Origin of the sequence: Thermodesulfitimonas autotrophica, from assembly GCF_003815015.1 — a bacterium.
Lineage (GTDB): Bacteria > Bacillota > Desulfotomaculia > Desulfotomaculales > Ammonificaceae > Thermodesulfitimonas > Thermodesulfitimonas autotrophica.
On record NZ_RKRE01000002.1, the window covers coordinates 1 to 57,671 of the forward strand.

At 58.2% G+C, this 57,671-nt stretch carries 49 protein-coding genes and 6 tRNA genes (1 of these 55 running past the window's edge); 23 read left to right on the forward strand and 32 right to left on the reverse strand.

Annotation, left to right across the window (positions count from 1 at the left end; genetic code table 11):
• Positions 1 to 308: 308 nt before the first annotated feature.
• Positions 309 to 959, reverse strand: coding sequence for a sporulation protein YunB (yunB, locus tag EDD75_RS03815; protein ID WP_170157696.1), 651 nt, complete (start codon positions 957 to 959; stop codon positions 309 to 311).
• Positions 960 to 1,185: 226 nt separating this feature from the next.
• On the opposite strand from yunB, the gene EDD75_RS03820 reads away from it, so the two are divergent.
• Entirely contained in the window at positions 1,186 to 1,617 is a 432-nt protein-coding gene (locus tag EDD75_RS03820) for a hypothetical protein (protein ID WP_123928400.1), read from the forward strand.
• Positions 1,618 to 1,668: 51 nt separating this feature from the next.
• Here the strand turns inward: EDD75_RS03820 and tyrS are convergent, their stop codons facing one another.
• Positions 1,669 to 2,889: a tyrosine--tRNA ligase gene (tyrS, locus tag EDD75_RS03825; protein WP_123928403.1), complete on the reverse strand. Its 1,221-nt coding sequence runs from the start codon at positions 2,887 to 2,889 to the stop codon at positions 1,669 to 1,671.
• Between the two features lie 149 nt (positions 2,890 to 3,038).
• Here tyrS and EDD75_RS03830 point away from each other — a divergent pair, with 149 nt between their 5' ends.
• Genes EDD75_RS03830 through EDD75_RS03840 form a run of 3 tightly spaced genes read left to right on the forward strand, consistent with a single transcriptional unit; the run spans position 3,039 to position 7,852 of the window.
• Entirely contained in the window at positions 3,039 to 5,303 is a 2,265-nt protein-coding gene (locus tag EDD75_RS03830; protein WP_170157697.1) for a transglycosylase domain-containing protein, read from the forward strand.
• 23 nt (positions 5,304 to 5,326) lie between these two features.
• Complete coding sequence (locus EDD75_RS03835) at positions 5,327 to 6,934, forward strand: DAK2 domain-containing protein (protein ID WP_170157698.1); 1,608 nt, start codon at positions 5,327 to 5,329, stop codon at positions 6,932 to 6,934.
• 57 nt (positions 6,935 to 6,991) lie between these two features.
• Entirely contained in the window at positions 6,992 to 7,852 is an 861-nt protein-coding gene (locus tag EDD75_RS03840; protein WP_170157699.1) for a DegV family protein, read from the forward strand.
• Positions 7,853 to 7,856: 4 nt separating this feature from the next.
• Here EDD75_RS03840 and EDD75_RS03845 read toward each other — a convergent pair whose 3' ends face one another.
• From EDD75_RS03845 to EDD75_RS03860, 4 genes are all read right to left on the reverse strand, one after another.
• Positions 7,857 to 8,912: a phosphotransacetylase family protein gene (locus tag EDD75_RS03845; RefSeq protein ID WP_123928411.1), complete on the reverse strand. Its 1,056-nt coding sequence runs from the start codon at positions 8,910 to 8,912 to the stop codon at positions 7,857 to 7,859.
• A 9-nt stretch (positions 8,913 to 8,921) separates the two neighbouring features.
• Positions 8,922 to 11,024, reverse strand: coding sequence for an acetate--CoA ligase alpha subunit (gene acs, locus EDD75_RS03850; protein WP_123928414.1), 2,103 nt, complete (start codon positions 11,022 to 11,024; stop codon positions 8,922 to 8,924).
• Positions 11,025 to 11,177: 153 nt separating this feature from the next.
• Positions 11,178 to 11,804, reverse strand: coding sequence for a cell wall hydrolase (locus EDD75_RS03855; RefSeq protein ID WP_123928417.1), 627 nt, complete (start codon positions 11,802 to 11,804; stop codon positions 11,178 to 11,180).
• 77 nt (positions 11,805 to 11,881) lie between these two features.
• Positions 11,882 to 13,261, reverse strand: coding sequence for a coiled-coil domain-containing protein (locus EDD75_RS03860; RefSeq protein ID WP_123928420.1), 1,380 nt, complete (start codon positions 13,259 to 13,261; stop codon positions 11,882 to 11,884).
• Positions 13,262 to 13,498: 237 nt separating this feature from the next.
• On the opposite strand from EDD75_RS03860, the gene EDD75_RS03865 reads away from it, so the two are divergent.
• The 15 genes from EDD75_RS03865 (at position 13,499) to EDD75_RS03935 (ending at position 23,622) form a co-directional block, all read left to right on the forward strand.
• Positions 13,499 to 13,975: a CarD family transcriptional regulator gene (locus EDD75_RS03865; protein ID WP_123928423.1), complete on the forward strand. Its 477-nt coding sequence runs from the start codon at positions 13,499 to 13,501 to the stop codon at positions 13,973 to 13,975.
• 330 nt (positions 13,976 to 14,305) lie between these two features.
• Positions 14,306 to 15,424 (forward strand): PIN/TRAM domain-containing protein, encoded by a 1,119-nt coding sequence (locus EDD75_RS03870; protein WP_123928426.1) that lies wholly within the window; start codon positions 14,306 to 14,308, stop codon positions 15,422 to 15,424.
• A complete protein-coding gene (ispD, locus tag EDD75_RS11490; RefSeq protein ID WP_123928428.1) occupies positions 15,417 to 16,583 on the forward strand; it encodes a 2-C-methyl-D-erythritol 4-phosphate cytidylyltransferase in 1,167 nt (388 codons plus the stop codon). Before EDD75_RS03870 ends, ispD begins: the two co-directional genes overlap by 8 nt.
• A gap of 72 nt (positions 16,584 to 16,655) precedes the next feature.
• On the forward strand, positions 16,656 to 17,324 hold the full coding sequence (gene cysE / locus EDD75_RS03880; RefSeq protein WP_123928431.1) for a serine O-acetyltransferase: 669 nt from the start codon (positions 16,656 to 16,658) through the stop codon (positions 17,322 to 17,324).
• A complete protein-coding gene (gene cysS / locus EDD75_RS03885) occupies positions 17,324 to 18,760 on the forward strand; it encodes a cysteine--tRNA ligase (RefSeq protein WP_123930264.1) in 1,437 nt (478 codons plus the stop codon). The genes cysE and cysS overlap by 1 nt, the downstream gene beginning before the upstream one ends.
• Positions 18,761 to 18,815: 55 nt before the next feature.
• A complete protein-coding gene (thyX, locus tag EDD75_RS03890; protein ID WP_123928434.1) occupies positions 18,816 to 19,562 on the forward strand; it encodes an FAD-dependent thymidylate synthase in 747 nt (248 codons plus the stop codon).
• Positions 19,559 to 20,293 carry a 23S rRNA (guanosine(2251)-2'-O)-methyltransferase RlmB gene (rlmB, locus tag EDD75_RS03895; RefSeq protein WP_123928437.1) on the forward strand — a complete coding sequence of 245 codons (735 nt, stop codon included), beginning with the start codon at positions 19,559 to 19,561 and terminating at the stop codon, positions 20,291 to 20,293. Before thyX ends, rlmB begins: the two co-directional genes overlap by 4 nt.
• A complete protein-coding gene (locus EDD75_RS03900) occupies positions 20,286 to 20,795 on the forward strand; it encodes an NYN domain-containing protein (RefSeq protein WP_123928440.1) in 510 nt (169 codons plus the stop codon). Before rlmB ends, EDD75_RS03900 begins: the two co-directional genes overlap by 8 nt.
• A gap of 103 nt (positions 20,796 to 20,898) precedes the next feature.
• On the forward strand, positions 20,899 to 21,546 hold the full coding sequence (gene sigH, locus EDD75_RS03905; protein ID WP_123928443.1) for an RNA polymerase sporulation sigma factor SigH: 648 nt from the start codon (positions 20,899 to 20,901) through the stop codon (positions 21,544 to 21,546).
• A 124-nt stretch (positions 21,547 to 21,670) separates the two neighbouring features.
• Positions 21,671 to 21,746 (forward strand) — tRNA-Thr (locus tag EDD75_RS03910).
• A gap of 99 nt (positions 21,747 to 21,845) precedes the next feature.
• Positions 21,846 to 21,921 (forward strand) — tRNA-Met (locus tag EDD75_RS03915).
• 6 nt (positions 21,922 to 21,927) lie between these two features.
• A tRNA-Thr gene (locus EDD75_RS03920) sits at positions 21,928 to 22,003 on the forward strand.
• A 2-nt stretch (positions 22,004 to 22,005) separates the two neighbouring features.
• Positions 22,006 to 22,082, forward strand: a tRNA-Met gene (locus EDD75_RS03925).
• 151 nt (positions 22,083 to 22,233) lie between these two features.
• Positions 22,234 to 23,436, forward strand: a complete 1,203-nt coding sequence (gene tuf / locus EDD75_RS03930; RefSeq protein WP_123928445.1) for an elongation factor Tu — start codon at positions 22,234 to 22,236, stop codon at positions 23,434 to 23,436.
• A gap of 111 nt (positions 23,437 to 23,547) precedes the next feature.
• A tRNA-Asn gene (locus tag EDD75_RS03935) sits at positions 23,548 to 23,622 on the forward strand.
• A gap of 81 nt (positions 23,623 to 23,703) precedes the next feature.
• Here the strand turns inward: EDD75_RS03935 and disA are convergent.
• The 6 genes from disA to EDD75_RS03965 all read right to left on the reverse strand — a co-directional run bounded on the left by disA (position 23,704) and on the right by EDD75_RS03965 (position 30,823).
• A complete protein-coding gene (disA, locus tag EDD75_RS03940) occupies positions 23,704 to 24,762 on the reverse strand; it encodes a DNA integrity scanning diadenylate cyclase DisA (protein ID WP_123928448.1) in 1,059 nt (352 codons plus the stop codon).
• 32 nt (positions 24,763 to 24,794) lie between these two features.
• Complete coding sequence (gene radA / locus EDD75_RS03945) at positions 24,795 to 26,123, reverse strand: DNA repair protein RadA (protein ID WP_123928451.1); 1,329 nt, start codon at positions 26,121 to 26,123, stop codon at positions 24,795 to 24,797.
• A 113-nt stretch (positions 26,124 to 26,236) separates the two neighbouring features.
• Complete coding sequence (locus tag EDD75_RS03950) at positions 26,237 to 28,672, reverse strand: ATP-dependent Clp protease ATP-binding subunit (protein WP_281277439.1); 2,436 nt, start codon at positions 28,670 to 28,672, stop codon at positions 26,237 to 26,239.
• Positions 28,673 to 28,715: 43 nt separating this feature from the next.
• Positions 28,716 to 29,789 (reverse strand): protein arginine kinase, encoded by a 1,074-nt coding sequence (locus tag EDD75_RS03955; RefSeq protein WP_123928458.1) that lies wholly within the window; start codon positions 29,787 to 29,789, stop codon positions 28,716 to 28,718.
• Entirely contained in the window at positions 29,790 to 30,296 is a 507-nt protein-coding gene (locus EDD75_RS03960) for a UvrB/UvrC motif-containing protein (RefSeq protein WP_123928461.1), read from the reverse strand.
• 47 nt (positions 30,297 to 30,343) lie between these two features.
• Positions 30,344 to 30,823, reverse strand: a complete 480-nt coding sequence (locus EDD75_RS03965; RefSeq protein WP_123928464.1) for a CtsR family transcriptional regulator — start codon at positions 30,821 to 30,823, stop codon at positions 30,344 to 30,346.
• Positions 30,824 to 31,155: 332 nt separating this feature from the next.
• Between EDD75_RS03965 and EDD75_RS03970 the strand changes: the two genes are divergently transcribed.
• Positions 31,156 to 31,662, forward strand: coding sequence for a hypothetical protein (locus EDD75_RS03970; RefSeq protein ID WP_123928467.1), 507 nt, complete (start codon positions 31,156 to 31,158; stop codon positions 31,660 to 31,662).
• Positions 31,663 to 31,791: 129 nt separating this feature from the next.
• Here the strand turns inward: EDD75_RS03970 and EDD75_RS03975 are convergent.
• Positions 31,792 to 31,876 (reverse strand) — tRNA-Leu (locus EDD75_RS03975).
• A 232-nt stretch (positions 31,877 to 32,108) separates the two neighbouring features.
• Between EDD75_RS03975 and lspA the strand changes: the two genes are divergently transcribed.
• Together lspA and EDD75_RS03985 are read left to right on the forward strand one after the other, a co-directional pair.
• On the forward strand, positions 32,109 to 32,537 hold the full coding sequence (gene lspA / locus EDD75_RS03980) for a signal peptidase II (RefSeq protein ID WP_170157700.1): 429 nt from the start codon (positions 32,109 to 32,111) through the stop codon (positions 32,535 to 32,537).
• 2 nt (positions 32,538 to 32,539) lie between these two features.
• The gene (locus tag EDD75_RS03985) at positions 32,540 to 33,469 is read left to right on the forward strand and encodes an RluA family pseudouridine synthase (RefSeq protein ID WP_123928473.1); all 930 of its coding nucleotides are present in this window, start codon (positions 32,540 to 32,542) and stop codon (positions 33,467 to 33,469) included.
• A 32-nt stretch (positions 33,470 to 33,501) separates the two neighbouring features.
• Here the strand turns inward: EDD75_RS03985 and comA are convergent, their stop codons facing one another.
• Positions 33,502 to 34,299 (reverse strand): phosphosulfolactate synthase, encoded by a 798-nt coding sequence (comA, locus tag EDD75_RS03990; RefSeq protein ID WP_245963061.1) that lies wholly within the window; start codon positions 34,297 to 34,299, stop codon positions 33,502 to 33,504.
• Positions 34,300 to 34,378: 79 nt separating this feature from the next.
• Complete coding sequence (locus tag EDD75_RS03995; protein WP_245963106.1) at positions 34,379 to 35,584, reverse strand: MFS transporter; 1,206 nt, start codon at positions 35,582 to 35,584, stop codon at positions 34,379 to 34,381.
• Between the two features lie 95 nt (positions 35,585 to 35,679).
• On the opposite strand from EDD75_RS03995, the gene EDD75_RS04000 reads away from it, so the two are divergent.
• A complete protein-coding gene (locus EDD75_RS04000; RefSeq protein WP_123928480.1) occupies positions 35,680 to 35,961 on the forward strand; it encodes a YqhV family protein in 282 nt (93 codons plus the stop codon).
• A gap of 28 nt (positions 35,962 to 35,989) precedes the next feature.
• Here EDD75_RS04000 and cdaA read toward each other — a convergent pair whose 3' ends face one another.
• From cdaA to EDD75_RS04085, 17 genes are all read right to left on the reverse strand, one after another.
• The gene (gene cdaA, locus EDD75_RS04005) at positions 35,990 to 36,799 is read right to left on the reverse strand and encodes a diadenylate cyclase CdaA (protein WP_123928483.1); all 810 of its coding nucleotides are present in this window, start codon (positions 36,797 to 36,799) and stop codon (positions 35,990 to 35,992) included.
• A gap of 140 nt (positions 36,800 to 36,939) precedes the next feature.
• On the reverse strand, positions 36,940 to 37,923 hold the full coding sequence (locus EDD75_RS04010) for a sulfite exporter TauE/SafE family protein (RefSeq protein ID WP_245963062.1): 984 nt from the start codon (positions 37,921 to 37,923) through the stop codon (positions 36,940 to 36,942).
• Positions 37,924 to 38,088: 165 nt separating this feature from the next.
• Entirely contained in the window at positions 38,089 to 39,342 is a 1,254-nt protein-coding gene (clpX, locus tag EDD75_RS04015) for an ATP-dependent Clp protease ATP-binding subunit ClpX (RefSeq protein ID WP_123928486.1), read from the reverse strand.
• Positions 39,343 to 39,365: 23 nt separating this feature from the next.
• Positions 39,366 to 39,965 (reverse strand): ATP-dependent Clp endopeptidase proteolytic subunit ClpP, encoded by a 600-nt coding sequence (gene clpP / locus EDD75_RS04020; RefSeq protein ID WP_123928490.1) that lies wholly within the window; start codon positions 39,963 to 39,965, stop codon positions 39,366 to 39,368.
• A gap of 72 nt (positions 39,966 to 40,037) precedes the next feature.
• Entirely contained in the window at positions 40,038 to 41,405 is a 1,368-nt protein-coding gene (gene tig / locus EDD75_RS04025) for a trigger factor (RefSeq protein ID WP_123930273.1), read from the reverse strand.
• Positions 41,406 to 41,684: 279 nt separating this feature from the next.
• Entirely contained in the window at positions 41,685 to 43,103 is a 1,419-nt protein-coding gene (gene gltA, locus EDD75_RS04030) for an NADPH-dependent glutamate synthase (protein ID WP_123928493.1), read from the reverse strand.
• On the reverse strand, positions 43,103 to 43,942 hold the full coding sequence (locus EDD75_RS04035) for a sulfide/dihydroorotate dehydrogenase-like FAD/NAD-binding protein (RefSeq protein ID WP_123930276.1): 840 nt from the start codon (positions 43,940 to 43,942) through the stop codon (positions 43,103 to 43,105). Before EDD75_RS04035 ends, gltA begins: the two co-directional genes overlap by 1 nt.
• A 62-nt stretch (positions 43,943 to 44,004) precedes the next feature.
• Positions 44,005 to 44,802 carry a methyltetrahydrofolate cobalamin methyltransferase gene (locus EDD75_RS04040; RefSeq protein ID WP_211328089.1) on the reverse strand — a complete coding sequence of 266 codons (798 nt, stop codon included), beginning with the start codon at positions 44,800 to 44,802 and terminating at the stop codon, positions 44,005 to 44,007.
• 12 nt (positions 44,803 to 44,814) lie between these two features.
• Positions 44,815 to 45,759: an acetyl-CoA decarbonylase/synthase complex subunit delta gene (locus EDD75_RS04045; protein WP_123928495.1), complete on the reverse strand. Its 945-nt coding sequence runs from the start codon at positions 45,757 to 45,759 to the stop codon at positions 44,815 to 44,817.
• 16 nt (positions 45,760 to 45,775) lie between these two features.
• Entirely contained in the window at positions 45,776 to 46,528 is a 753-nt protein-coding gene (locus tag EDD75_RS04050) for an ATP-binding protein (protein WP_123930282.1), read from the reverse strand.
• Positions 46,528 to 48,435 carry an ASKHA domain-containing protein gene (locus tag EDD75_RS04055; RefSeq protein ID WP_123928498.1) on the reverse strand — a complete coding sequence of 636 codons (1,908 nt, stop codon included), beginning with the start codon at positions 48,433 to 48,435 and terminating at the stop codon, positions 46,528 to 46,530. Before EDD75_RS04055 ends, EDD75_RS04050 begins: the two co-directional genes overlap by 1 nt.
• Positions 48,436 to 48,445: 10 nt before the next feature.
• On the reverse strand, positions 48,446 to 49,780 hold the full coding sequence (gene acsC, locus EDD75_RS04060; protein WP_123928501.1) for an acetyl-CoA decarbonylase/synthase complex subunit gamma: 1,335 nt from the start codon (positions 49,778 to 49,780) through the stop codon (positions 48,446 to 48,448).
• A 65-nt stretch (positions 49,781 to 49,845) separates the two neighbouring features.
• The gene (gene acsB, locus EDD75_RS04065; RefSeq protein WP_123928504.1) at positions 49,846 to 52,050 is read right to left on the reverse strand and encodes an acetyl-CoA decarbonylase/synthase complex subunit alpha/beta; all 2,205 of its coding nucleotides are present in this window, start codon (positions 52,048 to 52,050) and stop codon (positions 49,846 to 49,848) included.
• The gene (cooS, locus tag EDD75_RS04070) at positions 52,043 to 53,992 is read right to left on the reverse strand and encodes an anaerobic carbon-monoxide dehydrogenase catalytic subunit (protein ID WP_170157701.1); all 1,950 of its coding nucleotides are present in this window, start codon (positions 53,990 to 53,992) and stop codon (positions 52,043 to 52,045) included. Before cooS ends, acsB begins: the two co-directional genes overlap by 8 nt.
• Positions 53,989 to 56,442: a molybdopterin-dependent oxidoreductase gene (locus EDD75_RS04075; protein WP_170157702.1), complete on the reverse strand. Its 2,454-nt coding sequence runs from the start codon at positions 56,440 to 56,442 to the stop codon at positions 53,989 to 53,991. Before EDD75_RS04075 ends, cooS begins: the two co-directional genes overlap by 4 nt.
• Before the next feature lie 20 nt (positions 56,443 to 56,462).
• Complete coding sequence (locus EDD75_RS04080; protein WP_123928509.1) at positions 56,463 to 56,984, reverse strand: NADH-ubiquinone oxidoreductase-F iron-sulfur binding region domain-containing protein; 522 nt, start codon at positions 56,982 to 56,984, stop codon at positions 56,463 to 56,465.
• Positions 56,981 to 57,671 carry the end of an NADH-quinone oxidoreductase subunit NuoF gene (locus EDD75_RS04085; protein ID WP_123930288.1) on the reverse strand. Its footprint extends 1,154 nt past the window's final position, so only the last 691 of its 1,845 coding nucleotides appear in the window; its start codon lies beyond the right edge, outside the window — the gene reads right to left on this strand; the stop codon is at positions 56,981 to 56,983. Before EDD75_RS04085 ends, EDD75_RS04080 begins: the two co-directional genes overlap by 4 nt.

The following is a 57,671-nucleotide window of genomic DNA, read 5'->3' on the forward strand; positions in this document are numbered from 1 at the left end:
CACTAAAACCTAATGAGGGCTCAATCCATCTTCCTTGCTTTCCCTCAAAGGACGCGGCATCCATACGCTCTACCACTGTTCAGTTTTCAAAGACCATTTTAGTGCAGGCAAGATTGAATTTTACACTTCTCGCGCCCTGCTGTCAAGCCTGAATTTTTATCCCTTTCCGTTTTCAGGCCCCTCAAGGGGCGCAGATAAAAATATAGCACAGCCCCCACGAACGTGTCAACGCCTTTTAAAACAAAAATTTTGGTGAAACCTGTGGTCCCGGCAAACCCTTTCCCTCCTTGATCCCCAGCGACCTCGCCTCATTTGGACGCAAGCCACTCCGTTAATCCCGGAACACTAACATAGGTGCTCGGTACGGTCCCTACAATTACGTTCTCAACCAGCGGGATCTCAGTATTAACCCGCACATCTTTTTTCTGCAACGGAATCACAATCCGGACGCTCGTGTCAAGATGGAGAAAAAAACGGTGCCGCGTCTGGTTAATCCCCGCCGCCTCGAACTTTTCGAGCATCCCAACTTTGACGGCGCCCACCGGAACGATACGCACCTTGATGCGCGGCCCGTAATTAGCTAGAATCTGGCTTCCCAGCACCTGCCCCAGGGGTATGCCGAATTCCTCTTTAGGCAATTGGGCCAGGGTCTTCTCTACCGTTACCGCCACATCAGAGGCCATCTCTGTAATTTTGACTGCATTCGCCTGAATCAGGACGACCCGACCCGCCTGGTCTTTATGAACCGCAATCAGGTCCTCGTAGCGGATCCTCCGACTAAGGAGTTCGCTCCGGACGGCGTCGTTGACTGCCGCCACCGACATCTGCGTGGCTTTGGCCTCAGCGATAGCCATTATAGTAGGGAAGAGATTGTGTTCGATAAAGACGAAAAACCCGCCACATAAGCCGAGAAAGAAGAGGAACCACAGGAGAGGGCGCACCCGCCGGCGCTTAAACAATTGTCTCCCCCACAATTTCGTTTGGCTTCTACCATAAATATTTATGAAGCCATAGCGGGCCGCGCCATATAGAAACTACCCCGGAACAAAAGCGCTACAGCAAGAATACCGTATCACCACCCTATCTTTTACCCAATACCCTACTTTTTAAGATTTTCTTGATTTAACACTTTTGAGGCTACTAACATACCATGTTATGGAAAACTTCCCAGAGGAGTGGTTATAAGTGGCGGTTAGTTTTCAAATGACTAGCAGGGGGGCCATCGTCAACTCTTCACCGAAAGCGGATTCGCTTGCCGAGACCATGCACCAGATTGCCGGGCATCTGAAAAACAACCCGACTTCTACCGTCCTCGAAAAGATGGCCGAGCGGTTGAAATCGATGACGAAGGAGGGAAACCCCGGTGACGCCAGCGAAAAAAACTGGCGCATCGCCGTGGAGTTCGAGTGCGGTGGGTGCTGTAAGAAAGTCCTAAACGCCGCTTGCCTTGATTATCACTGTGGCAACTTCCTCCTGTGGCCAGAGTATCTCGAATACCTGGTTATCAAAACCTTTAGCTGCGGCGAGGTCGTCGAACGAGAATGCGCACTCGGCATCATTATTCCGGCAAGCCGGGTCTGCAGCATTGAATTCGGTGCCATGCAGGTAGACCCGTAAAACAGCACACTTGCTGCCGACAAAAAGCCCGGTCGCGAAGGCCGGGCCTTCTCAAACCTTCAGGCGGACAAACTTTCGCCGGCCGATGCTCAAAACCATCCCGGCCTCCGGTGCAATGCGCGCCGCAGGGTCGCCAACCCGCTCTTCGTTGACCCGCACGCCCCCCTGGGCGATGAGACGCCGGGCCTCGCTGGTGCTTGGGACAAGGCCGGCCGCCACCAAAAGCCGCGGCAGGGGAACCCGGCCGTTTTCAAGCATCTCTTTGGGGACCGCAAACTCCGGCATTTCCGCCGGTAACTCCCGCTCCCGAAAAACCCGGATGAATTCCGCCTCTGCTTTGGCCGCAGCCTCTGGCGAGTGAAACTGGCTCACCACTTCCCGCGCCAGCCGCATCTTTGCGTCTCGCGGATGAACAGTGCCGTTTTCCAAACCGGCTGCGATTGCCCTTACCTCTGCAAGCGGCACGGGAGTAACCAATTCCAAGTAACGCACGATCAGTGTATCGGGCAGGGACATCAGTTTACCGTACATCTCCCCGGGCGACTCCGTTATCCCCACGTAATTCCCCACGCTTTTGGACATCTTCTGTACGCCGTCGAGCCCTTCGAGCAGCGGCATCGTAATGGCCACCTGGGGCTCCTGGCCGTAAGCCACCTGTAACGTTCGCCCCATTAGGAGGTTGAACTTCTGGTCCGTGCCGCCGAGTTCCACGTCCGCCGCGAGGGCAACTGAATCGTAACCCTGCATCAGCGGGTAGAAAAATTCGTGAATCGAGATCGGCAGCCCGGATTTGAACCGCTTACTGAAGTCTTCGCGTTCCAGCATCCGGGCCACCGTATAGTTTGCAGCCAGCTTGATTACCTCCGCAAAGGTGAGCGGTGCCAGCCAGGAGCTGTTAAAAACGACCTCGGTCTTGTCCGGATCGAGAATCTTGAAAATCTGCTCTTCGTAAGTCCGGGCGTTGGCCCGCACTTCCTCTTCGCTCAGTTGCTTGCGGGTTTCTATTTTCCCGGTCGGATCACCGATCCGAGCTGTAAAATCCCCGAGGATAATAATGGCCCGGTGCCCAAGTTCCTGGAAGTGGCGCATTTTCTGCAGGACAACGGTATGCCCGAGGTGAATATCGGGGGCGGTAGGGTCAAGGCCAAGTTTTACCTTAAGCGGCTGGCCGGTGGCAATGGCCCGCTCTATTTTTTTCTCGAGTTCCTCTTCCAGGATGATCTCGACTGTTCCCCGGCGGATGAGTTCCATCTGCTCAGCAAGGGTCTTCACGTCTCCATCCTGCCTTCCGCAAAGTTTTAAACATTATAGCAAAGCAGCCAAATGGCTGGCAAGGCAGCAGCGCGCGCGGGAAACTTAAACGCGAACCAGCATAATATGTTATAATTTAGCCGTATAATTCGAAAGGGCGAGGCGGTTTGGTGGCTTCTCAGAACCGGAAGCGGAAACGGCTTAACCCGTGGCGGCTTGCGCTGCTGATCCTGCTGCTTTCCTTTTTTACCTTAACGGTAAGCGCGTGCGGCATGGTGGTTTACAGTTTAAAAGATATCCCGGCCTTCGACCCCAACCAGTTAGAAGGCTCCTTCTCCACCCTTCTTTACGACAAAAACGGCCAGATTATTACCGAGATAGGCCTCCAGAACCGTATTCCCGTAAAACTCAGCGCCATCCCGCTCGAAGTTCAGAACGCCTTTCTTGCCGCGGAGGACGTCCGGTTTTACGAACATATCGGCGTCGACCCGCGGGCGATCGCCCGCGCCCTCTACCACAATCTCCGGGGCGGCGGCATCCAGGAAGGCGGTAGCACCATCACCCAGCAACTCGCTAAGAATTGCTTTTTGACGCCGGAACAGACGCTAAAACGCAAAATCCAGGAAGCAATCTTAGCGCTGGAAATCGAACGCCACTACCGGAAACAGGAGATCCTCGAGCTTTACCTGAACCACATCTACTTCGGCGAAGGGGCTTACGGTATCCAGGCGGCGGCAAAGACCTATTTCGATAAAGATGTAAGTGAGTTGACCCTGTCTGAAGGTGCCCTTTTAGCCGGGCTTCCGAAAGCCCCCTCCCTTTATTCGCCCATCCGGAACCCCGAGGCAGCCATCAACCGGCGGAACGTAGTTCTCGATAGCATGGCCCGTTACGGATTTATCACGGCGGCGGAGGCTCAGGCCGCAAAAGCTGAACCCTTGAATCTAAAGCCCGGCAAGGCTACAGGCAAAAAATACCCGCACCCCTACTTTGTCGATTACGTTACGGACGAATTAGTGGAAAAGTACGGCGTCAACCAAGTCTTCCGTGGCGGCCTTAAAGTTTATACCACCCTCGACCCCCGCATCCAGGAGATAGCCGAGCAGGCACTCGCAGACCCGAAAAACTTCCCGCCCTCACACCGCGATGCAGCAGGCCAGCTTGAACCGCAGGGAGCGGTTGTGGTAATCGACCCCCATACCGGCCAGATCAGAGCGCTGGTCGGCGGGCGAGAGTACACCCACCAGCGGGGTCTCAACCGCGCCACGGACATCCACCGCCAACCGGGATCCGCCTTCAAGCCCATCATCGCCTACGCACCGGCCATAGAGTACCTCGGCTACGGCCCGGCAACGGTCGTAGACGATGTGCCGGTTCAGTTTAGCGGCTACCAGCCCAAGAACTACGACGGCCAGTACCGGGGTCTTATCCCCTTGCGCACTGCGCTCACCTATTCGATAAACATCCCGGCGGTCAAACTGCTCAACAGCGTCGGCTTGCAAAAGGCGATCGATTTTGCGTCCCGGTTCGGGTTCGAATTTTCGCCAGGCAATGAGGGTTTGAGCCTCGCCCTGGGTGGACTTCATAAAGGGGTCACCCCCCTGCAGATGGCCCAGGCCTATGCTGCTTTCGCCAACCAAGGGGTTTACGTTACGCCTACAGCGATAACCAGAGTCGAGACGCGAAACGGTATCGTTCTCGATGAGTTTAAGCCCAAGATGGTCCGGGTGATGAAGCCGACTACTGCCTATCTCATAACCGATATGCTCCGTTCCGCGGTAGAGTACGGCACGGGCACGCGGGCGCGCCTTGGTTCCCGTCCTGTCGCCGGGAAAACCGGCACGACAGACGATAGCAAGGACATCTGGTTTTGCGGCTACACCCCGGAACTCGTAGCCGTTGTCTGGATCGGCCATGATATCCCGCGGGAAATGCCCCGGGAGTACGGCGGACGGTATCCCGCGATGATCTGGCACCAGATCATGAGCAAAGCGCTCCAGGGAACACCGCTCCAGAACTTCGCCCGCCCCCCAGGAATCGTGGTGGCAACGGTGGATAAAAAATCGGGGCTCCTGCCGGGGCCACTTACGCCTCCGAACGAACAGGTTACCGATCTCTTTGCTGCCGGCACCGTGCCCACAAAAGTTGACGATACCAGGGTACTAGTTGAAATTTGCGCTGCCTCCGGCCTCCTGGCGACTGAAAACTGCCCCGAACGGATAACCAAAGTCCTAATTAAGTGTCCGTACAGCGTTCCCCCGTTCGTCAAGGACTACGCCGAAAGAGTGCCAACGGAGCGCTGCAACCTCCACGGCAGCACAGCTTCGCAAGATACAACCGGCCAGCCGGTATACGGGGAGGAGCCGGGAATACCCGTTCCACCGGGAAACCCCGAGGCGAATACCTTCCCGCCGTTTGGCCAGGTAACCCAGTAAAAGATGTGGAAGGGAGAGCCCTTTTGAGAGCTGACAAAATCGATGGCACCATCCTGGCCCGGCTCTTGAAGCAAGCTCTTGCCTGGCTCCAAGAGAATCGCGAAGAGATAAACGCGCTCAACGTTTTTCCCGTCCCCGACGGTGATACCGGCACCAACATGTGCGCTACCCTTGAAGCCGCTGTTGCCGCAATCGGCGACCCAGCACCGCACGCCATCGACCTGGTAGCCGCAGCCGCCGCCCGGGGCGCATTGATAGGGGCCCGGGGCAACTCCGGGGTGATCCTCTCCCAGATTATTCACGGTTTCGCCGCCGCGCTCAAGGGAAAGGAGACGGCCGGAGCTGAGGAAATTGCTGCCGCCATCGCTGCAGGCGCAGACCACGCCTACCAGGCAGTAGGCAACCCGGTCGAGGGAACAATCCTCACGGTGGTACGGGAGACCGCAGCCGGGGCGCAGATTTCGGCCCACCGCACCCGTAACCTTTTGCGCCTCCTCGCGTTCATCCTCAGAACCGCAAACCGGAGCCTGGCCCAGACACCCGAATTTCTCCCCTCCCTCAAGGAAGCCGGCGTGGTCGATGCCGGGGGGCGCGGCTTCACCGCCATCCTCGAAGGGGCCTTGCAGGCTACCACGGGAAAAAGTAATTCCCGCAAGCAGACCGGGCCGGCAGCTGACCGGGTGGACGGCGCGGCGGAACCACCGGCCCTCTTCCCCTTCGGGGAGAAAGAAAGCATCAATTACACCTACTGCACCGAATTCCTGGTCAAGGGGCCAGGGCTCAATAGCGGCGCCCTCCAGGAAGCTTTGAGCCCTTACGGCGACTGCCTGCTGGTTGTAGGCGAAGGCGACCTCCTCCGCGTTCACATCCATACCGACCATCCGGGAATCATCCTCGAAGCAGGCCTAAAATACGGGTCCCTGCACAACATTCGCATCAGCAACATGCGCGACCAGCACCGGGAGAAAATAGAGCCGCAGGCCAGTGTGGCCGTGGTGGCCGTGGCCGCAGGGGCAGGGTTTACAGCGCTCTTCACAAACTTAGGGGCAGCCGTTGTTCCCGGCGGGCAGACAATGAACCCGAGCACGGGGGAAATCGCTGCCGCGGTAGAAAATTTAGGGGCCCGGACCGTTATTATTCTCCCGAATAACCCCAACATTCTCCTGGCCGCACGGCAAGTGCAAAATCTCACCCGCAAGGAAGTGCTCGTGGTGCCCACAACCACGATGCCGCAGGGGCTCGTCGCCCTGCTCGCTTTCAAACTCGAAGCCGGTGGGGCCGAAAATGCTAGTAGAATGACCGCTGCCGCCGAAAGGGTCGTTACGGCGGAAATCACCCGCGCCTTTAAAGAGGCGCGGATAGAGGGAAAACTTGTTAAGAAAGGCGATTTCATCGCTCTTTGCAACGACAAACTGCTCGCTGCCGGAAGCGATCTTGGCGAAGTTGCGCTTGCGGCTATCCAGAAAATTGCTGCCGGAAAGGAAATCGTCACCCTTTATTACGGGCAGGAAGTGGAAGCCGCGCTGGCCAAATCCCTCGCCGCGCGCCAATCTGCGCTTTTCCCAGAAACGGAAATCGAAGTGCAGTTCGGAGGCCAGCCTTACTACCATTTCCTGATCGCTGCCGAGTAGCAAGCTGCACCAGCAGAAACCCGTTCGTGGCAAAAGTTTGTTCTGGAGGGAAGACTCTTGCAGGAATTAGCCATCGTTACCGACAGTACCGCTGACCTGCCGCCAGCGCTGGCACAGGAAATGGGCATCACAATCGTTCCCCTGAAGGTGATCTTTGGCCGGGAAGTCTACCGGGACGGGGTAGATCTCGACCGCACCACCTTTTACCAGCGCCTGCACGCCGGTGAAGTGGCTACCACTTCGCAGCCCTCGCCGGGAGAATTCGAAGCCGCCTACCGGCATCTGCTCACGAGAGCGAAAAGCATCGTCTCGATTCACATTTCCCGCAGGCTAAGCGGCACTGTGAACGCCGCCGAAACCGCCCGCTCCTTGCTCCCCGAAGCCGATATTACCGTCGTTGACTCGCGGCTGGTAGCCGGCGCCCTTGGGCTCGTGGTGCGCACCGCCGCCCGGGCCGCCCAAGAAGGAAAGCCCCCCGCAGAGGTCCTCTCGCTCATCGATCAGCTGATAACGGCTATCAAGGTCTACTTTTCCATAGAGTCCCTTGAATATCTCCGCCGGGGCGGGCGGATCGGCGGCGCTCAGGCCCTGCTCGGGACCATCCTGAAGATAAACCCGATCCTCACCCTCGCGGACGGGGTCATCCAGCCCTTTGAAAAAGTCTGGGGACAGAAGGCGGCATTGCGGCGCCTGGCAGAAATCGCCACTGCGGCAGCCGGAAACCGGCCCCTCTTCTGTCAGGTCCTAACAGGCGATAATCAAGAAACAGCAGCAGCGCTCGCCAGCCTCCTATCCGGGCTCCCGCCGGGAAGCACGGTGGAAACCGCCGCCATCGGCACGGTGGTGGCCGCCCACACCGGCCCCGGCGTATACGGCATAGTATTCTGCCCCAAAAGAGCGCTCGAACCGGTGCCTTGAGAGCCTACCCGCGGATCAGCCCCGTTAGTTTCGCCACGTCACAATACCGGGTAACGCTTTCCCGGGCCAGGGCGATGGCCCGCGCATCACCCGGACGCACCACCCGGCTTACCTCCGCCAGCCGCTCGACCGTTGTGTAGGTATCGTAATGGACCAGAATCACCGGCACCCCTTTTTCCGCCGCCCGGGCTACAACCTTGACGTCCGGATAAAGCCCTCCCGTAAGGATCAGCACCGAAGTGTCGGTCTCGAGCGCGGCCAGTGCAATGTCGGCCCGGTCGCCCCCCGTCACCACCGCCTTGTTCGCCGAACGACGGAAGTAACCGAGCGCGCTCTCGATCGTCATCGCGCCGACCAGCACATCCTCGACGATATTGTCTAACTTATCTTCGCCGGTGAGAATGTCCCCGCCGAGGATTTCATAAAACTCGGCCACCGTCGGCGCACTGAGTTCCACCCGGCTCGGAATTATCCCGAGCGTCTCAATACCGCGGGCCGCAAGTACTTCCCGGTAAATACCTTCCGTCTTCGCCAGCAGTACCCGGGGCACGTTGTTGAAGATAACGCCGGCAAAAGGCACCTGCGCTTCCCGGGCGCAACGCGCGATGAAGGCCACGTCGTCAAGGCTCCGGTCATTGGCAGGCCGCAGGACATAGAGAAGCGCCGCGCCAAATTCCCGCGCCAGGCTCACCGCATCGAGGCCGAAGGCCGCCATAGCCCAGGGCTGCGCCGTGCCGTCGATCAAAACTGCATCGGTTCCAGCGCTGGCCTTCGCGTACGCCTCCCTAACAAGCTGCCGGCAGCGCTCAGCATCCTTGTAGGTGGAAATATAGTACGCCCCAAAGGCGAGCGGCACAAGTTCCCGCACTTCTAAGTTTAGTTTAAGCGTCTCCCGCATCAGCAGCCCGTCCCGGTCTTCCACGCCGACGGCACCGGGAGGGCTTCCTACAGGTTTGAAGTAGCCCAGCCGTATTCCCTGTTCCTGGAGCTCAAGGGCCAGTCCTAGCGCAATTGCCGTTTTGCCGCTACCCATCCTGCCGATAAAATAGAGGTTCGCCATGCTCTCACCTCACCCAATTGTGATCTTGACGTCCAGCGCCACCGCCCCTTGTTCGTAAGCGAAAACCGGGTTGATATCCATCTCCACGATCTCCGGAAAGTCGCTCACTAAGCGCCCCACGCGACTAATGACGTTAACGAGCGCCCCAATATCGCGCGGTTTCTCGCCCCGGTAACCGCGCAGGAGCGTGTAAGCCTTTGTTTCCTTGATCATTTCCTCGACCTGCTGCTCACCCATACCCCAAACGAGGCGGAAGGCCACATCTTTCAAAAGGTTGACGTAAATACCACCGAGGCCAAAGGCAATCAGGGGTCCAAACTGGATGTCCCGCGTAACACCCACAATCAGCTCGGTTCCCTTGGGATACATCTTCTGGACATCAACGCCATAAACCAACGCCCGCGGTAAATGTTCGTGGACCCGCTCCATTATCTCCCAGAAGGCTTCCCTGATTTCTTCCGGGGTCTGGAGCCCGACGCGCACACCACCGACGTCGGTCTTGTGGATGATATCCGGCGAAGCCACCTTCAGCACCACCGGGTAGCCAAGCTCCGCTGCGTGGGTTACCGCCTCGGCCGCCCGCCGCGCCAGCTTTACCGGTGCCACCGGGATGCCGTAAGCCGCCGCAACCTCCATCGCCTCGCTGCCGAGCAGCGTCCGGCGCCGGTCCTCCCGAACCCGGCTAAATACCCGGCGTACAACCTCCGGGTTCACGTCCGGGTAAACAGGTAACTCCTCTTTTGCCGGGCGCTCCTTGATGCGGCCGTAGTTAACTAGCCCCCCGAGAGCCCGTACCGCTAACTCCGGAAAGGTGAAGCAGGGGATACCCCTTTCAGTGAGGAGTTCCGCCCCCGGCGCCAGGCTTTCACCACCCATATAGACTGCCAGAACCGGCTTTTGGGGGTATTTTTCTTTCACCGCCAGGATCGCCTCTGCCGTCTCCACCGGCTCCGCTACCGCGGTGGGGCAGAGCAGAACCACCGCGCTGTCCACATTCTCATCGCTCAGCACCTTCTCCATAGCGAAGCGAAAACGCTCCGTCCGTGCGTCACCGAGCACATCCACCGGGTTGAAAACGTTCGCCTCCGCAGGTAATTCCCCCCGCAACGACTCGATCGTTTCCCTGTTGAAACGAGCCATATCCAGTCCGCCCGCCTCTATACTATCCGTCGTGACGATGCCTGGCCCCCCTGCATTGGTGACCACCGCTACCCGGCGGCCGCGCGGCACCGGCTGACGGGTGAAAACAACCGCCAGATCGAAAAGCTCGCTCATCGTGCGGACCCGGATGATGCCGGTCTGTTTGAAAGCCGTCTCGTATGCCAGGTCCGAGCCCGCCAGGGCGCCGGTATGGGACGAAGCGGCCTGCGCTCCGGCCTGGCTCGTCCCCGACTTCAAGACGATAACCGGCTTGTACCTGGTCGCCTCGTCCGCCACCCGCAAGAAATGTTCGCCGTCCTTCACATCTTCGATGTAGCAAAGGATAACCTTTGTATTCGGGTCGCTGACCGCATCCGCGATAAAATCAGCCTCGTTCAGGTCCGCCTTGTTCCCCATGCTCACAAACCGCGAAAAGCCGAGGCCCGTCTTCACGCTCCAGTCAAGAATGGCAACCAGCATTGCCCCACTCTGGGAAATAAAGGCGATCTCTCCCCGCAAAGGGAAGCCCGCCGCAAAGGAGGCGTTAAGCGGGGTATGCGTATCCATGATCCCCACGCAGTTCGGCCCCAGAAGAAGCATATCGTGGGCACGGCAAATCTCAACCAGTTCCTTTTCCCGGGCTAACCCCTCCTTCCCTACCTCCTTGAAGCCCGCCGAAATCACGACCAAGCCCTTGACCCCCGCCTTGCCACAATCCCGGGTCACGTCGAGGGCCCGTTCTGCCGGAACCACCACCACCGCCAGATCAACCGCCTGTCCGATGGCCGAAACCGCCGGGTAAGCCTTAAGTCCCTCTATCTCCGTTTCCTTGGGGTTAACGGGGAAAACAACGCCCCTGTAACCGCTCCCGATAATGTTCCGTAAAATGACGTTGCCTAATTTCTCCCGGTTCTTCGAAGCCCCAACAACAGCGATGCTCTGGGGACGGAAGATGACATCGAGCGCGCGCAAGATCCTTCACCTCACCCCGGGAATAACTCTGGAAGTAGCTTTCCTAACTCAGTTTAACTTTACCTTCGGTAAAAGGTGGTGGAATCCTCCCTGCTGGAGGGGATAAATCCCCTGAAAATGAAAAAAACCGCCGGAAGGCGGCTTTTCTTACGTTTAGACATTAGTGATTACGCTGGTAGCGAAGACGTGGTTGCCGATGGCAGCGGTAACCGGCAGGGTGCGGATCCAACGGTCCTGCGCCGTTTGCGGGTTATAGAAGAAGAGCGCGCCGTTGGTCGGGTCTACGCCCCGGACCGCAAGCTCTGCCGCTCTGTAAGCTTCCTCATCCGGTTCCAGATTGATTGAGCCGTCGGCCACCGGGGTAAACTCGTAAATACCGTTGGTGCACTGGAAGATTACCCCGCGGACAGTCTTTGGGAAAGCCGGGTGGCGCAGACGGTTCATGATGACCGCCCCTACAGCTACCTTGCCCATGAAGCTCTCTCCCCGGGCCTCCGCGTTGATCACCCGCGCCATAAGCCGCAGGTCTTCCTCGCTTACCGGCAATTGCGAACCGGACGCAATTTTAAGCACCTGACCGGGGAAAATAAGCGGGCTATCTAGATCGTTCGCTTCCATAAGCCTTTCGACCGTGACTCCGTAAGCACAGCTGATTCCCCAGAGGGTATCCCCGGGAACCACCGTGTGGGAGAGTTCCCCAGCCGCAACCCACGCCGTGCTACCCGGCCACCAAAGGACCGCAATGAAAACAAGTACAAAAAGTGCTATTCGCGGTTTCATCCTCTCCTCCTTTCCCGGACTACTATTTTAACCCGCGAATAGCCCCCTTTATACACGGCTGCACGCCAATCAAGCCATCATCTGGCAAAAAATAGACTTAGCTTGCTCACCAGACGGACCAGAGGGTGCTTGAAGCGGCGTTCCAGCTGTCGGTAATCTTCCCGCAGGCGATTGAGTTCCTGCTGCAGTAGACGGTAATCCCTTTCAAGTTCTTGCCCCGCGCTCAGGGCTTGCTGCAGTTCACTTGAAAGCCGAGCGTTCTCGGTGGTCAGGCGCCGCTCGCTTTCCCCGTACCGCGCCGTAGTCTGCTGCAGTTTTTGTTTCAAGTCGATGAGCTCCCGCTGCAGGTTCGCTACCTGGGTACCGTAGTGGTCGCGAACCTCTGCAAGCCGGGTCCTGCTCTCTCGTTCCTTCTCCTTTTCGCAGGCAAGCTCCGCCTTCAGGTTTTCGATGGTCTCGTTGAGCACCGCGATGACTTCGTTCAGGCGCGCGATTTCCTGCTCCCCCTCCCGGGCTCTGCCAACCCAGAGCCGGCACTGGTGGAGAATGCTCTGCGCCTTGTTTTCTAACCTTTTTATCTGGTCGCGGTAATAAACGAGTTCCCGTTTCCTAAGCGTGAGCAGGAGTTCCTTCTCGGAAAGCTGGGCACTCAAGTGTTCGTATTGCTCCCGGCAGCGCGCCTGTTGGGCAAGCGCCGCCGCCGCCTGCTGGTGCGCGGCGCTTGCCTCGTTAAGCTGCGCCCGCAGCTCCCGCAACCGCTTCTGCCAGGCCTCACGCTCCGCAAGGTGGCGCTTCTTCTGCTCACGGAGCAGGTCAAGAAAGCGTTTCATCACCATATCGTAGGCCGCCTGTGCCGCACTGCTGTAGGACCAGTTATCGCCCTGCTGTAGGAAAAACGGGAAACGCCGCAGCACCCCTTCCACCGCCTGCGGGGTAACCGGGCGCCAGAAGTTTACCGCTTCGACGATCTGGTTAAGCGAAAGACCCGCCGGGTGAGCCCGTAGCACTTTAAGGACAAGGTACTTGAGGGGGTACTCCTCCATGCCGAGTTCCCATTCCGTAAGCCCCCACATCCCGGTATCGAACTGAACGAACCGGCCGTCGGAAATCAGGTTCGCCTCATCGGTGATCAGCCGCTTCATTTTCGCCTTCTTCCCTTTCTCTTCCCGCCGCAGTTCCCAGAGGCTGAGCGGCTGTTGGCGCTTTAAAAGGAGGTGGTAAAAGGGGTCGTTGACCCGGAAACCCTGACAGTCCAGGCGCCACTGGTTCTTGGCGTCAGATTTAAAGCAGGAATGCTGTTTAAGACACAGCTCTACCTTCGCCTCCACTTCGTGTAAGGGAAGGTCCCGCAGCATCTTCCTGCGGACGTAAGGGGCTATTTCCTTGACGGAAAGCGTCTCGAAAAAATAAAGCGTTCGTTTCAAAAGGTCGGTCAGCGAGTAAAGTCTACCGTGCACAAAATCACCTTCCTTATTATTGCAGTGTTACCAGTCTTTTACATTTATTCGTCGTTAAGGGTCGCTCTCCTGCCGGCAAACAGAAAAAATTTCCCGGCTTCGTTGGCGATAGTGAATTGACAGTGCCGCCGCCGCTATGGTAGAATACTTCTTCTCTTGACATAAGGCGCCGGAAATGTTATACTTAGTTTGTTGCCCTGGTTATTGCTACGTCTACTTGGCTCAGGAGGTGGTCTTTTGTTCAAGATCGGCGACAAGGTTGTCTATCCGATGCACGGCGCAGGAATCATCGAAGCGATCGAGGAAAAAGAGATTTTAGGCGAAAAGAGAGAATATTACGTGCTGCGCCTGCCCATCGGGAACATGAAGGTGATGGTTCCGATCGCCAACAGCCGAGAGATAGGGCTGCGCGAAATAATCAATAAGCAGGAGGTCAAAAAGGTACTTAACCTCTTGAAAGCCTCCGGAAGCCCGATGCCGAGCAACTGGAACCACCGTTACCGCGCGAACTTGGAGAAAATAAAGAGCGGCAACATTTACGCGGTGGCGGAAGTGGTACGCAACTTGGCAAGAAGAGAAAGAGAGAAAGGCCTCTCCTCAGGTGAAAAGCGGATGTTAGAAAACGCCAAGCAGATTTTGATCAGTGAGCTGGCCCTCGCTACCGAAGTCGAGGAAGATAAGGCCAGAAGCCTCTTAGACAAAGCTTTCGCTTAAAAATAAACGGGTACGCCACCAGGAGGGCGTACTTTTTTATTTCCTGTTGCCCAGCCAAAATCATCCAACTCCTTGAGAAGATAACCGGTACAGCCGTATAATTTATAAGGAATCACACAAAAATTACCTTAAAAAGAAAGGCTGATAATTAATGATAGTAAGGTGACTAGCGCCATGAAATGCAACAGCAGAACCAGATAAGGGTAGCGAAGTATTGCGCCGGAACCTTTCGCTAGATCTTAAATTTCAGCAACCTTAATAGCTCTTTTAGTAAGCCAAGTACTCTTTTGGGTTGATAAGTTTAACAAATATAAGGAGGTGAAGCGCTATTTGGTACGGCGAGCTGTCTTCTTAATCCTGGTCATAGGCTGCGGGACGAGCAGTGTTTTCCTGGCCGCAAATCTTTTGCGTTTCTGGCACCTCGCGGATTCCGTTAAGATTGCTCTTCTTGTCGTTGCCGGAATTTTGGGACTCTTACTCGGTATTCTTTTCGCCCCCCGCCTGATCAACGGCGTCATCTGGGTCGTAAACAAGGGCGAACAGCATTTTCAGAAAATCCCCGTTATTGATCTGGTAGTCGGGGTTTTAGGACTTATCATCGCGCTTATCATTGCCAACCTATTCGGCAACATTTTGGCCAGCTTTGGCTGGCTCGGCAAGATCATCTGGCTCGGCGTTACGATGCTGTTAGGGTATCTTGGTCTCTCAATCGGGATAAAAAAGGGCGAAGAGTTGTGGAGCACCGTTAGTTCTCTTTCCCGGGTGAGCAAGGAAAAAAGCCCCAAAGAGCAGCGCCACCCGGGGCAGGTCAAGATCGTCGATACGAGCGCAGTTATCGACGGCCGCATTGCCGACCTCTGTGCTAGCGGTTTCATTGAAGGGACGCTGCTGGTCCCGGTCTTCGTTCTGGACGAGTTACAACACATTGCCGACTCTAACGACGTGTTAAAGCGGAACCGGGGGCGGCGCGGCCTCGATATCCTGAACCGGATGCGCAAAGAGGCCCACGTAAAAATACAGATCTACGAAGATGTCCAGGCGCTAGCCAACATCCCGGAGGTAGATACTAAGCTTGTGCAACTGGCCAAAAGCCTGAAGGCGAAAATCATCACTACCGATTTCAACCTCAATAAGGTAGCCGAGCTACAAGGGGTTAAGGTTCTCAACGTAAATGAGCTGGCCAACGCCCTTAAACCCATCGTTTTGCCCGGCGAAGAAATGGTCGTGCAGGTTGTGCGGGACGGGAAAGAAGCGGGACAGGGAGTGGCCTATCTCGATGACGGGACGATGATCGTGGTGGACGGCGGTAAAAAGTACATCGGCAAGCCCGTGCGCGCCACAGTAACCAGCGTCCTCCAGACGACCGCGGGTAGGATGATCTTTGCCAAACTAAAGAATCTCCGCGAAGACGGCGGCGAAAAGCTCGATGGGGTGAACGCGGTTGGTTGAAGCCGGTGTCGTGATAGTAGCCGCGGGGCAGAGCGTCCGGATGGGGAGTGGCCCCAGGAAACAGTACCGCCTTTTAGGGGGCCTCCCGGTGGTGAGCCGGACGCTTAACGTTTTCGAAGGTCTAGAAGCGGTGAAGGAGATCGTTCTGGTGGTTCCGCCGGGCGAAGAAGAGTTCTGTTACCGGGAAATAATTAAACCCTTCGGTTACCGCAAAATCGCGGCGGTAGTCCCCGGCGGCACCCACCGCCAGGAGTCGGTCTGGGCCGGGCTGCAGCATTTCACGTACCCGCCGGAGGTCGTGGTCGTTCACGACGGGGTCCGGCCGCTAGTGCGCCCCGCGCTTGTCGAGGCCGCGATCGAAGCAGCAGCCTCCTGGGGAGCGGCCGTGGTTGCGGTTCCGGCCAAGGATACCGTCAAATTAACCGACGGGGCGGGCTTTGTCGCGCAGACATTGCCCCGGAACCAGGTCTATCTGGCCCAGACCCCCCAAGCCTTCCGCTTTGAGGTCCTGCTCACCGCGCACCGCCGGGCGCAGCAGGAGGGGTTCTACGGTACCGACGATACGGTGCTGGTAGAGCGCCTCGGCCTCCCGGTTAAGGTGGTTCAGGGCGCTTACGAAAACCTCAAGCTCACCACCCCGGAAGATTTCACCATCGCCGCCGCACTTCTCGGGGAACATATCCCGCTGCGCGTAGGCTTCGGTTACGATGTCCACCGGCTCGCCCCCGGCCGGCCCCTGATCCTAGGCGGCGTCACGATTCCCTGGAAAACGGGACTTGAAGGGCATTCCGACGCCGACGTTCTCTGTCACGCGGTGATGGACGCACTCCTCGGTGCCGCCGGGGCCAGGGACATCGGCTACCATTTCCCGCCCACGGAGGAAAGTTACCGGGGGGTATCGAGCCTCTCGCTGCTGGCACGAGTCCGGGAAATTATCGCTGCCTGCGGCTTTCGGGTCGCAAACATTGACGCCGTCGTTGTAGCCCAGCAGCCGCGGCTAGCTCCCTTCGTGGCCACAATGGCGGAAAATATCGCCCGCGTCCTCGAAATCCCTCCCTTTCTGGTTAACGTCAAGGCAACCACGACGGAAGGGCTGGGGTTCACCGGGCGGGAAGAAGGCATTGCCGCCTATGGAGTAGCGGTTTTACACCGAACGTAGATAGCACCGGCCACGCGGACATTGTTTGGAACCACCAACGAATGCTATAATTGTCCTGGTGATGCCCGGAAAATGTTCTGGAAACGTTTACGCGAAGACATCCAGGTGGTTTTCGAGCGCGATCCCGCAGCGAAAAGCGTTTTCGAGGTCCTCCTTTGCTATCCCGGCCTGCACGCCATCTGGCTGCACCGGGTCGCACACGCCCTGTACAGAAGGCGCCTTTTTCTCCTGGCGCGTCTTCTTTCCCACCTCGGGCGCTTTTTAACCGGTATCGAGATCCATCCCGGTGCCAAAATCGGCAGGCGCTTCTTCATCGATCATGGCGCAGGCGTAGTTATTGGCGAAACTACAGAAATTGGGGACGACGTCACCCTCTACCAGGGAGTCACCCTCGGGGGCACCGGCAAGGAAAAAGGCAAGCGTCACCCGACCATTGGTAACAACGTGGTCATCAGCGCCGGCGCCAAAATCCTTGGATCCTTCACCGTCGGCGATAATTCGAAAATCGGTGCCGGTTCGGTGGTGCTAAAACCCGTCCCGCCCAACTGCACGGTGGTTGGCGTTCCCGGCAGGGTAGTGGTGCGCGAGGGTCAAAGGGTCCGCGACGCGATTGACTTGCGCCACGACCAGATCCCCGACCCCGTGGCGGAAACACTCAACCGGTTTGAAGCGGAGATAAAGGCACTAAAGCAAAAACTCGCGGCACTTGAAACCAGGCTTTACGGGGAGGATAAGTCTTGATCGAGCTCTACAATACCCTAAGCAAACGGAAAGAGAAGCTTATCCCGCGCGAACCAGGCGTGGTGCGGATGTATGTCTGCGGCCCCACCACTTACAACTATATCCACCTCGGCAACGCGCGGGCAGTCGTGGTTTTCGACACCATCCGGCGGCACCTTGAGTACCGCGGTTACCAAGTGCTCTTCGTCCAAAATTTTACCGACGTGGACGACAAAATCATCAACCGGGCGTCCCAAGAAGGGATTCCCCCGCACGAGGTGGCAGCAAAATATACGGCAGCGTATTTTGAAGACGCCGACAGGCTTAACGTGCGCCGGGCAGATATCCACCCGCGGGTTTCCGAACACATCCCGGAGATAATCGTTCTCGTATCCACCCTCGTCGAAAAGGGCTACGCCTACGTGAGCGGCGGCGACGTCTATTTTGCGGTCCGGCGCTTCCCTAACTACGGAAAACTCTCCGGGCGCAACCCCGACGACTTGCTTGCGGGCGCCCGCATCGAGCCCGGAGAAAACAAGCGCGACCCGCTCGACTTTGCCCTTTGGAAAGCGGCCAAGCCCGGAGAGCCCAAGTGGCCGAGCCCGTGGGGTGAAGGCCGGCCCGGTTGGCATATCGAGTGCTCCGCGATGGCCCTCAAATACCTTGGCCCCGACTTCGACATTCACGGGGGCGGTGCCGACCTCATCTTCCCCCACCACGAGAACGAGATCGCCCAGTCGGAAGCGGCCACCGGTCAGCCATTCGCCAGGTACTGGCTCCACAACGGTTTCATCACGGTTCGGCAGGAAAAAATGTCCAAATCGATCGGCAACGTCTTTCTGGTCCGGGACATCCTGAAGCTATACCCCGCACCTGCGGTCCGGCTCTTCCTCATCGGCACCCACTACCGGAGCCCGCTCGACTACGCGCCCGAGTATCTCGAAGCGGCGGTGCGAAGCGCGGAGCGGTTGGCCAATTCCTACCGCTTGCTCACCGAAGCAATCGCCAAACAACCGCCCGGCGAGGGCGACGGTAGCATCCTGGGCGAACGGTTGGCGGCGATAGAAGCGGCATTCGGAGCAGCGATGGACGATGACTTCAATACGGCGCGGGCTCTGGCCTGCTATTTCGATCTGGTCCGGGAGATCAACGGGGCCGTACACACCTCCCCGCTCCCACCGCAGGAGATCCTAGTCCGGGCCATGGACCTCTTCTGCACCTTCAACCGGGTGCTCGGCATTTTTCCGGAAAAGAACGGGAAGCCCCAGGTTGAGGGTGAAAAGGAGCACCAAGAAGATGACCTATCGCTCCGCCTCCTCAATCTTCTCATCACGGTCCGCCAGGAGGCGAGACAAAGGAAAGACTGGAGCACGGCCGACCGCATTCGCGACGGACTTAAGGAACTCGGTATCCTCCTGGAGGATACACCGGAGGGGGTACGCTGGAAGAAAGCATAATTGCGGAGCGCATAAATTTTGCGGGGTGCGAATTTTTTAAGGGGAGGGGTCTTTTATGGGAGCTGTCCGGGCAAAGGTTATACTGCTGGGGCATACGCCCAACCCAGAATTGATCGTTGCTACCGCAGGGCGGCGTTGTTACTCGCCCCTTGGAACGGAGGCCCTTATAGAAAAAGTGCGGGACGGCGATCCGGCATCCTTTATCGCCAAATTAGTGCAGATGGGACACGTGACACCTATCGAACACGCCACCTTTACCTTCGCCGTCGAAGGTGTCTCGCGCAGCCTGCTTGCCCAGATTACCCGGCACCGGATCGCCAGCTTTTCGGTGCAGTCCCAGCGGTACGTGGGCGAAGAAGCCCGGAAGAATGCCGACGGGGTCTTTGACTATGTGGTTCCGCCCACCATTGCCGCGCTCGGCGAGGAGGCCGTCCGGGAGTTTGACCGGCAGATGCGGGAAATTCAGCGTTTTTACGATTATTGGGTAGAGAAATTAGGCGGGGGCCGGGAGACTTTTGAAGATGCGCGCTTCGTCCTGCCCAACGCGGCGGCCACTAAGTTTGTGGTTACGATGAACGCGCGTGAACTATGGCACTTTTTTACGCTCCGGATGTGCAACCGGGCCCAGTGGGAGATAAGAGAACTCGCCGAGCAGATGCTCTACCTGGTGAAGCGGGTAGCCCCGACGCTTTTCACGAACGCCGGCCCGGCCTGTGTGCGCGGGCCTTGCCCCGAAGGAAAGATGAGCTGCGGGCGTAGCGAAGAGATGCGCACCAAGTACGGGCGGAGGGTAGAGGATTGACCGAAATTCTTTACGGCCGGCATCCGGTGCGAGAAGCCCTCAGGACCGGCAGGCCGCTCAACAAGATTTTAGTAGCGCGAGGCCTCGGCGGTGCAGCCGTCCAGGAAATCCGCAACCTGGCCCTCACCCGGGGTGTACCCGTCCAGACAGTCGACAGACAAGCGCTCGACCGGCTCGCCGGCGGCGGCGTGCACCAGGGCTTTCTGGCCTTCGCCGCGCCTAAAGAATACGTAACTCTCGACGATATCTTAGAGAAAGCAAACGCACCGCCTCTCTTACTGGTGCTGGACCATATCACCGATCCCCGCAACCTGGGGGCAATCTTGAGAACGGCGGCTGCAGCAGGAGTCGACGGCGTGGTCATTCCGACCAGGCGGGCAGCCGGGATAACGGGAGAAGCAGCAAAAGCGGCCGCGGGAGCCATCGAGCACCTCCCCGTAGCCCGGGTGACCAACATTAGCCGGACGCTTCGCCATTTGAAAGAGCTGGGCTTCTGGATTGTAGGGGCAGACCCTGAGGCGTCGCAACTCCTTTGGGAAGCCGCACTCACCGGCCCCATCGCGATAGTCATCGGCGGCGAAGATACCGGGCTTAGCCGCGTGGTGCAGAAAGAATGCGACTGCTTAGTGCGAATCCCGATGACGGAGAGAACAGCGTCGCTCAATGCTTCGGTAGCAGCAGCACTTTTTCTCTACGAAGTGGTCCGCCAGCGGCGGCAGGCCGATGCGTGAGCTAACCATTGTCGACGGCTATAATCTAATCTTTACCCAGGGCCTCGACAGGGAGGTTACCGACCTCGCTCACGCCCGGGAACGCCTGGTAAATCTGTTAGGCCAGTATGCGGCACTAACCGGAACGGAGATCATCCTTGTTTTCGATGCCTACCGGGTCAAGGGTGGCAGGGAAAACGCCACCCGCCAGGACGGTATCACGGTGATTTTTACCGCCGCGGGAGAAACGGCGGATACGGTAATCGAGCGCCTTTCAGCGCACCTGATAAACCGCTACACAGTTTCGGTGGTAACGGCCGACTGGCCGGAACAACGGATGGTGATTGGCCATGGGGCGCTGCGGATACCACCCCGCGCCTTCTACCAGCAGGTTGCGGAAGTCATCAAGCGCCACCAGGAAAGCATCCCGACAGTTCCCCGGCCTGCAGAAAGCTACCTCGAAGAAAGGCTTACTGAAGAGATTAGGAACGCTCTCGAAAACTGGCGACGGAGCAAAGATTAGAACGAAGAGGGAAGTGATTTTTGCCTTGACGCGGTATGCGTCAGTTAGTTATAATTTCAAAAGTAATATTTCTCGGACAACCTTCCAAAGTGGGGGCGATAGGTTGAGCCTCAACGGGTTGAGCCGGCAAGCCTGCGCGGTCTTTGATGCCATGCAGGACGAGGAAATCGTGGCATACGCGAGGGACGGCGACATTGAGGCCCAGGAATTCTTGATTAACAAGTACAAGAATTTTGTACGGGCGAAAGCACGCTCCTACTTCCTCATCGGTGCCGACCGCGAAGACATCATCCAAGAAGGAATGATCGGACTCTACAAGGCCATCCGGGACTTTCGGCTGGATAAGCTATCTTCCTTTCGGGCTTTCGCGGAGCTGTGCATTACCAGACAGATTATCACCGCCATCAAAACGGCAACCAGACAAAAGCATATTCCACTCAATTCTTATGTCTCGCTTAATAAGCCCATTTACGACGAAGATTCGGACCGGACGTTGCTCGACGTCGTGTCCGGCGCGGGGCTTACCGATCCGGAGGAGTTGGTAATTAGCCGCGAGGAGTTCGACCATATTGAAGAAAAGATCGGTGAACTGCTCAGCGTTTTAGAGCGAAAGGTTCTCGTCTCCTACCTGAACGGCAAGTCTTACCAGGAAATCGCCGGGGACCTAAACCGCCACGTAAAATCGGTCGATAACGCCCTGCAACGCGTCAAGCGAAAGTTGGAGCGTTACCTCGAAAAACGGGAAAATTAAAATAGGGGCCTCGGCCCCTTAAGTTTTCTCTGGGTGTTGATACCGTAACGTCCCAATCCCACCACGGTCTCCTTGACGCCGGCGCGGGCGTACTTTATAATGGTTTCGCGATCGGTTTTATAACGCTGGGGTAGCTCAAACGGCAGAGCAGCTGACTTGTAATCAGCAGGTTGTGGGTTCAAGTCCCATCCCCAGCTCCAGGAAAAGACACCGGAGGCTGCACCTACAAACCAAAATTTTGCTAAGCAACTTAGGTTTGAAAAGATTTACGTTTTGTGCTATAATGATTTTTGTGACGCCGCGGGGTGGAGCAGCAGGTAGCTCGTCGGGCTCATAACCCGAAGGTCGTAGGTTCAAATCCTACCCCCGCAACCAATAAATGCCCATATAGCTCAGGAGGCAGAGCGCATCCTTGGTAAGGATGAGGTCGCCGGTTCGACCCCGGCTATGGGCTCCAGAGGCGGCGTAGCTCAGTTGGTCAGAGCATGCGGTTCATACCCGCAGTGTCCGGGGTTCGAGTCCCTGCGCCGCCACCAAAACGGAGATTTAAAAGCCTGGACGCACGTTCAGGTTTTTTCTTATGGCTTAGCAGGAATTTCTTTGCTCAAAGCGAATTATCAACCTTTGGTTTAACCCGTTACTGTTTACCCTATCAGCAAGGAGGAAAGTAAGGAGGCACAGAGATTCATGGCCAAGCAGAAATTTGTCCGGACGAAACCGCACGTTAACATCGGCACGATCGGTCACGTGGACCACGGGAAGACGACCCTGACGGCAGCGATCACTTTAGTGCTTTCCAAGCAGGGAATGGCTGCCTACAAGAAGTACGACGAAATCGATAACGCGCCGGAAGAGAAGGCGCGGGGTATCACCATCAACACCGCCCACGTCGAGTACGAGACCGAAAAGCGCCACTACGCGCACGTTGACTGCCCCGGTCACGCTGACTACATCAAGAACATGATCACCGGCGCGGCCCAGATGGACGGGGCGATCCTGGTTGTTTCCGCTGCCGACGGGCCGATGCCCCAGACGCGGGAGCACATTCTGTTGGCGCGGCAGGTTAACGTGCCCTACATCGTCGTCTACATGAACAAGACCGACATGGTTGACGATCCGGAGCTTTTGGAGCTCGTCGAGATGGAAGTGCGCGAGCTGCTCTCGAATTACGACTTCCCGGGCGACGAGATTCCGGTCATCATGGGCTCGGCGCTCAAGGCGCTTGAGTGCGGCTGCGCCTCGCGGGAGTGTCCGTACTGCGGCTCTATCTGGAAGCTGATGGACGCCGTGGACGAATACATCCCGACGCCCGAGCGGGACGTTGACAAGCCGTTCCTGATGCCGATTGAGGACGTCTTCACCATCACCGGGCGCGGCACGGTGGGCACCGGACGTATCGAGCGCGGGCGCATCCGGCCGGGCGACGAAGTGGAGATCGTAGGTTTCTCCGATAAGCCGCGCAAGACGGTAGTAACCAGCGTCGAGATGTTCCGGAAGACGCTCGACGAAGGCGTTGCGGGCGACAACGTTGGGTGCCTCCTGCGCGGCGTGGACCGGGATGAGCTCGAGCGCGGTATGGTGTTGGCGAAGCCCGGCACGATCAAGCCGCATACCAAGTTTTCGGCGGAGGTCTACGTGCTGACGAAGGAGGAGGGCGGGCGCCACACGCCTTTCTTTAACGGCTACCGGCCGCAGTTCTACTTCCGGACGACGGACGTCACCGGGGTCATCAAGCTGCCCGAGGGGGTGGAGATGGTAATGCCCGGAGACAACATTAAGATGGACATCGAGCTCATCACGCCAATCGCGATCGAGGAGGGTCTCCGCTTCGCCATCCGCGAAGGCGGCCGCACGGTCGGCGCCGGTGTGGTGACCGGGGTCAAGGAGTAAGATTACCAAATTCCAGCGCCGCAAGAAACGCTTCAGGGGTTGCGCCGGCGCAAGTTTGTTGCTATAATGAATATTGGTTTTCGCAGTAGAGAAAACCTTGCAGGTAGCCGTTCCGCGATAGCTCAACGGTAGAGCATCCGGCTGTTAACCGGAGGGTTGCAGGTTCGAATCCTGCTCGCGGAGCCAATAAAGAAAAGAGAACCCGCGGAAAGGCGACTTTCGCGGGTTTTTTATTCTTGTGGGGCATGGTTCCTGATCCGTGCGGCGCTACCGGTACCGCTCCTGCAAAAGCTGGTTCCAGTAACGCTTCAGCCCTTCTTTGATGAGTCGCGCCCGCGCCTCGCCGATACCCTCCACGTCATCGAGTTCCTCGAGCGAAGCCTGCAGAATGCGGCTGAAATTACCAAAAGTGCGGACGATGTTTTCGATCACCGGCAGCGGGAGACGCGGCAGGCGGCTTAGGATCCGGTAGCCGCGCGGCGAAACCCCCTGCTCCAGGATCCCTCCCCCGCCGGAATAGCCCAAAACACGGGCGATGAGCGAAAGGTCGAGAAGGTCCTCTGAAGGCCAGCTGCCAATGATATCAAGAATATCCCGCGGCGTCTTCTCCTCAACGACCATATAGTCCTGAATTACCAGAAGACCCTCATTCTCGATGTTGTTTACCAGTTCCTCGACCTGCATCACGATCAGGCGGCTCTCCTCACCTAGTTCCGCGATGTAGTGTTCGATCTCCTTCACTACCCGCAAGGTCATCTCGGTGCGCTGGATAGCCTTTGTTACCTCAAAGAGGGTTACAGCATCCTCGAACTCCAGGACCGTAAGGCTGACCATGGCCTGGTTGAGCACCGCGCGGTACTTCTCCAGCGTTTGAACGGCCTGGTTTGCTTTGGCCAGGACCACCTCAAGGTCCCGCAACATGTATTTCGTGGAACCCTTGTAAACTGTAATCACGTTGCGGCGCTGCGAAATCGAAATCACCAGGGCTCCCGTCTGCTTGGCGACCCGTTCCGCCGTACGGTGCCGGATACCCGTTTCGGTGGAGGGAATACTGAGGTCGGGAATGAGCTGGGTGTTGGCCGCTATGATCTTTTTGGCGTCCTCGCTCAGGATAATGGCTCCGTCCATCTTAGCCAACTCGTAGAGCCGGGCCGGAGAAAACTCGGCGTTGACCACAAACCCCCCTTCCGCGATTTCCCGCACCTTTTCATTGTCCCCGACTACGATGAGGGCCCCGTTTTTCGAACGGAGGATGTACTCCAGCCCTTCACGTAACGGCGTTCCGGGTGCTACCTGGCGTAAGATCCGCAGCAACTGCCTCTCCATTTTTCTTTCTAGAATTCCTCCTGAGTTTTGAACTACCCGCCTAATACCGCTTCTATCGCCGCGGCGAGAGTGCTTACTTCCTCGGTTTCGAGGTAATTCCCGGGTCCCTGCCCGGCAGCGATGACGGCACGCCCGAAACCAAGCTTGGCCGCCTCCCGCAAGCGCAGATCCAGAGCGTTTACCGACCGGACCTCACCCGTCAGGCCCACCTCGCCGACAACGACCGTTCCGGGTGAAACCGGCGCCTCACGGTAACTCGAAGCCACTGCAACCGCAACCGCCAGGTCGGCCGCCGGCTCCAGGATCTTCACCCCGCCCACCGCATTGATGTATATGTCGCAGCCCCCGAGTTTCAGCCCCACCTTTTTATCAAGAACGGCAATAAGCAGGGCGGCCCGGTTCGCGTCAAACCCCGCCGCCATCCGGCGCGGCACCCCGTAAGGGTTGGGGCAAACCAGGGCCTGAACCTCCACCAGTAACGGCCGCGTCCCCTGGAGAACCGGAACCACCACCGAACCCACTTTTGCCTCTTCCCTTTTCCCTAGGAACATCAGCGAAGGGTTCGGAACCTCTACCATGCCTTCTGCCGTCATCTCAAAAACGCCAATTTCGTTCGTGGCGCCAAAGCGGTTCTTTACCCCCCGCAGGATGCGATAGTTATAATGCCGGTCCCCTTCGAGATAAAGGACCACATCGACGAGGTGCTCCAGGAGGCGGGGGCCGGCCAGAAAGCCTTCCTTGGTAACGTGGCCGATGAGGAAAACCGGTAGCTCGCGGGTTTTCGCCAGCTGCTGAAATTCTGCCGCACACTCCCGCACCTGCGCAACGCTTCCGGGAACCGCTTCAACCCGCGGCGAAACCATCGTCTGGATCGAATCCACAATGAGGGCCCGGGGCTTAACCTGGTCGACATATTGGCCAATCGCTTCCAGGTCCGTTTCTGCCGCTACATAAACCTGTTCCCGACCCGCGCCCAAGCGCCTCGCCCGCAAAGAAACCTGCCGGACCGACTCCTCCCCCGTCACGTAAAGGACCGGCCCTTCCTCGCCAAGGGAGCGGGCAACCTGAAGGAGAAGCGTGGACTTGCCGATGCCGGGATCGCCGCCAATCAGGATGAGCGAACCGGGAACAATCCCACCGCCAAGCACCCGGTCAAACTCGCCAATGCCTACCGGCAGGCGGACTTCTTCCTCCACGACTTGCCCCAGTGTTTGTAGGGATGCGGCCGTCCGCCTCTCCCGGCAGGTCGAGGACCCTTTAACAACGACAAACGAGTCCCAGCTGCCGCATGCAGGGCACCGGCCAAGCCAGCGAGGCGACTGGTAACCGCAAGCATCGCAGCGAAATCCGGACTTATTCACGAGTTAGCAGGCACAGCTTTCCTTTAGCATGGACTTTTAATTTAAGTTTATCTCAATTTTCGGCACAAAAAAAGCCCCGCGTTAGCGGGACTTTTTGAAAAACCCATTTCAATTTAAGCCACCTTACGAACGACGACGGTATCATTTTCGGCATCGACTACGATCTTATCCCCTTTAGCGAAAGTGCCTTTCAAAAGTTCTTCTGAAAGCCGGTCCTCGACGAGCCGCTGGATGGTGCGGCGCAGCGGTCGGGCGCCAAACTTCTCGTCAATACCCTGCTTCGCCAGCAGGTCTTTCAAGCCGTCCCCGAACTCCACCGTGACGTTCTGCTCCTGGAGCCGCTTGCCGACGTCCTTGAGCATCAGGTCGATAATCGCCCGGACGTGCTCTTCGGTCAGCGGATGGAAGACGATGATTTCGTCGATCCGGTTAAGGAACTCGGGCCGGAAGGTCCGCTGGAGCTCACCCATAACCTTTTCCTTCATCGCCTCGTACGCCGCCTTTTGGTCATCCGTGGCCCGGAAACCGAGCGCCCCTTCCTTCTTCAGCAACCTGACGCCGACGTTCGAGGTCATGATGATCACCGTGTTTTTGAAATCGACGGTGCGCCCCTTGGCATCGGTGAGCCGCCCGTCTTCCATCACCTGCAAAAGAATGTTGAAGACGTCCGGGTGCGCCTTCTCAATTTCGTCCAGTAGCACCACGGTGTACGGCCGCCGTCTTACCGCCTCGGTAAGCTGTCCTCCCTCTTCGTAGCCCACATATCCTGGTGGCGCGCCTACCAGCCGCGAAACCGTATGGCGCTCCATGTACTCGGACATGTCGATACGGACCATCGCGTCCTCATCGCCGAAAAGGGCTTCGGCCAATGCCTTAGCAAGCTCAGTCTTACCGACACCTGTAGGCCCGAGAAAGATGAAACTGCCGATGGGCCGCCGCGGGTCCTTTAATCCCGCCCGCGCCCGGCGGATGGCCCGCGCTACGGCGCTTACAGCCTCATCCTGGCCAACCACCCGCTGGTGCAGGACCTCCTCGAGCTTCAAAAGCCGCTCAGTTTCCTCAACCTTAAGCTGTTTTACCGGAATGCCTGTCCAGCTCGCGACTATTTCCGCAATATCCTCCTCGGTTACCTCCAGCTTACCTTCCCCCTGTTTTTGCCGCCAGGCCTCACGCGCAGCCTCAATTTCGCTCCGCAGCCGCGCCTCCTGGTCCCGGAGCTGGGCAGCCTTTTCAAACTCCTGAGCGGTTACCGCCGCCTCTTTCTCCTTGCGAAGTTCCTCAAGCCGCTGCTCCATCTCCTTTACGTCCGGTGGGGGGGTGAACGCCCGGAGTCTTACCCGGGAAGCTGCTTCGTCGATCAGGTCAATCGCCTTATCCGGCAGGAAACGGTCGGTAATGTACCGGTCCGAAAGCTTAGCCGCCGCCTCGATAGCCGCGTCTGTGATCCTTACCTTATGGTGCGCCTCATACCGGTCGCGCAGGCCTTTCAAAATGGCAATCGTCTCTTCAACCGTAGGCTCACCCACCATCACCGGCTGGAAGCGGCGCTCTAACGCCGGGTCCCGCTCGACATGCTTCCGGTACTCGTCAAGGGTCGTCGCACCGATACATTGCATCTCACCCCGCGCCAGGGCAGGCTTCAAGATATTCGCCGCATCGATGGCCCCCTCGGCAGCACCAGCCCCAATGATCGTGTGCAGCTCGTCGATGAAGAGGATGATGTTCCCCGCACCCCTGATCTCGTCGAGAATTTTCTTCAGGCGATCCTCGAATTCGCCCCGGTACTTTGTACCGGCCACCACGGAAGCCAGGTCCAGCGCTACGACCCGCTTATCGAGCAGTACCTCAGGCACCTTGCCCGCCGCAATCCGCTGGGCCAGACCCTCAACAATAGCCGTTTTCCCTACACCGGGGTCGCCGATAAGCACCGGGTTGTTTTTCGTCCGCCGGCTCAGGATCTGGATCACCCGCTCGATCTCCTGTTCGCGCCCGACGACGGGATCAAGCCTGTCCTCCCGCGCCAACCTTGTCAAATCCCGCCCGAACTGGTCAAGCACCGGGGTTTTCGAGGGCCCCTTCTCAGTTCCGGGCCCGGTACCGGCAGCCACACCCGCACCGAGTACCTCCATCACTGCCGCCCGGAGACGGTCGAGCTCCACACCGAGCGCCGCCAGCGCCCGCGCCGCAACTCCTTCGCCTTCCCTTACCAAGCCAAGGAGCAGGTGCTCCGTACCGATGTAGTTGTGACCAAGCTGCCGCGCCTCATCAATAGCCAGCTCTATAACGCGCTTGGCCCGCGGGGTCAGGCTCACTTCCTGCACGAGAGGACCCTGAACTCGCTCCACCAGCTGCTCAACCTGAGCCCGGATCGCCTCTGCACTGATACCCATTTCCTTCAGCACCCGCGCCGCGACGCCCTCCCCTTCGCGCACCAGCCCAAGCAGGATGTGCTCGGTGCCTACGAAAGGATAGTTCATCAAGCGCGCCTCCTCCTGCGCCAGCAGAAGGACCTTTTGTGCCCGTTGCGTAAATCTACCGAACATTTGCATCCCTCCCATACTAAAATGATTGCCTCAGTTTTTGCCTGGTAAACTACCTACGCTGCTCGCGCAGCCGCTCGCGCACCAGCCGCGCGCGCAGGACATCACGCTCGTAAGGTTTTAGTTCCCTGCCGGCCATCTTCATCAGAAAAGCCGGCTGCGTTAGCACCATCAACTCCGCGATAAGGGCGTACGAAATCCCTTTGAGCATCCCTAACGCCACACCAAGACGCAGGTTGGAAAGGTGCTTCATCGTTTCCTCAGAACTGATAATCTGAGCGTACCGAAGAATCCCGTAGGACCGGAAAACTCTATCCTCGAGAAGTTCCCGCTCCTTCTGGTAAAGCCCCTTCCGCGCTTCGCGCTCTTGGTTTACCAACCGGCGTACCAGGGCCTTGAGATTACCGATCAACTCCTCCTCCCGTCGCCCAAGCGTGATCTGGTTGGAAACCTGGAAAAGGTCCCCCGCAGCCCGCGTCCCTTCGCCATAAAGACCGCGTACTGTGAGCCCTAGCTTGTTAAGCCCCGAAACCACCTCTTCGATCATTTTGGTGGCCACCAGCCCTGGCAGATGCAGCATCACGGAAGCCCGCAGCCCCGTGCCCACGTTGGTCGGGCAGGCTGTAAGGTAACCGAAATCCTCGCTAAAGGCGTAGTCGAGCGTAGCCTCGAGGGCATCGTCTGCCCGGGTGGCCAGTTCCCAGCAGTCGTCGAGCGCAAGCCCCGGGAGGAGACACTGGATGCGTAGGTGGTCCTCTTCGTTAACCATGATGCTGAGCACTTCGTCCGGCCGCAGGGCCACCGCCTTCGCCGCTGCGTCTCCCTTAAGAAAATCAGGGCTTACCAGGTGCTTCGCCACCAAAACCTGCCTTTCCGTCGGCGTCAGCTCGGCAAGGCAGGTGACGTCCAGTTGTCCGAGCCTAGCCACCGTTTCCGGCCGGTCCACGGCGAGGCGCACCGCGTGGACGACCTCCTCCGCCTGCTCCCGGCTCATCCGGTGGGGAAAGGGATAGGCGGCGAGGTTACGGGCGAGCCTTACCCGGCTCGAAACCACCACGTCCGCGTCCGCCCCGCCTTCTTCCATCCAGCGGCTGTGCGGGTTTGTCAGCGTTTCTCTGATGCCCATTCATTTCCCCCCTCCCAGGCTCTTTTCCAGTTCCCGGATGCGGTCACGAAGCTTGGCCGCCTTCTCGAACTCTTCCTTCCGCACGGCCATTTCGAGTTCCCGGCGTAACCGGGCCAGTTCCTGTTTCACCCCGGAGATTTTTCCGCCCCGGGCCGGAACCTTACCTGTATGCTGCACTGTTCCGTGAATCCGGTGCAGCACCTGTTCGACCGTACCCCGAAATTCCGAATAACATTCAGCGCAACCTAAGATACCCCGCCGGAGGAAATCTTCCTCCTTAAGGCCACAGCGCGGGCACCGCCGGCCGGCTGCTACTGGGGCTTCTGGCTCCGGTTCAAAAAGCCCTCCTAAAAAATCCTGAAATACAAACTGCGGCATTCCCCCGAAGCCGGTTATCCCGGCTTCCCGCGCACATTCCTCGCAGAGGTGCATCTCCTGCTTCTTATTATTGGTAATCTCGGTGTAATGCACCGTTGCCGGCTTTTTGCCACACCGCTCGCAGAGCAACCCCGCCACCTCCTCCTATTTAAGTTCCGGGGCTTTACCCCGGCCCCTCAGTTTCCGCTCTGCCCCTCGCGCCCGAAGAGAGCGGTTAACATCACCCGCAGCAACACGGCGCGAATCCGGTTGCGCAGCGGTAGCACCACCTCCTTTAACCCGGTGGAAACGACTTCCCGCATGAGATTCGCCTCCCGCCCGCTGATCAGCCCCGCCGCCCGCAGTCGTTCGATCAGCGCCAGCGCCTGAATTTGCGACACCTCGTCCCCGCAAATCCTGAGCGTTTCGTAGACAAGCGCGTCAGGGCTGCCCGGCGGCAGCTTCGAAATCCGCAGGAAGCCTCCGCCGCCACGCCGACTCTCGACGTAAAAACCGTGCCAGATAGTAAAACGGGTGCTGAGCACATAGTTTATCTGCGCCGGCACACAGCCAAAACGGAGGGCCAGCGCGTTGCGGCGGACCTCCACCTGACCGGTGGGGCTTTCCGCCAGCAACTCCTTGATGTACCGCTCGATCTCGTCAGCAAGCCTTCCCATAACCACCAGAAATTGCGTATTAGTTTGACTTTAACTGACTTTAACTTTAAAGTACAAAAGACCTCTCCGGAATGCAACTCCCTTTAGAAGTGATTTTTGCCGGTATCAAGCTGATTTAAACTAAAAGGCAATACTTAGCACCCAGAACATGAGAATTTCACTCTACCTCACCCTATATCGTCACCGTAATTCTTAATCTACCTGGCACCCGGGAAGCTTTTCGGTACTAATCCTCAAGATGCGGTTAATGTAGCCGATGTACCAGAACAGACCGCTTTTCTTTAACCATTAATACCAACTGGCAGGTCCAACCTGCAGATCGTGAGGTTGAAATGCCGAAGCTAATCAAGCCGGAAAGAGCTATTGAGACGGTCCTGGGGGACCTTCTCTGGGAGAGACGTCTTCGGTTGCGTCGGGCCGTCCACCCTCACTACTACATGTACATGCGCGTAGGCCACCAGCCGTTAAGGCTCGGTTTCGACTTTCACTGGCGCGACGAATGGTGGGTCTGGGAAGGGCTCAAACTCAGAAACCGGTCCCCTGGAGATCCAAGGGTGGAAGAAGAATTCAGAAAAAGATACGCCCACTCCTTTAATGTCTGGCTCGGCACAAATACCTGGACCGTCAATCTTTCAGAAATTGCCGGTAACTGGACGTTCAAGAACTGGTTCGCCACGCAGGAAGAGCTGGAAGAAAGGCTGCACGCAGTTCGCCGGGTGCTTCTGTCATCCGGTCTGGCCGATCGCGAACAAACCACAGGCACCTCACCATACCCGGAGTTCCCGGGACCAGACGACCGGTGGCAGGGCCCCGGATACCAATCGCCCCACCCCCTATAAACCATTGGGAGAACACCGCCTGAGACGGGCAGCATCCGGCGGTGTTCGGCTGTGACGGTACGAAAGAGGGCTTGGCCTGAAGTAGAAAAGGAAAGGGTTCCCAAAAACCGGGAACCCTTGATTTATCTCTGGTGCGGGTGAAGGGACTTGAACCCCCACGGGGAAACCCCACCAGATCCTAAGTCTGGCGCGTCTGCCGTTCCGCCACACCCGCGCATTAGCCTTCTCACGCTTATTATAAGCCTCTCGGGGTTCCCCGTCAACGGACCCGCACCGGTCCGCGAGCCAGCGCATAACAGGGCTTCCAAGTTGCCTGCTGCAGGTGTAGCAGGTCGCCTTAAGACCCGATTTGCATTGCGAAAATGGTTTGTCCTTTAAGGCCGCCTTAAGATATAATCCTGAACAGGCACCGTCACAAAATACTTGCGGGTGGAGGAATAAAACCTTTGCGCACCTTTTATCTAACGGCTGCGTTGAGTCTTTTACTCGACCAGGTGGCGAAAATACTGGTAGTAAATTATCTTTTTCACCCGGTGGTATTGTTACCAGGTCTTGTAGTGCTGCGCCGCGTGCAAAATCCCGGTGCCGCATTTGGGCTTTTCGCGCAGCGCAACCTTTTCCTGATTTTGGTTGGTCTCCTCCTATCCTTTACCCTTCTTCTCGCGCACAACAGGCTCAGAGAAGCACCCGCCTTCTGGCGCACCGGTGCCGGCCTTATCCTCGGCGGCACGCTCGGTAATCTTATCGACAGGCTGCGCCTGGGACACGTCGTTGACTTCGTCGACCTCGGTTTCTGGCCGGTCTTCAACATCGCCGACGTCGCGATCACCTGCGGCGTCGGGATAATTATCCTGAATCTGCTGCGGGAGCGATAGGAATGGTCCTGATCGAAAGGCTGGTCGTGGAAGAAGAAGAGGCGGGCACCCGCATAGATATTTACCTCGCCCGTGAGATTCCGGATATTAGCCGCTCGCGCTTCCAGCAACTCATTAACGAGGGCCAGGTCCTGGTGAACGCGCGCGCCGTCCGTCCCAGCTACCGCCTCCGCCCCGGAGACGAGATAAGCGTGCACTTACCGCCGGCGGAAACCCCGCAAATTATTCCGGAGCCCATCCCGATAGAAATCGTCTACGAGGACCAAGACGTGCTCGTAGTCAACAAGCCCCGGGGGATGGTCGTCCACCCGGGGGCTGGACATTACCGGGGAACTCTGGTTAATGCCCTCCTTTACCGCTGCACCGATCTATCCGGGATTAACGGGGTGCTCCGTCCGGGAATCGTGCACCGGTTGGACAAAGAAACCTCCGGCCTCCTGATGGTGGCCAAAAACGACGCGGCCCACCTCTCGCTGGCCACACAGCTAAAGGAACGCCGCATCCTCCGGGAGTACCTGGCGCTTGTTTACGGACAACTTAAGGAAGATGCGGGAACCGTAATCGCACCGATCGGCCGTCATCCCCGGGACCGCCAGAAGATGGCCGTAACCCCAACCGGAAGAGAGGCAATCACCCATTACAAGGTAGTAGAGCGGTTTACCAGGTACACGCTGCTTAGGTTACGCCTCGCCACCGGACGGACCCACCAGATCCGCGTCCATCTGACCCACATCGGCCACCCGGTGGTCGGCGACCTAAAGTACGGCCCGGCACGGCCGCACCTCGGGCTCAGCGGGCAGTTCCTCCACGCTGGCGTGCTGGGTTTCACGCACCCAACCACGGGAGAATTTCTCCGCTTCGAAGCACCGCTGCCGCCAGAGCTTGCCGCAGTGCTCGCCAGGCTCCGCGAAGCGGAAGTATCACCGGCATGAAACCTGCAGGAGCAAAAAGTGAACCGCAAACATTACGCCTCCGCCACACCAGCAATCATCGCGATCGTATCCCCGCGTAGGCCACGGCGCATGGCCTCAAGAGCCAGGACCTCGCTCGGGGGGATGTTTCCGAGGTTCACATCTGGGCCAAGACGATTAATGAGTTCCACCTGTTGCGACTTCCGGGGTGCCTCCCAGATTATGGTCTCAAGGCTGCTTACCGCGCCACAAAAGGCCTGATAAACCGTTTCCTTCAACTGCCCCTGGGCATCATAGATCCCGGTCTGGCAGCCGCTTTCGCGCCCTTCCACGATCACCCACCGGGCGCCAGCCTTAAGATCCGCGTTCGCCTGCCGGGCCATCTCCATCGGACTGGGGCAGAGCGGCAGCCGCTTCTTCCCTACCTCGGTGAGCACGGTAAAACCCGCCTCGCGCGCCAGATAGATAGCGTAATCCCTGACTTTGCGGTCAAAAGAGAGGCTTCCGTCGGAAATCTCGATGGCGGTGAACCCGATAGCCTCACAGCACTTGAGGCAGGCCGGCAGGTGCCCGCGTGCGAGCGCAATTTCGACGAAAGTTCCTCCCGGGTAAACATGGATGCCGCAGGAGCGAATCAGCTCTACTTTTTTGGCCAGCAAAGCTGGATTGTAGAGAACGGCCGTGCCAAAGCCGAGTTTGATAAAATCGACATAAGGCCCGGCCACTTCGAGAAAATCCCTTGTACCGCTCAGGCCGAGCCCTTTATCCAGGACCATGGTGATCCCAGAGTTCCGGGGCCGCTTGAGGCTGCGGCTGGCCGGTAGCAAACCGGTGATTTCCTGCCAGGTCACTACGCTGTCAACCCCTCTTCGCTTTTTCTGGTACGAAAAACAAACCCGCTTCCAATCTATGCACAACCCGAGGCAGCTGTTAAGGGGCCCGTAGCGGATTGGCAATCACGCTGCCGCGGACGAAAAGGAGGGTCGCCAGCGCTGCAAGTCCCGTTAGCGTCCCGGCCACAGCAAAAGCCGCTCCCCTGGAGTAGGAAAGCAGGAAACCAAAAAGCGGGGGACCTACTGCCACGCCCCAGAAGCGCACCCCGCCGTAGAGGGCAGTGACGATCCCCCGGGCATTAGGACCAACGCTCGAAGTAACCAGGGTATTAAGACAGGGAAGGGTCAGGCCTGTCCCCACGCCAGCAACACTCACCGCCGTAAAAAAGGGAACCGTGCCGCAGCAGAAAATAAGCGATAGAAGCGCCCCCGTTATGAGCAGCAGCCCCGTCACCACGACGAACGGCATCAGGTTGAGACGCCTTTTAATCGCCCACCCGGTAAGGTAGGCGGCAACACACATAAAAAAGACCGGCACGGCAAGGAGCAGCCCCTTGTGGGTCCCCCCCGCCCTGAAAGCAGTCTCCAGATACTCCGAGAGGAAGAAGAGCAGCCCGAAAAGGACTAAAAGCGCCGTCGCACCGGCAAAGAAGATGCCCCCTAAACTCCTGCCCTTCTGCCTTAGGACGGCCCCGAGCGTCAACCAATACTGCTTTAAGCCCGGGACCTGGCGGCGGGTCGGAGGCTCCGGAATCAAGAAGAGGATCGCCAGAAGTACGGGCAAAACAAGGATTGGGAAGACAAAAAACGGATAGAACCAGCCGAAAAGACCAATGGCGGCACCAAGAATCGGGCTCATGATCTTCCCTACGCCGTTGGCCGCTTCCAGGAAACCGAGCGCCCGGCTCCGCGCGGCACCACCGAAGAGGTCGCCGGCCAAGGTCATGGCTACCGGTGCGGTCCCGGCCGCACCTATTCCTTGCAAAGCCCGGCTGAGGAGGATAAAAAGGAAAGCCTCTTTCCCGGCGATGATTGCGCTGCATCCGGCAGCAAGACCACCGAGGGCGTAGAGCGCAAGGGCCGGTAGGAGTACCGCCCGCCTGCCGAACCGGTCCGCAAAGAAACCGGTGCAGGGAATTGCCAGTCCCGCCGGCACCGAGAAGAGGGTAATGATGAGACCCGCCTGAAAGGAAGAGATACCTAACGCCTTCTTCATCGCCGGCAAAACCGGAATAAGCATCGAATTCCCCAATACCATTATTAGGGGAACCCCGGCGAGCACCGGAAGGTAGAGCTTCTTCATCAGCACTTATTTTTTCGCGTCGCGTATGGCATATACGCCCTGAAAAAATCATAGCCTTTCTCCAAGCGGAGAGGGCATCTTCGGGAGGGAAGGAATTGTTTACCGTTTACGATCCGGTGGTGTGGGGAATGGCCGGAATACGCTTTCTTTCTTCCGGGATCGAATTTTCGGCCGCATTACTGATGCTCTATTTTGGGCGGGTGGAAACGGCCTTTAAAATCAACGCCGTGCTGAGTTTCGTCGGTCCAGCCGTCCTCTGTACCGTTACCTTTCTAGGCCTCTGCGGCTTGGCCGGACGGCTTTCCCCCGTTGGACTCACTAGCGTTCTTGCCGGGGTAGCACTCATCTTTCTCGGCCTCCACCACCTCCGCTCGTAGCAGCCCCTCCGCCAGTCAAAGCGATCATCTAAGTCGCGCCGCCCTTTCGCCGCCTGTCTCCCCGGCCCCAAATTTTCCTCTTATCCCGGAGGCGCTCGCTCAAAACCGCCACCAGCTTATCCGGTTCGCCAGCCGGCTCAAGTTTCCCGTCCGCCACAAGGCTCACCGTACCCGTTTCCTCAGAGACAACCACCACTAACGCGTCGGTTAGCTCGCTTAAACCTACCGCCGCCCGGTGCCTGCTGCCGAGGTGAGACGGGAGAACCTTCTGCGCCGCAAGGGGGAGGAAACAACCCGCCGCTACCACGCGATCATCCCGGATGATGACGGCACCATCGTGAAGCGCCGTATGCGGTTCAAAGATCGTCAGCAGCAATTCCCGCGAAACCAGTGCATCAAGCAGTATCCCGCCCTCGGCGAACTCTCTCAGCCCCGTCTCCCGCTCGAAGGCAATCAGCGCCCCCGTCCGGGTGCGTGCTAATTCCGCCACCGCCGCAGCCACCTGTCCCACGGCCTGCTCGCCTTCCCCCGCCCCAATCGCCCGGAGGAGAGGAGCACCCCGGCCAAGCTTCTCTAACATCCGTCTGATTTCGGGCTGAAAGATAATGACCACGGCCACGAAAGCAACCGTCCAGATCTTTTCCAGAATCCAGCTTAAAAGCGTCAGCCGCAACCAATGGGCAATCCCCGTAAGCGCGGCCAAGACCAGCAGTCCTTTCAACAGCTGCACCGCCCGGGTCCCCCGAATCAGGCTGTAAACTGAATAAGCTATGAGCACAACGAACACCACGTCCACCACGTTCAGTATCAGACGGGGTGAAAGTTCTACGGGAAGCATAGTAACCTCCTTCCGGGCGTCCCCTGAAAAACTTAAGCCGCGCCCTCACTCCTTAATAAAGGTTCGCGGCCCGACTTACCGGTTCCTGCTGAAAAATCACCCCAGGGCTTCCCCGCCCGCACGTTTACCTCCCCATAAGCCTACCGCCTGGCCCCACCGCAGAAGTACTGGTAGATGTACTGGAGGGCGAGCCCCGTGACCAGAACCCCTAAAAACCCTCGGATCAAGCGCTCCGGCAAAAACTTCTGGAGGCGCGCACCAAAGTATGTTCCGGCCAGCCCGCCAATCCCGAAGAGTGCTCCCAAGAGCCAGTCCGGGCTCACGGTCATTCCCCGGTAGAACGGGGATAAGAGCGTATAGTAGATCACCCCTACGACCGAGGTCAAGAAAGTGCCGCAGAGCGCCGCCCCGGCCACCGTGTAAACGGGCAGCCCCAACACAGCGCAGCAAAAAGGTGCGATGATCGCACCGCCCCCAATGCCGTAGATTCCACCAATCACTCCCACCACCAGCGCGAGCAGAGAAAGAACCGGCACGCTGAAGGAAAAACGCTCGCCCCAGAACTCATACTCCACCACCAGCGGGGTAAAGCGCACCGTCCGCACCACCGCTTCCGCAGGCAGTCCGGAGGCAACTTTTGCCCGCTGTTCCGCCTTAAGTCCCGCCACCCGTTCCCGGAATTTGGCCTCGAGGGCTCTGAGCCTCTCCCGCCCCTTGGCGTACCGGCCGGTCATCTCGTAGAGGAGCCGCCCCCCGAGATAGAGGAGCACCAGACCGACAAAAAACTTGAAGGAGCGAGGATCCGGGAGGTATCGCAAGCGAATGATTGCCCCGGCAAAAACCCCCGGCAGCGTGCCCGCGACCACCACCCAAGTCAGCGGCCAGGCCATCCGCCCTTCCCGGATGTAGCGCCATAACCCCCCGGGAATGGCCACGATGTTGTAAACGAGGTTGGTCGGGCTCACCGCCGGGCTTGTGAAACCGAGAACGCTAACCTGGAACGGCAACAGCAGAAAAGCACCGGAAACTCCGGCTGGCGCCGTAAAAGTAGCGACAGCCAGAGCCACCAGGGGCGGAACCAGAGGGAAAACATCGATCCCCGCCACCGGGAAATGCACCGCCACCCCTCCCCTCATATTTCGCCACGGGCCTCTTTTTGTGAAATAATTCTCTTTTTTTCAGTTTAACAGGCCAACACCCGCAGGTCAAGCAGATTCCGGACCGCCGTCACCGAAAACAAAGGGCCGCCACCACGGACGGCCCTCTGTATATCCTGCGTTTCAATTCGCCTAAACGGCGCCTTCCTTTTTCTTTTTCCGGTCAACAGTCACAATCAGCGGCTGCTCGCGTTTCAAAACCGTATCTCTTGAAATGACGCACTTGGTGACGTCGCCCCGCGAAGGGATATCGTACATCACGTTGAGCATAATCTCTTCGAGAATCGCCCGTAGCCCCCGGGCGCCGGTGTTACGCCGGATCGCTTCCTGGGCCACCGCCCGCAGCGCCTCGGGCTGGAACTCGAGGGTCACCCCGTCGAGCTCGAAAAGCTTCTCGTACTGGCGGACCAAAGCGTTGCGCGGCTCGGTAAGAATCCGCACCAAGTCATCTTCCGTGAGCGGGTCGAGCGTGACGATCACCGGCAGCCGGCCCACAAACTCCGGAATGAGCCCAAACTTCAGCAGGTCCTGCGGCAGAATCTGGCGCAAAATCTCACCAACGTTCTGGTCCTTCCGCACCACAAGCTCTGCGCCGAAGCCCATCGTCTTCGCGCTCACCCGGTTCTGGATGATCTTGGTTATCCCCTCAAAAGCGCCGCCGCAGATGAAAAGGATATTCGTCGTGTCAATCTGAATGAACTCCTGGTGGGGATGCTTTCGCCCACCCTGCGGCGGCACGCTCGCTACTGTCCCTTCGAGAATTTTCAGCAGCGCCTGTTGCACACCCTCACCCGAAACGTCGCGGGTGATTGAGGGATTCTCGGATTTCCGCGCGATCTTATCGATTTCATCAATATAGACGATACCCTTTTCGGCCTTTTCGATGTCGTAATCGGCCGCTTGGATGAGCTTGAGAAGGATGTTCTCGACATCCTCACCCACGTAGCCGGCCTCGGTCAGCGAAGTGGCGTCCGCAATGGCGAAGGGTACGTTAAGCATCCGGGCCAGGGTCTGTGCTAACAACGTCTTGCCACAGCCCGTAGGCCCCAGCATTAGAATGTTGCTCTTCTGCAGCTCAACATCCTCAATCTTTCCACCCAGGTTGACCCGCTTGTAGTGGTTATAAACCGCCACCGAGAGGATCTTCTTGGCGTGCTCCTGCCCGATAACGTACTGGTCGAGAAACTCCTTGATCTCCCGCGGCGTCGGCACATCGCGCAACTCCGCGCTGAGATCCTCACTTAACTCCTCCTCGATAATCTCGTTGCAAAGCTCAATGCACTCGTCACAGATATAAACACCCGGGCCCGCCACTAACTTCTTAACCTGGTCCTGGTGTTTGCCGCAGAAAGAGCACTTTAGGTGCCCCTTATCATTGTTAAACATAAAGAATCCACCTCGCTTAGAGCCTACTTCGGCTGTTTCTTCCGCATCGTGATCACTTCATCGATGATACCGTACTCCTTCGCCTGCTGTGCCGACATAAAGAAATCCCGCTCTGTATCTCGCTCTACCTTGTCAAACGGCTGCCCGGTATGTTTCGCGAGGAGCTCGTTGAGTACCCGCTTGGCGCGGAGTATCTCCCGCGCATGGATCTCAACCTCGGTCGCCTGCCCCTGCACACCGCCGAGTGGCTGATGGAGCATGATCCGTGCGTAAGGAAGCGCAAAGCGCTTCCCCTTAGCTCCAGCGGCCAGCAGGAAGGCCCCCATACTTGCGGCCTGCCCCAAACAGATCGTCGAAACGTCAGGCCGGATATACTGCATCGTGTCGTAAATCGCCATTCCTGCCGTAACCAGCCCGCCCGGCGAATTGATGTAGAGGTGGATATCCTTCTCCGGATCCTCCGCCTCCAAGAAGAGAAGCTGAGCGATTACCAGGTTGGCGAGGTAATCGTCGATTGTTCCGCCGATAAAGATTATCCGGTCCTTGAGCAGACGCGAGTATATATCGTAAGCCCGCTCACCGCGGTTTGTCTGTTCAACGACGATAGGCACCAGCGTCGACATCTAACCACCCCTTTTTATCATAAACCTTCAGCCTCCCCTTGATAAAGAGGCAAATTCAAGACGGCTTTCCTGCTAAGCCTTCGCCGCGGTACCGGTTTCCTCAGTTATAGCCTCCGGTGCCGCAACTCCGGCAGCAGGTTCCGGCGCTTCTTCTTTTATTATCGCCTTCTCCACCAAAAACTCAACTGTTTTGTCGCGGAGCAACTTCTGCCGGACCACTTCGAGCCGCCCGGTCGCCTCGAAGACCTTGCGCAGCTCTCCCGGATCGTGCCGGTAAAGCCCGGCGAGTTTTTGCAACTCCGCCTCAATCTCCGCTTCGGTTACCTCAAGCCCTTCGGCTTTCGCCACCGCATCGAGGACCAGCCGGGTCTTGATCGTCCGCACGGCGTCGCCGCGCAGCCGCTCCCGCATCTCCTCGGGAGTTGTATTCATGATTTCAAAAAAGCGCTCCCGCGAAACCCCGCGCCCCTCTACGGTAGCCACCATGTCCTCAAGCATTTCCTCTACCTGGTTCTCCACCATGGAAGGCGGCGGCTCCACCTTGGCGTTCTCCACCGCCCGCGCCACCACTTCCTGGCGGAGGAGAAGATCAGCTTCGTTCGCCGCCGCTTCCTGCAACCGCCGGGCAACATCCGCCTTGAGCTCCGCGAGCGTATCGAACTCGCTCACTTCCTTGGCAAAATCATCGTTGAGCGGCATCAGCTCTTTCCGGCGAAGTTCCCGCACCGTCACCTCAAAAACGGCCTCTTTGCCCGCCACTCTTTCGTCAGGATAATCAGCGGGAAGGGTGATCTTTACCTCTTTCGTCTCGCCAGTCCGCATGCCGATGAGCGCCTCGTCCAACGCCGGGATAAGATAGCCGCGCCCCGCTTCAATTTCTCTTCCCTTCACTGCGCTTCCGCGGAAAGCCTTACCATTAACGGTTCCTTTATAGTCTATTTTTATAATGTCGCCGGCAGCCACAACCCCATCTTCCACCGTTGTCAGGCGAGCGTAACGGTTACGCAACCTCTCGAGTTCCGCTTCGATGTCCTCAGGGGTAACCGGCTTCACTTTTTTCGTAACCTCTATTCCTTGGTACTGCCCCAGCTCAACCTCCGGCTTAACCTCAACCTTGGCCTTGAAAACCAAGGGCTTTCCTTCCTCCGCCTGAACAACCTCTACCTCAGGCTGCGCCACCGGTTCGATCCCCGTATCCTTCACCGCCACCGGGTAGGCTTCTCCCATCATCAGCGCCGCGGCCTCGTTATAAAGGGTTTCCTTACCGATGTACCGCTCCAGGATCACCCGCGGCACCCGGCCCCTCCGGAAACCCGGGATGATAACATCTTTAGCAAGTTTGCGGCAAGCGCGCTCCACCGCCTGACTGAAACGCTCCGCCTCTACCTCTACCTCCAGGAGGACCGTACTGTTCGCCAATCGTTCTGCCGTAGCCCGCACCAAACTTACACCACTCCCTCGGCTTCTTTAAGAAGTTATTTGGCAACAAAGCATAAAGTAAATCAAGGTATTCGGCGCCTACCCGGAAAGTCCTTTAAATTTTATCCTCCTCCGGTTGGTAAGATGCACCGAAAAAGAGAACCAGGGAAACTCCCTGGTACTTCACCTTTACTTATTATAGCCAAAGAAGATTAAAGAAAGCAATACCTCACTCGCCACGCGCCCCCGGAAGGCCTGGCAAAACATGCCTTCCCCGGAATAAGCAAGACCTTCTTGCAACTACCGTCTGGCGGCAAGGTATGCGTCTATCGCCTTAGCCGCCCTTTTCCCTGCCCCCATCGCCAGAATCACCGTTGCCGCCCCCGTCACGCTGTCACCGCCGGCAAAGATTCCGGGCCGGCTGGTCTGGCCGGTCGCTTCGTCCACCACTATCCCCCCGAACTTCGTGAGCTCAAGCCCGGGCGTAGTGTTGGCAATAAGCGGGTTGGGCGTAGTGCCGATCGCGATGATCACCGTTTCGACCTCGAGACAATGTTCCGACCCGGGCTTCGGAACCGGTCTTCTCCTTCCCGAAGCGTCGGGCTCGCCAAGCTCCATCGTCACACACTCTAGCCCCTTGACCCAACCGTTATCATCACCCAGGATACGCACGGGATTGGTGAGCAGTTTGAATTCGACTCCCTCTTCCCTAGCGTGATGAATCTCTTCCCGTCGCGCCGGCATCTCCTCTTCCGAACGCCGGTAAACGATGTAAACCTTCGCGGCACCTAGCCTGAGCGCACAACGCGCGGCATCCATCGCCACGTTGCCACCGCCGATAACAGCCACCCGTCGGCCGATCTTGATGGGCGTATCGTATTCGGGGAACCGGTAAGCCCGCATCAGGTTAATGCGGGTCAAAAACTCGTTGGCCGAGAACACCCCGTTGAGATTTTCCCCGGGTATCCGTAAAAACTGCGGCAGCCCCGCCCCGGTGCCGATAAAAATCGCGTCGTAGCCCTCTGAGAAAAGCTCGTCAACACTCAGGATCTTACCGATTACCATGTTGGTTTGAATCTCTACGCCGAGCTTTTTCAGGTTGTCAATCTCCCGCTGCACCACGCGCTTTGGCAGCCTGAACTCCGGAATCCCGTAAACCAGAACCCCTCCGGGGGTATGGAACGCTTCGAATACGGTCACCTGGTAACCCATTTTGGCGAGGTCGGCAGCGCAGGTAAGACCGGCCGGTCCGGAGCCGACTACCGCAACCTTTCCTTTTGGCGGCGCAGGGTTCGTAGGCTCGTGGCGGGGTTCCCCGCAAGAGGCCGCGTAATCGGCCGCAAAGCGCTCGAGCCGGCCAATCGCGACCGGTTCCCCTTTTTCTCCCCGCAGGCAATGTTTTTCGCACTGGTTCTCCTGGGGACAGACCCGCCCGCAGATCGCCGGCAGGTTGTTGGTTTCTAGTATCTTATAATAGGCCTCGAGAAACTTCCCCTCTTCAATGAGCATAATAAACTCGGGAATTTTTACGTTTACCGGACAGCCTTGCACACACCGCGGTTCCTTGCACCGGAGGCAGCGCCGGGCCTCTTCCACCGCCTGCTCGGGAGTGTAGCCGAGAGCAACCTCGTCGAAATTCTTAATCCTGACCTGCGGGTCCTGCGCCGGCATCGGCACCTTGGTCTTTACCAGGTTGGGCTTACGCCTGGGCTCCGCCATCAAACTCCCTCCTTCAAGCTACGCTGGAGCAGCTCCATGGCCGTTTTCTCCTCTTCCCGGTACATGGCCGTTCGCTTGATCACCTCGTCAAAATCGACCAGGTGGCCATCGAACTCCGGCCCGTCAACGCAGGCGAACTTCGTCTGGCCGCCCACCGTAAGCCGGCAACAGCCACACATTCCCGTGCCGTCCACCATTATCGGGTTCATGCTCACCACCGTTGGCAACCCGTATTGTCGCGTAAGGTTGCTCACCACCTTCATCATGATGAGCGGGCCGACGGCGATTGCCCGGTCGTACCTGTTTCCTTCGTCGAGCAGTCTTTTCAAAACGTCGGTAACAAATCCCTTATGCCCCTTGGAGCCATCATCCGTAGCGATATAGAGGTTTGCGCAGTACGGTTTAATCTCCTCCTCGAGGATGATCAGGTCCTTGTTGCGTGCGCCGATGATGCAGTCAACCTTCGTCCCGCGCCTGTGCAACTCCTTGACCTGAGAAAACACCAGCGCCGTCCCAAGCCCGCCGCCGACAACGACCACTCGCTGCAACCCCTCGAGGTGGGTGGGTTTACCGAGAGGCCCCACTAGGTCGAGGATGCGGTCCCCTTCCTCAAGCCGCCCGAGAAGCGTAGTGGTCTTACCGACTTCTTGAAAAATGATGGTAACCGTCCCCTTCTCCCGGTCGTAGTCCGAAATCGTCAGCGGTATCCGTTCCCCTTTTTCATGGACCCGCAGAATCACAAACTGGCCCGGTTGCGCCTTCTTGGCGATCAGATGGTTCTCAACCTCAATAAGCTTTACGGCCGGCGCCAGGACCTTTTTTTTCACAATCCTGTTCACCGCCACGATCCCCCCTCCATATAACGTAGTAAAAATCCCCCCTACGTTGGGGGGATTACCTTTTAACGCTGCCGGAAGGTCTTCAAGTAAGAATCGCAATAAATCTCCTTATTTAAGATAATGTTCGCCGTAGCGGCAACGTCCACCAGCTCGCTGTCCTCTACGTCCGCAATGGCCGCATCCAGCCCGCAGGCCATCGCCATCGCCAGGAAGGTGCGGTTGATGAGCGGCCGGTTCGGGCAGCGCTGGGAAATATTTGAAAGACCTACGACCGTCCGCGGCGCCGGAGTCGCCAGGAGCTTCACCTGCCGGATAACCTCCAGGACCTCCGGTCCGTGGTCCTGGCCTACGTTCACCGGTAACACAAGGGGATCGATATACAGCTCATCTAACGGAATCCCGTGGGCATCTGCATTGGCCACCAACTCCATCGCCAAGGCCAACCGGTCGTGCGCGTCTTTCGGGACGCCTTTTTCGTTCATCGCCAGTCCGATGATGGCCGCCCCGTATTTGGCCGCCATCGGGAAGTAAATGTCCATCTTCCACTGGTCGGCGGTGGTGGAGTTGATCATCGCCTTACCCCGGTGGACACGCAAACCCGCCTCGATGGCATCCGGGTTCGTGGAGTCGATACAGCATGGCAGCGGACTTGCCTCCTGCGCCACCTTTACAAGCCACTCCATTACCGCCGGCTGGTCCTCCGCCGCTACTGTCGGGCCGGTATTGATATCGAGATACCGCGCGCCGTTCTGCGTCTGCAGGATGGCGTGTTTTTTAACGGGCTCCGGGTCGCGGTTTATAATCGCCTCGCGGATGTCTTTGAACATCCCGTTGATGCGCTCGCCAATTAAAATCACCATTCTCGCCTCCTCTTAATATTTCTGCGGCTGCATCATCTTGGCAATGTGCTCCTTGATGTACTGCAACGATTCCGGGTGGCGCACCACGGCAATGTGACCGCCAGCGTGAATGAGGGAGACGGCCGTGGTTACCTCCCACAAAATGGCCCGCTTCTTATGCTCCCCCCACTCCGCCGTGTCGGGTGTCTTCGCCTCTTTGGTCTTCCAGACTTCCTGCCCAACTAACAGGATCACCGGCATGGAAAGCATCTTGTCCCCCATCAGCGCCCCAGTACGCACCCGCTCAATGATCGAGTAGGCATACTCGATTCCGTAACCAAGAGCACCGATCGAGGGGTCGATCACGATCCGGTTAGGCTCCAGGTTCATCTCGGTGATCAGGATGTTGAGCTGCTTTGCCAGGTTAATGTCAAGCGGGCTGGAGGCGATTACCGCATGTCCGTTGGCGATACAGCCCGCAACGATCGACTTATAGTTCTCCTGAGTCGCGCAGCCAAGGAGGCAATTCCTGCCAGACAGGGCACTAGCCACTTCTGGAAGAACCGCGGCATCTTTTTCCTCCACGCCGCAGCCAAGCACAATGAGCGGCACCTCAACCGCTTCGGCCACCGCAGCCGCCACCCGTGCTGCCTCTTCCGGTGAAGCATTTTCCCCGTCCGGGTGGGTGCGCGTCAACCGCAGCGCCACAAGATCAGCCCCGTAATCCTGGCACCTTTTCGCCCAGGCTACCGGGTCGCTCAGAACCCCTTCGTAAGCCCCGGTCAGAAACTCCGGCCATTCCTGGGGCGGTGCATCGAAAACCTCGAGTGCCACCACCGGAGGGTTCGGGATTTCCCCTTCGAAGTGGAGGAAGGGCAGTGTCGCGTCGCCCCCCACTTTGACCTGCCTCGGGCCGGTGCCGAGAACCGTCTCAAGACACCTGCTGGCCCACCGTTCTTTGGCGATTGCCACCGTCATCGTTACCCCAACCTTCCTACAAAATTTTTGTTTGCGATAGAATCTCACCGACCGCTACCACCGCCGGCGAATCGTCCGGCAGGGAAACAAGTGGCCGGGAGTGAAGATCGTATTCGGTCACCGCCGGATCCGCAGGAATCAACCCCGCATATTCAAGGCCGGTAGCTTCAATTTCCGGCCACAACACATTTATATCGGCGGGCTGTCCCCGGTTGATGACCAAGTATTTTTTCTTGACCCCCAGCTTCAAACTATCGGCCAACTCCCGGATGCGCCCGGCCGAACGGACCCCCCTAACCGTCGCATCGGAAAGGATAAAAAGAACATCCACGTTTTGGGTGGTCCGGCGGCTTAAGTGCTCAAGCCCCGCCTCGTTATCCATCACCACATAACGGTAGTTTGCCGCCAAATCTTTGAGGAAGCCGCGCAAGAGATTATTCACGTAACAGTAACAGCCGGGTCCCTCCGGCCCCCCCATTACCAGTACATCTACGTCTTTCCCTTCGGCTAAGGACTGGTGAATCCGGTAAGCAACGTACCTGTCCTTGGTCATCCCCGCCGGGATGCTCTCGCGGTCCTCCGATACCGCCCGCATAATATCGGCAATTGAATCGGGCGCTTCAATTCCCAGTGCCTGCGATAGATTCGCATTGGCGTCTGCATCCACGGCCAAAATGGGCCGCTTGCCCGCTTTGAGTAGGTGCTTGATCACCAGCGCCACGAAGGTGGTCTTCCCCGTGCCTCCCTTACCTGCTACCGCAATAAACATCAATCACGTTCCTTTCCTAGCGACGGAAAAAGGCTTAAATCGGTGTGCGGCAGGAAGAGCGCCGACATAAACTCTTCCATGAAGCGATTGCCGACGCTGAGTTCCACGTAAGTGACCCGCCGGGCAATTGCCTTCATTTCTTCCCAAACCGCCTGCGAGAGAAGCGCCAGACGCGCTCCCTTAAGGGAACTGTTGCCAATATAAGTATAACGCTCGAGTGGTAGATCGGGAAGCATCCCAATCGCGATTGCGTCCCGGATATTCAAGAATCTCCCGAATCCACCCGCGATAAAAACCTTTTCCACCGCCTCGAGCGGCAGCCCCACATTCGCCAAGAGAGTCCTGATCCCGGCAAAAACGGCCGCTTTTGCCCGCATCAGGTTCTGGATGTCGGCCTGCGTGACGAAAATTTCTCTACCGGTACCCGTCTCATTTTCCCACGCCAGCACAAACTCCAGACCTTCGCTGCCTTCCCGGACCCGCGGCGACTCCTGATCCGGCACAAACCGGCCGCCCCGGTCTATGACACCGGCCTGGTGGAGGGAAGCCAGCAGATCGATTAACCCGGAACCGCAGATACCGAGCGGTTTCTCTCCCCCAACGGTTCGGTAAATCACCTCAAAGCCACCCGGGAGAACCCGCACCGCTTCGATCGCGCCGGACACCGCCCGCATCCCGCAGGTAATCCCGCTTCCTTCGAAAGCCGGTCCCGCCGAGCAGGCACAGGCCATAAGCCACTCCTGATTTCCTAGGACCATCTCCCCGTTGGTGCCAATATCAAGGAAGAGGCTGAGCGGTTCCGCCGCCGCGATACCGGAAACCTTGATCCCCGCCGTTATATCGCCGCCGACATAGCTCGCAACTCCCGGAAGGCAGTAAACCCACGCCTCCGGGTGCGCAGCAAGACCCAGTTCGGCAGCTCTGACCGGGGGCGGCATGTTGACCGCCGGGATGTAAGGTTCGAGGCGGATGTAGGTCGGATCTATCCCGAGGAAAAGGTGCACCATCGTCGTGTTCCCGGCACAAACCACCGCCCGGACATCCTCCGGGTTCAAACCGCGAAGACGCAGCAATTCGCCAACCAGCCCGTTTACCGTCTCCGTTACCGCCTCCCGGAGCGCCGCCTGGCCGCCGGCAGTTTCGGTGGCGTAGATGATCCGCGAAATCACGTCGTCCCCAAAAGCCGCCTGGCGGTTATATGTTCCCGCCGTTGCGACCACGTTTCCGGTGGCAAGGTCTACCAGCTCTGCCGCCACCGTAGTCGTCCCGATGTCTACGGCAAGACCAAAGGGCCCCTTCAGGTCGCCACTGGCAGGGATAACCCCCTGAATCTCCGTTGCGCCCTCGACCGCCGCCAACTCAACGGCCACCTGCCAGTTCGCCTCCCGTAGCACCCGCGGGAGGCTGCGCAGCAGCGCGTAACCCGCCCAAAACGGCGCCCTTTCCCCGTGTTGCTGGAGGGTCCAGGTCAGCCGTCCGTAATCGTCCGTGTTGTCGCTCAGCGTCGGCGGCGCCAGCGTGACGAGACGGCGCCCGAAAAGCGGCCGCAGGGAGGTCTCTGCCGTTTCAATAGCCGTCAGAACCCCTGACTCGCGCTCCTCAAGGAGCACGCGGTGCTCCGTAAGCCTTGATTCCTCGGGAACGTAAACGGTAACCTCATCCTCCGGGACCGCGAGGCAGGCGAGAACCCAGCCCGCCGCCGCCTCCTCCGGAGTAATCCTGCCCTGGCCGGAAAGGCTTACCCTACCACTTTTAACCTGGACACGGCAGCGGCCGCAGACCCCTTTGGCGCCACACGCGCCGCGTAGCGTGATCCCCGCCTTGGTTGCTGCCTGGAGAAGCGTCTGGCCTGGCTCTACCGTAACCGAAAGCTTATCCGGGAGAAAGAGAACCGTCTTTCCCGGCATGACGGCCCCCTTAAGCCCAGAACTGTTTTAAAAACGCTGGAATGCCGGCCGACTCGCGGGGACCCACCAGAACCTCCCATCCCGAGAGCTCCTGGAGCTTGCCGCTCAAAACCGCCACGCCGCCGGGGATGATAACCTTCCGGTGCCCCACCCGGTCGGCAATCCCGCTCTCATTCAGTGCCGCCGCGATCTTCTCCGGAGTAAATTTCCCCGCCGCCCAGGCGGTCAAGACCGAAGTTCCGTCCGTATCGACGGTGAGGATGTATCCTGGCACCCGGGAGGCCTCCACGTCGCCCGCTACGCAGAAATAGGTAAGTGAGAAGTTGGTAGTGACGAAGACGGGAGACTGCGGCGTGACGGCACCGATTTCGTAAATCTTCGGCTCCACCGCGATCGGCTTCTGCGGATCGGTATAGATATTTAGGCGCAGCGTAATAAGCGGTAGGATTTCCGCCGGGTCAACGGTATCAAGCACAATAATCCCCGCGTACTTAGCCAGTGGCACCGCCGCCTCCAAAACCCGCCGGACCGGGTCCGGATCAATAGCAAAGACAATGCTCGGGTAACCAAAAGGCCGGAAGCGTTTGAGGGCCTGCCGCCGGAGCTGCGTCTGGTCGGCAAGAACCTGGTTCACCTCACGGGCGCCCGTATCAAGCACGAGCTCTTTCGCGCCCATGGCCACAACCTTGTTTACTAGGTCGGCCAGGTCTGATAGGTTCTCTCCCCTTACCGCCAAGGGCACACCATGCTGCTTGGCAAGGGCGGCCATTTTCTCGTAGTTCGCCGCCGTGGCCGCATAAACGAGCGGCCGTTGCGCCGCCACCTCACCGAGCGCCGCCGCAACCGCATCGGGGTTCTCGCTGCCCAGGATTATCCCGAGGTTTGTCTTCTCCTTCACGGCCTTTACAGCCGCCGCAAAGGTTGCCGGCTCTCCCGATCTATTTTCGACAAAAACTAAGTCCACGCAGTGCATCTGGCCCACCCGGTCAAAGCAGAGGCGGTTAATCGCTTCCACCCGGGAAGCAAGCTCCTCCGGCGGCAGGTTATCCGCTACCGTGATGGCAATACCCGCAGGGTGCTCGAAGCGCTTGTCGTGCCGGAAAAGCACCGTCTCGTTACCGATCGCAAGTACCCGCTCCCCACTACCAATCTTAACGAGCGCGATCGGTGGCGCGGAAGCCGCGCCCAGAGCCTCCTTCGCCTGCTCGCTCACATGAGGGCATTTCTCCAGCGAGGTTTTGCCCGCCGCAAGCTGCATAGCAAAAGCGAGACAGGTCGGCTGGCCGCACTCCTTGCAGTTGGTTTTAGGCAGAAGCTTGTAAATTTCTAATCCGGTAAGCGCCATATCCCTACCTCTCTTCTTTAATTTTTTCTTTATTAAAAAGAATTCAAAACCCCAAAAATTGCGCCCTACAGCAACGGATCCATCGTCAGCGCCGGGTGCCCCTTTTCTTCAAGGAAGGGGAGAATTTCCTCCGCCGTGACGCCAACCGTTTCGTCGGCAATCTTATCGAGAAAGTCGCGGCCGAGTCCTAATTCTTCCGCCCGTTCCTCCAGCACGTGACGCATCTGCTCTTTAAAGTCCTTCGGCATCCAGACAATGCGTGCCAAGCCCCCATCGGCAATAATAAACTTTTTCGAAGCCAGGTAGGCCTTGCCAATGCCCATGAACCCCGGCGTCTGCACCCCGCCGCCGATCATGCCGGCCAGCGTGGAGAAGGTCATGCCGCAAGGCGTCATCCCCGCGTGCTCCCGGTTGACAATCATGAAGCCGTTGCACTCGGGAAGCATCACGATGATGGCCTCGAAGCAGCCGCAGGAAGTGAGCGGGTACTCCATAATCGTGTAGAAGTTGACCCGCTCGATGGTGCCGCGCGAATTCTGGAAAATAAAATCGTTACAAGACTGCCACTGCCCCTTTACCGGGTCAATTACGTCCTTTTTAGGCACGGGCTGGTTACACCCGTGGGGGTTGATCTCGTAAGACGCCTTGGCGTCGAGCCAGCTTACCGAACCGCAGAGCCCCACCCGCTCCGGCAGGACTACACATACATGCGTGGGCGCAAATGACTGGCAGAGAGTGCAGGAGTAAAAGGTATCGACCGTATCGTCGCTGAGCGCCTTCAACCGCTCGTCCCGGTGGGCGTAAATCCGCCGTGCTTCTTCCCGCATCTCGAGCACCTTGGCCTCATCAGTGTAGATGGTTACCTGCACCCGGTCGAGGATGCTGGCGAACTCCGACTTCATTTTCGCGTAAAGAATATCCCCAAAGTGGCGCAGCCGGAAGCCCTGTTTGAAGGCCGCTTTGGAGATACGGAGCCAGTTAATGTCGCGCTGGCCCATGTGCCAAACACCCTGGGCATAATTAATAAAGTAATGGATCCGCCGTTCCAGTACCGGTTCGAAATCCTCCTGCATCTTCCGGCCGTAAACGTCAACGACAATCCCGAGCGGCAGCCGGCCGCCCTCGGGCACCGTATCCACATCTGGCCCGATAACCTCAATCTTTCCGTCCTCCACTTCTGCCGCATCCCGCATCCGCACCAGCTCGAAGGCCGGTGTTCGCTGGCCACCGAATTCCACGTGCATGTCGCCTTTGCGGACGGATTCACCCTCGAAAGCCGGACCGTAAGCAACAGGAACCGGAACCTTCGTTACAGTGATCTTCAAGCCCCGGACCTCGATCGCCCGGCTAACTATCTTATCGTGCGGCACGTTGGAAACCACGTGCTCGTAAGTGCAAATACCCGTAGGTAATATCTGCGGGATATCGGTATCGGCGATCGTCGGGAAACCGAAGTTGATCGCTCCCGCCGCCTGGGCGTATTTCTCGTCGTCGACGTAACCGAGCGCGATAACGAAAGCGAAGATCCGGTTCTTGTTGTAAAGCAAGACGCGGCGGAAATCGCCGGGCTTCACCCCACCGAAAGACATGGCCGCCCGGGCGGCAAAGCCGAGCGAAAAAACGGTCGCGGTAATATCCTTGCCGAAGGGGACAAGCCGGGTTTCCCAACCAAGCTCCACACCTTCTTCCGCAAGTTGCTCCGCGAAGCTCCGCCCGTCGGTCTCCGCCGACATGAAGACGTAAAGGTTCTTCTCCTGGAGTTCGCGGGCAATTTTTACCGCAATCTCGTTTGTCGGCGCGGCGCCGACGACAGCGGCAAAACCTGGTGCCGTGCCGTCAACGAACTCGATACCCCGTTTCCGAAGGATCACATCGTCCGCCGCCCCCAGCCAGAGGTTGTCGTCCGTGGGTTTGGAAGTCATCGTGTAAGGGGGCGTACCAAGGTACTTGATCGCCTCGATAATCTCATCGGCGAACAGGGTCGCCATGCCCGCATCCAGCGCCGGACCTAAGTAAGGCAACCAGACCTTCTCCGACGGCACGGGCGGGAGAAGCGCTTTAGCCCGCTCGAGAACCGGCACGAGATCACCCACTTTTTCTACCACCATCCCGGTCATCCCGTAGATCACCGGCAGGTAATACCCGGTATTCGGAAAAGCTACCGGCGCATCCGGCCCGTAAGTCTCCAGCGCCTGGCGCAACGACTCCTCAGCCCGGCCAACTATCTTGTGGGCACCTCTAATTGCCGCAGTCGCAATGATCTTAGACAACTTCGAGCTTCCTCCTCATCTCCATATCGTAGAGCACCCGCTCCCTCGCGACGTCGATACCGAGGGCCTTCCGCTTTTCATCTAGAATAGTAATGATCTGCCGCGCCATCGCCATCGGATCGGGTTCGAAAAACCAGGTAGCGCCGACATGCTCTTTGATCCCACCAAAAAGGTAGTCAGAAAACTTTTCGCTCCCCGTCGATGGGAAGGCTACCCCGAAGCCAACCGTCACCCCGCTCGTGACGAAGTACTGGCCGATACAGATCGCCTTTTCGCTCATCCATTCGGGGGCACAACCACAGACCGGAACCTCAGAGAGATCCTCACCTAAACCGCCTTCCTTCACAATCGCCGTGCCCGCCACCAGGAGCCGGCTATTATCAACACACGAACCGCAGTGGAGCACCGGCGGCATCCCCACCGCTTCGCAAACCTCTCGCAAGCCGGAGCCCGCAAGTTCCGCCGCTTCCGGGATCAAGAGCCCCTCCTTCGCGCAGTTGATCGCCGCGCATCCGGTAACCAGAACGAGGACGTTATTGGCGATCAATTCCCGAACAATGGTTGTATGAAGGTCACCAAAACGCACCCGCGGGTTGGAACAGCCAACAACTGCGGCCACACCGCGAATGCGACCGTTAATGATATTGTCGTTAAGTGGCCGGTACGAAGCGCGGAAGCGCCCGCCAAGCATATAATTGATCGTCTCGTGGCTGAAACCGGCGACGAGATCTACCTCTTCGGTAGGAATTTCCACCGCCCGGCGCTTGGGGAAGTTGGCGATAGCCCGCCGGATTATTTCCCGCGCTACTTCAAAGCCGTTTTCGTGGTTAAATTCAAGGTGAATCGCCCCCGGAATCTGTGCCCGGGAAGAGGTGGTAAAGAGCTCCGTATGGTAGCAACGGGCTACCGTACCGAGCCCCTGCATCACACACTGAACGTCGACCACCATCGCGTCAACCGCCCCGGTGGCGATCGCCAGCTCCTGCTGCAGCACGCTCCCGGCCACCGGAACCCCTTTGCGCATCAAAATCTCGTTTGCGGTGCAACAAATGCCCGCGATATTGATGCCGTTGGCACCAACCCCGCGTGCCGCAAGCAACAACTCTTCATCTTTGGCCGCCGCCACCATGAGCTCGGGTAACAGCGGCTCATGACCGTGGACGATAATATTCACCTGGTCGGCTTTCAGCACCCCCAGGTTCACCTTGGCCCGGATCGGCACCGGCGTCCCGAAAAGGATATCCTGCAACTCCGTAGCGATCATGGAACCGCCCCAGCCGTCAGCCAGTGAAGTCCGCATCCCGTGCAGCATCAGGTGCACGTATTCCTGATCCACCCCGACCGAAGTCCGGTGCATCATCTCCACGATTTCGCGGTCGATGCCCCGGGGTACAACACCCAGGCGCTGCCACACCTCCTGACGCTTTGCCGGCGCCCGGCGAATAAAGTGTAGTTCCCCTTCCTGCTGGCCAAACTCTGCCAGCAGCTTCAAACCAACCTCCTCGGCAAGCCGGTTCTTGTTTTTACCTGCCGCCTCAATCCCCAATTCTGCCGCGACGGCCCGTAACTTTTCCTCGTCCCGGATCTCAAAACCAGGCGCCTCCCCACGGGCCGCCGCCAGGAACGTCAGGGCCACCTCCCGCGCGTGGTCGCTGTGCGCGGCCGCCCCTGCAGCGATCATCCGCCCGAAATTCCGCGCCGAAATTGTCTCCGCAGTGGCACCGCAGACGCCGGTAGCCGCACCCGGAGCATTATCACTCACCCGGCAAGGCCCCATATAACAGATGCGGCAGCAGGTGCCGCCAACCCCGTAAGGACACGGCTTTTTCTTAAGCGCGCGGTGAAACGCCGTTTCCACCCCTTCCCGGGTGGTCTTGGCGAGCATTTGCTGGCTGGCAGAGCAATTAGTAAGTGCTTTCTCGTTCACGGCCTTAAGCTTCATGCCTCCTCTTGTGATTTCCGTATCTCGACTTTAACCGGCCCACATGCAACCCCGGGGGCTAGAAGCACATTGGTTTGCGCCGCAAAGGCCGGCATGGTTACCACCCCGGGCATGAGAGCGGCATCAATGCGCACAACACCAGTGGTCGCGCCGTAAACACTTGTAATGTTAACTCTTGTGCCTTCCGCCAGTTGCAACCTCCCGGCATCCGCCGGCGAAAGAGCAATACCGTCGTCGCGGAAAGAAAGATACCGCAGATTAGTATGCGCTACTCTTGAATGGTCGTAAAAGCCGAAGCGGGAAGCAAGAGGCACAAGCCATAACTCTCCTTCCTGCCGTTCTTCCACCGCCACCGTTACCGGCAGGAATTCCGGGCATGGTGTACTGCAAGAATATCCCTTCCAATCATCCGCTCCTGCTGCCGTACCACCGGTTAATTGGACATCAAAATCGTATCCTGAGTCAAGCGCTATTTTCGACGCCAATTCAGCAAAAACCTGCACAGGAAGAGGAATTTTCGCCGGCAATACCTGCTTACCCTGACGCAACTTGCCTTCCACATTCCAAACGGTCCCGCCGGTCTCGATATGTGTAGCCAGAGGCAAAACCACATCCGCCATGCGGGCCGTTTCGGTCAGAAAAAGATCCTGCACGACAAGGAACTCAAGCCGCGCGAGCCTATCCCGCACCATCCCGCACCCGGGAAAAGACGCCACGGGGTCCTCTCCCAAAACGTAAAGCCCGCGGAGGGGTGAACCCGCGGCAAGCATTGCCGCAGTTGTCAGCCCCCGCTCCTCTATCGCGCTATTTTTGGCGGCAAGCGCCCCCATCCGCCAGACACCGTGCGCGTTGAGCAGCGAATGTCCCAAGAAGAGCGCCTTCGCGGTTCTGCCCGTCAGGAGGTTCAGGTTCCAGGCCGCGTATGCCGTATCTTCAGTTACCCCGTCTACGGCCAAAACCACAACACCTTTTTGTCCCGTCTCGGCCCAGATTTCCGCCGCCGTGGCTATTTCTTCGGGGCTTACCCCCGTAGGCCTGCCTTCCGCCGCCGCTAATCCCGCAGTGAATGCGCCGAAGTTTGGCAGGGCCTCGATCTTGCGGCGCTCCTCGCCAAGGCGGGCCAGAACCGCCCCCGCGAGTTGTTGCAGAACCAGGTGCTCAGTTCCGGGAAATGCCCGGAGCCAGACCTTGGCCACCCTGGTTGGCCGTCCTTCATAAAACCCAAGATAGATAATCCTGGCTTTATTGTCGGCCGCCCGCTTAATTTGGCCCCACACTGCCGGAACCCGGCGCCATACATCACCTATCACTAAAATCACTTTGGCGTTTTCGATATCCGCAAGTGAGGCGTAGGCTTCGGGGCTGCCAACCATGCGGCCGAGCTGCTGCAGCACCGCAAGGCCGGTGAACCGCACGCCGCTGTCAACATTCGCGGTACCCAGTCCCTCGCGGAAAAATTTATAAAAGGCAAAAGCGACCTCGTTCGTAACCGTGCCACCCACGATACCGCCGATGGCGTCCGGTCCGTGCTTTTCCCGCAATTCCCGGATGCGCGCCCCAACTAAACCGAGTGCCTCCGCCCAATCCGCTTCCGCCAGTTCACCATTCCTGCGGATAAGAGGCGTAGTAAGCCTTGCCTCACTGGTCAAGTAACCGTAACCAAAGCGCCCGCGCACGCACAGATAATCCGCCGGCGCCTCCGTAGAGACTTTTACGATCTCGTCTCGCTTAAGGTTAAGATAGAGGTGACAGGCGCTGCCGCAATAACCGCAGTAGCTCTCCACCTTGCTGAATTCCCACTCGCGCCCCTTGCCGCGCCGCTGTTTCTCTATCAAAGCCCCCGTGGGACAAACCCCCACGCAGCTGCCGCAGAAGTCGCAGCCCGCCTCCAAGAGCGGTTTCTCGAGGGGGGTGGCCACCTTGGTTTCAATCCCCCGCCGCATGAAGTCGAGAATATCGCTCCCCTGCGTCCGGCACACCCGCACACACCGGCCACAGAGGATACAGAGATTGTAGTTGCGGATGATGAACGGGTTGTCCTCATCCACCGGATACCCCGGATCGCGCACCGGGAAGGAAGGGTGTTCGATGCCGAGTTCGTAAGCGTACTGCTGCAATTTACAGGCGCCGCTTTTCTCGCAGCTCAGGCAAAGCCCGGGGTGGCGGGAAAACAAGAGTTCCAGGACAAACCGACGGGCCTCGCGGATCTGTTCCGTACTGGTCCGGACAACCATCCCCGGACTCACTTTGCGCATACAGGAAACCACAAGCCCCCGGACATTTTCAATCTCAACCACACAGAGGCGACAGGCTCCTGTTCCTTTTAGTCCCGGACAGTAGCAGAGGTGCGGTATCGCAATTCCGGCTGCCGCCGCGGCTTGCAGAATTGTAGTCCCCTCAGGAACCGAAACTTCCCGGCCATCAATAGTTAGGGTTACAGAATCGGCCACTTTTTGCTTCCCCCTCGTCTTCAGGCCACTTCTATCGCCTTTTCTTCGCAAACTGTCAGGCACAAACCACAGCGCGTACACCTATTCCTGATGATCACGTAAGGATGGTTATCCGTCCGGAAGGGGATAAAGGGCTCGCCAACAATCGCTCCTGCGGGGCAAATCTCCCGGCATTTACCGCACCCGGTGCAACGCCCGGGATTAATTGCGTACTGCAGTAACTTCTCACAGGAGCGTTCCGGGCAGCGCTTATCCCGCGCGTGCGTTTCAAAAGTTGTGCGGTAGTCACTAATAACCCGTGAGATTTTCTCTACCGCTTTTTGCCCGTGTTTACAGAGCGCCGTGATAAAAACCTCGGCGCAGATCTTCTCCAGTTGGTCAATATCCGCGGACGTTGCGGTACCCTGCCGCAAGCGCCGAAAAATATCGATAATCAACGGGGCCGCAGTTAGGCAGGGAAGGCAGCGCCCGCACAGCCGCTCCTCGGTAAAGGCCAGGTACTCCTCGTACGCTTGCGTCACCGCACAGGTTGTGCCGGTCATACCGCCTCCTCCTTTACCCCCGGTTCAACGCGGATGCAGCCTGTCGGGCAGACCGCGATACACGTGCCGCACTTTTGACACAGGGTGTTTTCAATGTAAAAGCGGTCCCGCTCCTCCAGTACCGCACCGTAGGGACAGCTCTGCTGGCAGAGGCCGCAGAGAACGCAATCTTCATCGATTACATAGTTACCAAGGCTGGTGCAAGCACCGGCCGGACAGTGCTTCTGGCGGATGTGCGCCTCGTATTCCGCCCGAAAATACTTGATAGTCGAAAGTACCGGATTCGGCGCGCTCTGTCCCAAACCACAGAGTGATGTTTTTTTCACCATCCGCCCGATCGCCTCGAGACGCTCAATATCCCCCTCTTCTCCTTTGCCGGCTACAATCCGGTCGAGTATCTGGAGCATCTCGTAAGTGCCGATCCGGCAGGGCGGGCACTTGCCGCAAGACTCACGCTGGGTAAAAGACAAGAAAAACCGGGCAAAATCAACCATACAGGTTCTGTCGTCAACCACTACCATCCCACCGGAACCCATCATCGACCCGAGCCGCGTGAGCGATTCGAAATCGACCGACGCGTCGATATACGCATCAGGAATACACCCGCCAGACGGGCCGCCGGTCTGAACCGCCTTGAACTTCCCTTCCCCCATAACACCGCCGCCTACTTTAAAAACAACTTCCTTA

Coding starts and splice junctions, on each gene's coding strand:
- EDD75_RS03965 (WP_123928464.1), bottom strand. CDS start 30,823: ATGGGAAGGCTTGCTGACGAGATCGAGCGGTACATCAAGGAGTTGCTG.
- EDD75_RS04050 (WP_123930282.1), bottom strand. CDS start 46,528: ATGTTTATTGCGGTAGCAGGTAAGGGAGGCACGGGGAAGACCACCTTC.
- tuf (WP_123928445.1), top strand. CDS start 22,234: ATGGCCAAGCAGAAATTTGTCCGGACGAAACCGCACGTTAACATCGGC.
- clpP (WP_123928490.1), bottom strand. CDS start 39,965: ATGTCGACGCTGGTGCCTATCGTCGTTGAACAGACAAACCGCGGTGAG.
- disA (WP_123928448.1), bottom strand. CDS start 24,762: ATGGAGAGGCAGTTGCTGCGGATCTTACGCCAGGTAGCACCCGGAACG.
- cooS (WP_170157701.1), bottom strand. CDS start 53,992: ATGAAGCTTAAGGCCGTGAACGAGAAAGCACTTACTAATTGCTCTGCC.
- EDD75_RS04040 (WP_211328089.1), bottom strand. CDS start 44,802: ATGGTGATTTTAATTGGCGAGCGCATCAACGGGATGTTCAAAGACATC.
- EDD75_RS03955 (WP_123928458.1), bottom strand. CDS start 29,789: ATGGGCATCAGAGAAACGCTGACAAACCCGCACAGCCGCTGGATGGAA.
- acsC (WP_123928501.1), bottom strand. CDS start 49,780: ATGGCGCTTACCGGATTAGAAATTTACAAGCTTCTGCCTAAAACCAAC.
- thyX (WP_123928434.1), top strand. CDS start 18,816: ATGGGAGCTGTCCGGGCAAAGGTTATACTGCTGGGGCATACGCCCAAC.
- EDD75_RS03995 (WP_245963106.1), bottom strand. CDS start 35,584: ATGAAGAAGCTCTACCTTCCGGTGCTCGCCGGGGTTCCCCTAATAATG.
- EDD75_RS03950 (WP_281277439.1), bottom strand. CDS start 28,672: ATGCAAATGTTCGGTAGATTTACGCAACGGGCACAAAAGGTCCTTCTG.
- EDD75_RS03900 (WP_123928440.1), top strand. CDS start 20,286: ATGCGTGAGCTAACCATTGTCGACGGCTATAATCTAATCTTTACCCAG.
- gltA (WP_123928493.1), bottom strand. CDS start 43,103: ATGGCGGAGCCCAGGCGTAAGCCCAACCTGGTAAAGACCAAGGTGCCG.
- EDD75_RS04045 (WP_123928495.1), bottom strand. CDS start 45,759: ATGACGGTGGCAATCGCCAAAGAACGGTGGGCCAGCAGGTGTCTTGAG.
- clpX (WP_123928486.1), bottom strand. CDS start 39,342: ATGTTTAACAATGATAAGGGGCACCTAAAGTGCTCTTTCTGCGGCAAA.
- EDD75_RS03970 (WP_123928467.1), top strand. CDS start 31,156: ATGCCGAAGCTAATCAAGCCGGAAAGAGCTATTGAGACGGTCCTGGGG.
- EDD75_RS03855 (WP_123928417.1), bottom strand. CDS start 11,804: ATGAAACCGCGAATAGCACTTTTTGTACTTGTTTTCATTGCGGTCCTT.
- EDD75_RS03845 (WP_123928411.1), bottom strand. CDS start 8,912: ATGGCGAACCTCTATTTTATCGGCAGGATGGGTAGCGGCAAAACGGCA.
- EDD75_RS04080 (WP_123928509.1), bottom strand. CDS start 56,984: ATGACCGGCACAACCTGTGCGGTGACGCAAGCGTACGAGGAGTACCTG.
- EDD75_RS04055 (WP_123928498.1), bottom strand. CDS start 48,435: ATGCCGGGAAAGACGGTTCTCTTTCTCCCGGATAAGCTTTCGGTTACG.
- EDD75_RS03985 (WP_123928473.1), top strand. CDS start 32,540: ATGGTCCTGATCGAAAGGCTGGTCGTGGAAGAAGAAGAGGCGGGCACC.
- cdaA (WP_123928483.1), bottom strand. CDS start 36,799: ATGCTTCCCGTAGAACTTTCACCCCGTCTGATACTGAACGTGGTGGAC.
- cysE (WP_123928431.1), top strand. CDS start 16,656: ATGTTCTGGAAACGTTTACGCGAAGACATCCAGGTGGTTTTCGAGCGC.